The organism is Paraburkholderia sp. SIMBA_030, assembly GCF_046535245.1.
In the GTDB taxonomy this organism is placed as follows: Bacteria; Pseudomonadota; Gammaproteobacteria; order Burkholderiales; family Burkholderiaceae; genus Paraburkholderia.
In genome coordinates this window covers 171,158-228,300 of record NZ_JAWRXB010000009.1, presented here as the reverse complement: position 1 = coordinate 228,300, position 57,143 = coordinate 171,158, and the positions used below count along the sequence as shown (strand labels likewise).

Genomic DNA, 57,143 nt, shown 5'->3' with positions numbered 1-57,143 from the left:
GCGTGTCACCGCACGGCCCTCGAAACCGATTCCACCTGCGTTCGGCGGCGTGGTGGCGCCGCAACCGTACAACGCGAAGGCGATGACAACTGCACCCAGCAGTCGATTCACAATGCGGTCCATAGCCTAACCTCTTTGCCGCGAGCCAGGGCGGCGCGCCTGCCAGTGGGCTGATGCCGGGCGCTTCCCACGCGACGGCAGATTCACGTTCAGACCTCGTGGCGGCATATCGAGGTAGTGACAGCCGGCGCGTTGTGTCGGCACGCCACTCTCCAGTTTAGTCAGCTTCCGCCCCGTGCAGGCATAAGACCAAAGGGCGATTTACGCATGGGCTCGCAAGCGTCATCGTGTCGAAATCGCAAGGCACGTGCGATTGAAGGGGCTCAGAGGGTGCTGATCTCTCAATGCCCGCGTGGTCGACGGCGACGGCCGCTACGCGTGGTGGCGGTCGTGGTCATCGGCTTGCCTGCTTGCGCGGTGAACACCGATAGGCAGACTCAAGCCTGCAGGCACCTCGGCTTTGATGTTGTGTCGGCGAAGAGGTCGCGGATCTGGCGCAAAAGACGTGGGGCGGCGCGATGCCTGTTCCTGTGAGGCGGATGCTGGTACCAATGATTGATGTACCCGTGCTGTCTCGATGGAAATACGGATCCAACTGAGGGGTAAAGAAATGAAACCGTTACCGCTTCTCGTTGTGGCTGCTGTCACCTTGGCCGCGTGTGCTAGCGAACCGATGCCGCCGGGCGCACAGACGGTCGGTGAAAGTCAGCAGCCGGTCGGCGCGGTCGCTCAATGCATTGCAAAGAAATGGGCGGATCAGTCGCAGCAGCAGGTCATATCGCAGGTCGTTCTCGCGAACAATCAAGCAATGGATGTCTATGTTCCAGGACAGCAGCCGCCGGCCGGCGCTGCCGCGATGGTGCGGCCATCGTGGGGGGGCCACGGCAGGACATGGGTCGGTTTTCGTTCGGCTGCCGGGACGGGGGGCGATGCCGCTGGCGGTATCAACGCCTGCCTTTGAGCCGGCGCAATTCGGCGCCGTATGCGACATCGCAGTCGTTCGTCGGGTTCCTGATAGCCATTGGGCTTTTGCCTCTTTGGCAGAGTAATCTTCCTGCGCGGCATTTTTTCATAAGGAATCCTGCACAATAAATCGCTAATGATGTTTAGCCGAACGCGCCGCTTGTCGTTCGAATTCGCCACGCACCACGAAGCGATCTCCATATCGGAGGCCTCGAACATCGCGTCGCGCGCACGCGAATCGAGGCGATGCGAATTGATTGGTTCCGACGCCAAAGTGGGTCGTGAGAACGTTCCGGCCGAGAAGTGTGCGCGACCCGGTGCCGCCTGAATACCGCGATCTCGCGACAGGGCAAACGAGGTCTTGCCGTGGTAGAAAGCCAACCTGAATTCCCGACCAGGACCGCGACACGTTTCTTGTCAAGTAAGCATGAGTCAATCCGGGCAGTTAAGCCGACCGGAAAGGTGGCGCAGCCGGGTGGTGCGGTGTCCTTCCTGATGCCGGCGGGGGCTCGTCATTCCGAGAAAGGTGTACCGGCGTCTCATGCCTTGCGCGCACGAAGATATCTGAAGAACTCTACGCCTTCCTGCAGGCGCCGTTTCATCATCTCCCAACTCACCAGCATCTCGCGGACGATTTCCCAGATCTTTGTTGGTCTGAAATAAAAGCGTTTGTAGAACTCCTCGACGCCAACGTAGATCTCTTCACGCGACAAGTGCGGATAGCCGATAGTGGAAGCCTGGGTGCCTGCCGAATTGATGAGGGCGACGACCTTCCCTTCATTCAACCATCCGTTCTCGACCGCTTGCTTATGAAGGACGGTTCCCGGATAGGGCGCAGCGAGTGACACCTGAATCGTGTGGGGATTGATCTCTTTCGCGTATTCGATCGTCTTCAGGATCGTTTCGTGCGTCTCTCCGGGAAGCCCAAGAATGAACGTGCCGTGGATCTTGATGCCGAGCTTGCGACAATCGTCACTGAACCGGCGGGCCATATCGGTCCGCAGGCCCTTTTTGACGTTCACGAGAATCTGGTCGTCGCCGGATTCGTATCCGACGAGCAAGAGCCGCAGCCCATTTTCTTTCATCACTTTGAGGGTTGAATAAGGCACGTTCGCCTTTGCGTTGCACGACCACGTCACGCCTAACTTGCCAAGACCACGAGCGATCTCCTCGGCTCTCGGTCTGAGATCCGTAAAGGTATCGTCGTCGAACATGATCTCCTTGATTTCGGGCATGTTGTCCCTGATCCATTTCACTTCTTCGAGGACGTTCTCGACCGAACGCGTGCGGTAGCGATGACCCCCGACCGTATGCGGCCAAAGGCAAAAGGTGCACCTGGATTTGCAGCCTCGCCCCGTGTAGAGCGACAGATACGGATGCTTGAGATAGCCGCTGAAATAGTTCTCTGGCGTTAGGTCGCGCTTATAGATGGGCGAGACGAACGGTAACTGGTCCATGTCTTCGAGAATCGGTCGGGCGTGGTTGTGCATGATCCCCCCGTCGGGCAGACGATAGCTAAGACCGAGAATCGATTCGAACGGGAGGCCCTGTGCGATCTCGCGACAAGTGAAGTCGAATTCTTCACGACACACGAAGTCGAGTGCGTCGCTCGCGGTCAGTGAGCCGTGAGGATCGACGGCGACTTTTGCCCCGATCATCCCGATGAGGATCGGGGGCTTGCGCCGCTTTAAGTGCTCCGCGAATTGAACATCACTCTGGAACGATGGAGAGCTTGTGTGAATGATGACCAGTTCGTATTTCTGAGCAATGTCGAGCGTCGTATCCACCGACAGGCCGTCTGCGGTAGCATCCACGACGCGGCTATCCTCAATCAGCGCAGCGGGCTGGACTAGCCACGTTGGATACCAGAATGATCGAATCTCGCGCTTCGTTTGGAAGCGTGAGCCCGCTCCGCCATCGAAGCCTTCATAAGAAGGTGCCTGCAGAAACAGCGTTTTCATGAATGCCCTCAAAGAGAATGGTCCGCCTGGCCGGGATCAGTCACCCACACGGACTCGCCAGACATCGACGATGTTCGCGAAGTGTTTCGAAGCCTTCAAAAAGATGACAATGACTGGATAGTTGCTTGGGACGTCGTCGTCTCCTGTGAGCCCACGGAAACCGGCGTGCAGGGAGTCGCCGCGTCATCACATTTTCGGAGCCGCACGACAGTTGGCGCGAAGGAGTGAGCCAGCGGCTGTGGCTGGGGAGCAGGAGACAGACCAAGAATACTACGACTTGGGGTCTCCGCATGGCGAAAAAATTGATCTTTTAACCTGTCGGTCGTTACAGCGCAATTACGTTGAAGGTGGAAGGTCGTATAAACCCGGTGTCGATGCCCAGCTTAGCGAAACACACACTTAAAAGGCAACGCCCGCGGCGACCGTACGCCGTGTTTACCGGCGTTAGCGATTCATCCTATACTAAACTATCTCTGCGCCGCCCGAGACCTCACCCCAGACATCAAGCGGCGTCCGGTGCTGCGTGCAGCACCGGACCGTCGTCGAATCCCCTACGGAACGGCCAGCGGCATTAGCGGCACGGATCTGCGCGGTCACAGCGCTTGCTGCTCCAAAGTGGGAGACGAACCATGACGCAAGATCGAGTCAATACAGACGGTGTTCCTGTTGGCAACGGCGAGCACATCAGCCCGGCCGAATTTTTGCTGATGGCAGGCTTTCTTACGTATCGGGCTCCGCTGGCGCCGATCGCTACCCGAGTTGCGGCCCGACGCGTTCTCGATGCCGTACTCGGGGCAGCGGCAGCTCACGGGTTCGCAGATTCGGACGCTCTCGAAACGATGATGGCGTGCGCCGAAAAGTCTTCGCGCATGTCGAGGCTTGCGGAGCAGGCCACCGCCACGATCGGGGATACGGTCGCTTACCTGCACGTGATTCGCTGTGCCGGCGTAACGCTCGAGGTGGACCCGTAAACGCGCTATTCGACAAACGTCCACGCGTCAAGGCTTTTCAGCTTTGTGTCTCCGGACATTGAACTCTGACAAGCGGTTGTGTGTAGCGACGGCGATTGAGCGAAGGGCGTTGTCAGGTTGGCGGTTCGGTCGGGTCAATTGGCGTGATCAAGCAATCGAAATCGCCGTACCAAGAGCGCCGATGCCGGCCAGCGTCATGAGAGGGCAATACGGTACGACCATAGTATGTGGCGCGCGAAAACGACATCATGCCTGACCTGGCCAGACTCGCAATACGAGCCATTCATCGCGCCCGCCCCGAGTCTCAGGGGTATGGTCGCGCTGGGCGCTTAGGTCCACCATCAACCTGACAGAGCCCAGATTTCTCCAGGAAATTTCTCGACTATCGAGTTCCGTCAATCAAGCGACGCGTCGCAGGCGCGATTAAAAGAAGACGCCTTGGCCGGTCGCTCCAATGCAGCGAGCCGTTGTTGCAGTGTCACCAAGCCGAGCAGAGCGAGTGCGAGTCCTGGCGTAAAGTCAGCGTGAACTCCCGCGCGGTCGACAAGGGTGCCCCCCACTGCCGAACCCACGGCAATCGCCACCTGGATAATGCTGACGAACATGGCCGAACCCGCTTCGGGCAAGTCGGTCGTGCTGCGCTGAATCCACACGCTAACGCTAAAGCAAAGCGGCAGCGCGCCGAACGCGATTCCCCAAAGCAGCATCGCTGCAGTCTCGCCGATGGTCGAATGTCCAAGCGTCAACATCGAAGACATCGCGCCCAGCAGCAGTACCATCGCGGCGACAGACTTTTTGAGATGGTCCGCAGGCAATCGCACGAAAAATTGTTTACACACAATGGGTTACGAATGGGGGTTGTAAACTGCTGCGAAGAAGCGTTAACTCTTGGTTTTGCCAAGAGCCGAGAGTGGTGTGGACGACGAATACGAGCCGTTGAGTTTGCAAGACGCGTTTGGGGACCTGAAGGATCCGCGTGTACGCACTCCGGAGCATGATCTGACGGAAATGCTGGTGGTTGCACTGGCGGCGATCCTGTCGGGTGCCGACACCTGGGTGGGGATCGCTTTGTGGGCGCAAGGACAACTGGAGTGGCTGCGCCGGTACTTGCCGCTGCGCAACGGGATTGCCTCGCACGACACGTTCGGGCGCGTATTCGCGGCGCTTGATGCGCGGCAGTTCGAGGTGTGCTTTGTGCGATGGGTAAGCGGCATTTGTCCTGCAGTCGCGGGCCAGGTGGTGGGTTGCCAGCGGGAGATCGCGGCGAAGATCGTGGCTGGAGGTGCCGACTATGTGCTTGCGGTCAAAGGCAATCAGCCTGCCTTGCATGAAGCAATCGTGCAGCTGTTCGATGCACGGCGCACACAGTCTTTGCGCAGCGTGCGCTTCGCTGAGCACTGTCAGACAGGCAAGAACGTGCACGGAAGAATCGAGACGCGCCGATGCGTTGCGACCGACATGATTGACTGGCTGGATGAGGACGGCAAATGGGCCGGCCTGCGTTCGGTGGCGATGATGGAGGCCACCCGCGAGATCGAAGGCCGCGTTTCGCTGGAACGGCGCTACTACGTGAACAGCCTGCCCGCTGACCCGAAACGGATCAACGAGACGGTGCGCGCCCACTGGGCCATCGAAAACAGCATGCATTGGGTGCTCGATGTCGCCTTTGGCGAGGATCAATGTCGTGCCCAGGTGGACAATGCAGCACAAAACTTCGCGATCCTGCGCCGCATCGACAAAGCCACCAAGGTCGGCATAAAGAACAAGCGGCTCAAGGCCGGATTCGATGAACACTATCGGGCTCGAGTGCTTGGAATGCAGGTCTCTTGATGCGATTGCCCTGTGTCGGAGGCGCTGACGACTTGCTTATCGGATTAGTATGCTCTACAGGGCGTTGCTGCCGGGCGAAGCCAGACTGCCAGGTCGTCGCCATACAATCGCATCTACCAAGACCAGAGCCGGGTAGACGCCCTGTCTACACATCTTAGCGCGTTGCGCGAGCAGCTGGGACACTAAATCTGAGCACCGGGCAGCCTGACCACCTGGGCGCAGCCGCCTGACGACTTTTCTTGTATGCGCGACAATACCGCTTTGCGGCGTTGCGCCGTACCGGGAAAATCGTCGGGGGCAAGGTGAGTAGCAAGGTTGAGATATTGGTCGTCGATTCGCTTTCAGACGTGCCTGCGGACGAATGGAACATGCTCGCGGCGGGCAATCCCTTCGTGGCGCATGAATATCTGTCGGCAATGCACGATACGAAATGTGCATCCAAGTCGACAGGCTGGCAGCCAACATATCTTCTGATGCGACGCGGAGGCCAGCTCGCTGGTGCCATGCCGTTGTACCTGAAGTCACATGGCCGTGGCGAATACGTTTTCGACCACGCCTGGGCAGATGCTTTCGCGCGACACGGTGTCCAGTATTACCCTAAACTCCTTTCTGCAGTGCCATTTACGCCTGTCACTGGCCCGCGGTTGCTTGCGCGGACTCATCCCGACAAGGTGGTGCTGGCGCGCGGAGCCATCGAGTTTGCTAAGCAGCTCGAGGCGTCGTCAATCCATATACTGTTCTCACACGAGGATGACCTTCAGGCCCTGACTGACGCTGGTTATATGCTACGGGAGGGTGTCCAGTTCCACTGGGAGAATTTCGGGTACCAGACCTTCGACGAGTTTCTTCTCAAGATGTCGCACGACAAGCGGAAGAAGGTGAAACAGGACCGACGTCGGGTCCACGACGCCGGCGTTACCTTCCGGTGGTTAAGAGGGCGGGAAATTGGACCGGCTGACCTCGATTTCTTCTACGAGTGCTACGAGAACACCTATCGCGAGCACTGGAATCCGCCATATCTGACACGCAAATTTTTTGGTCAGATTCACCGAACTATGTCGGATGCGCTGATGCTTGTTATCGCTGAGGTGGATGGGCAGCGGCTTGCGGTCGCACTCAATGTGGTTGCCGGGGACACGATGTACGGTCGTTATTGGGGTACCAAGGAATTCGTATCAGGCCTTCACTTTGAGACTTGCTACATGCAAGGCATCGAATACTGCATCGAGCACGGGTTGCATAGTTTTGAGGGCGGAGCGCAAGGTGTACACAAAATGTCGCGCGGACTGATGCCCACGCCGACATGGTCCGCGCATTGGATTGCCGACCATAGATTTGCTCATGCCATCAGCGAGTTTCTTGACCAAGAGACCGCGGCGATGGATGAGCATATTGACGAACTTGAAGCGCATACACCGTTCAAGCGTCATCAAGCTCCGTCATCAGACTCCTGATGTCTTGACGCATCGGTGAGTCCGCCGCTGCGCCCGAGTATCCTGTCGCTTCCAGACACTTTTCAAGAGTATCGCGCAGTTTCGCAATTGTACTCATCTGGATGAGCGACCTTGTCGTTCAGTTCCGCGACCTTATTCTTCAAGATTTGTTCAACACTGAGCTTCCTTAACCGGCTCATGACTCGATGATAAGCGTCTTGCGAAACAACGTTGGCGTGTCCCAAGTCGTCAGCCACGGCCATGGCAATATCTTCGTATGCTAGCGATAGGCCCTCGCGTTGGCAGCCTCCCCTGATGTATCGCGAAATCGGCTTCACACACGCCGCATTTTTTCAGTAGCCCAGAACGGTCCTCGTTGATGTATCGTTTGACAGCCGACGCGAGACTTATTGGTACAGGAAAGGCGCGTCGATAGCCAAATTTTTGTTGAGACGGGACTATTGAGATATGAGTCTCTCCCGAGCTAACAGCCTCATCAATAATTGCGTCCAAAAACTGTTCAACGTTGAAGCTGTTGACACTCGCACGCCGCCAACCGAGACCTTCAAATAATCGCAATAGAAGGTCATTCCGTGCTGCTGCATACGGACCTTGGGTTGACCAGAAGACCTGACGGATTTTCTCAAAATCTTCGTCGGTCGCCCAGTACTGCCTATCGCTTGTACGCGATGAAGTACCTACGTTTTGGAACAGTTTTGGGTATCGTTGCTTGTCTCCTCGCAGGCTCTTATGTCCTGTGTTGCGGAGTCGTGGTAGTGATGAGCGCACGGTGTGCGCGGCAGAATTGCCGACAAGAGACTGTATTAGTAATCCGTCCTCTTGGGCCCACGTTAAAAATTCATAAATGACCCGCAGGCGTGCGTTCGCGGTTCGCTTTGCACTTTCTTCGTTCCTAGAGCTCGAACCGCGTCCTGGCAATCAAGGCCCTGGCACACAAGCTTGCGCGGGCGTGCCACCACATGCTGCGAGACCAGAAGCCCTTCGATGTGCACCTGTGTTTCGGGAAACGGTTTGGCCAGGGGCGATGAGCCAGCGGAAGGGACTGGTGTGAAGCCACCCGAATGATTTGGACGCCCGCTGCGCCATCTGAACGGATGCAGAACGCTGAATCGCCCAGGCCGTGAGCCATCAAAGGACTGGCGTCGTCGTCATGGCGATAGCCACAGGGAATGCAAACACCCCCTGGACACGGTCTGGCACCAAAGTTTCTCTGGGGCGGCAACTGCCGCCAGGGCAGTCGCGGAGCATTGCGACAGGCTTGATCCCGACGGGTGTCTGGTGCGATTCGGTTCGCAACCAACGAGTGAGAAAACGGGCGCGGTTATTGTTTGCACGAATGAAGGTGGCGCACTGTAGTCGCTGTGAATTGACGCAACTGTTTGCGACGTACTTCTTTTACCCTTGACTCCGGCCGGCTAATGATGATCATGTAGCCGGGCGCGGCCGCCGCGAGCTTGCCTGAACGCGGATCGGTCAGCGTGACGAATTGCGGCGCCCAGCCGGTGTCGGCGACCGCACATTGGGTCGCGTAGAGCGCGCTCAAAAACTCGTGCCGCAGAAACGGGGTAGGCTGCGACTGCTGCGCAAGCCGGGCGTTCCATTCGCGGCGTCCACCTCTGAGGGCGAGGCCAGAATGCCCATGCGATAATCAAAACGTTGCTGGTTCAATCTGTGTGACTGTTCCCAATGAGCGACGCGGCGCGGTCAGCGGTGCGTCGTTCGTTTATCCGATTTGTCCGTTCCGTCGAGCTATCCAGCCGCGGTACTCGCAAGCCGCGTGGCTTGCCTGTCGATCCTGCCATGAAGACCCGAATCGCTCTTGCTCAAATCAATGTCACCGTCGGCGATTTCGCCGGCAATGTCGCGAAGATTGTCGCTGCTGCGCGCGCCGCGCACAACGATGGTGCGAAGCTGCTGATCGCACCGGAACTCGCGCTCTCCGGCTATCCGCCCGAAGACCTGCTGCTGCGTCCCGCGTTCTATACCGCGAGCGCGGCGGCGCTGGCCGATCTCGCCGCGCAGCTCAAGCCGTTCGCCGGCTTGCATGTGATCGTCGGCCATCCGCTGCGTGACGCGGCGCACGGCCATGGTAATGCAAACGCGCCGATCGAGCGCGGCGTGCCGCCGGTCGATACGTTCAACGCGGCGTCGTTAGTCGTCGACGGGCAGGTGGTCGGCACCTACCGCAAGCAGGATTTGCCGAATACCGAAGTGTTCGACGAGAAGCGCTACTTCGCGTCCGACCCGAAGCCGTTCGTGTTCGAACTGGAAGGCGTGAAGTACGGCGTAGTGATCTGCGAAGACGTATGGCATGCATCGGCTGCGCAAATGGCGAAGTCGGCGGGCGCGCAAGTGCTGCTGATTCCGAACGGCTCGCCATACCATCTGAACAAGGAAGCGGTGCGCGTCGATATTCTGCGCGCGCGGATCCGTGAGACCGGCCTGGCCATGGTCTACGTGAACATGGTCGGGGCGCAGGACGAACTGGTGTTCGACGGCGGCTCGTTCGTGCTCGACGAAAAGGGCGAACTGGTCGCGAAGATGGCGCAGTTCGAGGAAGGCAATGCGATCGTCGAGTTCGACAACGGCAAACCGTTGCCTGCCGCGATCGCGCCGGAGCTCTCGCTGGAAGCGCAGGTGTACGCGGCGCTCGTGATGGGTGTGCGCGACTACATCAACAAGAACGGCTTTCCGGGCGCGCTGATCGGTCTTTCCGGCGGCGTGGATTCGGCGCTGGTGCTGGCCGTCGCGTGCGACGCGCTCGGCGCGGACCGCGTGCGCGCGGTGATGATGCCGTCGCGCTATACCGCGGACATCTCGACCACCGACGCCGCCGAGATGGCGCGCCGCGTCGGCGTGCGTTACGACGAAATCGCGATCGCGCCGATGTTCGACGCGTTCCGCAGCTCGCTCGCGGAAGAATTCGCGGGCCGCGCCGAAGACGCCACCGAGGAAAACATCCAGGCCCGCATTCGCGGCACGTTGCTGATGGCGCTGTCGAACAAGTTCGGCTCGATCGTGCTGACCACCGGCAACAAGAGCGAGATGGCGGTGGGCTACTGCACGCTGTACGGCGACATGGCCGGCGGCTTCGCGGTGATCAAGGACATCGCCAAGACGCTCGTCTACAAGCTGTGCCACTACCGCAACCAGGCCACCACGTTCGACAAGCAGAACGTGGTTCCCGAGCGGATTCTGACGCGCGCGCCGTCGGCGGAACTGCGCGAGAACCAGACCGACCAGGACAGCTTGCCGCCGTATGAAGTGCTCGACGCGATCATGCGCATGTACATGGAAGAGGACCGTTCGCTCGCCGAAATCATTGCCGCGGGCTATGCGGTGGAGGACGTGAAACGCGTCACGCGCCTCATCAAGATCAACGAGTACAAGCGCCGCCAGGCGCCGATCGGCATTCGCGTCACGCATCGTGCATTCGGCCGCGACTGGCGCTATCCGATCACGTCGCTCTACACCGAACCGGTGGAGTGAGCGTTAAGCGAACGGCTGCGGACTTACCCGAAGCGCGCGCCGGATTGCCGCAATGCATCCGGCGCGGCGTAGAATAAAAATCATCCATTTCCCTTTCACTCTTCCAATCACGAGACGAGGTTCGCCATGAAGCGCATCACCGCAGTCATCAAACCGTTCAAACTCGACGAAGTGCGCGAGGCGCTCGCTGAAGTCGGCCTCACCGGGCTGACCGTGACCGAGGTTAAAGGCTTCGGTCGGCAGAAAGGCCATACCGAGCTCTATCGTGGTGCAGAGTATGTGGTCGACTTCCTGCCGAAAGTCAAAATCGAAGTGGTGGTCGCGGACAACCAGTGCGATCAGGTGATCGACGCGATCATCGGCGCGGCGCGCACCGGCAAGATCGGCGACGGCAAGATTTTCGTCGCGGACGTGGAGCGTGTGATCCGGATTCGCACCGGCGAAGAAAACGAAGCGGCTGTTTGAACGGCCTGACTTCGCCACGCCGAATTCACTGAAAGCGGGTATCGAGCACCGGTCTTGTTCCCGCGCAACGCGGCCACGCACCGAGGCGGTGCGTCGAGACAGCGGCAAAACCGCGCGCGCAAATAAAAAACGGTGCGATACCCTTTCGGACATCGCACCGATACGCGCCTCTCGCAGCAGCGTGAAAAAGATTCTCTTGAAGAACTTGTGACTACGCCCCGAAGGAAGTCCCCTTGGGGGACGCCCCCTCGAAGGAAATCTCCTTGGGGGACGCCGTTCGCTTAGAACGAGTGTTGAATACCTGCGTACACACCGGTCTGGCTGTGGCCCGGCAGCGGGTTGTCCGTTGCGGTCGACGTGCCTGCGTTGTTGGCATTCAGGCCGTAGTTAGCCGTCTTGCTGTTTTGCGTCGTGGCAATCTGGAGATCCAGCAGCGTGCGCTTGGACAGGTTGTACGAACCGCCGATCGTGTAGATCGTTGCGTTGCCCGCGCCATTGTTGCCGTTCACGTGGTAGACCGCCGCGATCAGTGCGGCAGCCGGGGTTGCTTGCCACGTCACACCGCCCCACTCGTGATCGAGCGTGGTCGGCTGGCCCGGCAGGTGGCCCGTGGCACTCGCCGAGCGGATAGCCTGGTAAGCTGCCTGGACCTTGAACTGGCCGAGGAACACGTTCACGAGAGCCGAGTACTCGCGCGATGCCGCGAACACGCCGCTGCCGATGTTGCCAGGATTGACGACAGTTGCGTTCGGGCCGTACAGATTACCGTTGGCCGGGTTGCGGATTTCGTCATACAGGCCGCGAATCTGGAACAGCGAGCTCGTGTAGGTGATCTGTGCGCCGGCTTCGCGACCTTGAGCGGTCGTGCCGTTACCGTTCCAGTTCGTTGCGTTCGACAGCGCGTATTGGCCGTAGAAGTCAAAGCCTGCGATCTTCGGCGACTGGTACGCGAAGTTGTTGCTCGATTGCGGCCAGTTGCGGCCACGCACCAGCGATGCCGACGACCAGTTGGATTGACCGAACGGGTCGAAGTCCCACACGCCGTTCGAGATGTAGAGCATACGGCCCATCGTGAACGTACCGTATTGATCGTTCGACAAGCCGACCGTCGCCCAACGATTGAAGAGACCGCCGCCGCCAGGGCCCGCACCCGTCATGGTGTTGAAGGAGCCTTCCAACTGGAACAGCACCTTGTTGCCGCCACCAATGTCCTCAACGCCCTTCATACCCCACAGGCTGGTACCCCAGTCGCCGCTTTCCGCGCGCCAACGGTTCGTGCTGCCCGTTGCCTGACCACTTGCACCCGAGCCTTGCGGAACGCCCGTCATATACTCCAGGCCAGCGTCAAGGCGGCCGTACAGCGTCACGCTGCTTTGGGCGTGGGCAACAACACCGGCTGTCATCAGCGCAGCGGCGAGCAAAGCTTTCTTCATCTTCTCCTCCATACCCTGTCAAAAAGTGAAACCCAGTACTGCGAATGGTGTTCGGACGCAAGCAGCGCCGAACAGAAATCGGTACCAGGGAGATTAGCGGGTGGATTGGGTCTCCTGCCGTGACGGTAGCCTCGGGGCTATCTGGTCGCCATGCCGATCCCTCGCCGACCGGTTCTCCTCTGTGCTTTGAAGTGAAACTACTTTTAATGAACTTTGTTTTGCTACTTTGGTTACTAATTTAGCAAAAATACACTTGTCTGGGAGAAGAAATTAGTACCTGTCCTGGCAGGTGTCTCCAAATTGCAATACGAATGTGTTCGAGGAACTGTCGCGACGCTCGAAAAACGGCCGGAAACCCTTGTGCGCCAGGGGAATCACGGTTCGGAGCGAACAACGTTAAGGATTGCCACTATTGACGCTTTAAATGCAGCAGAGTAGGGCGGAGGAGGCGGGAATCTGAGCGTACAGGCAGGCGTTTTCGCGGTGGAAAAGGCGGGAATGTACAGGTGAGCGAAACAAAAAAGGCGCTTGTAAGCGCCTTGTAATGCTACTTCGACTACGGCGCCAAATAGCGGGCCGTGCAAACGTCTCTATTTGAGGCTGCCGGAGAGGAACTGCTTGAGGCGTTCGCTCTTCGTGTTCCTGAAGACCTCGTCGGGATGGCCTTGTTCTTCCACGCGGCCCTGATGCAGGAACATCACGTGATTGGATACGTTGCGCGCGAATGCCATTTCATGCGTGACGACGATCATCGTGCGGCCTTCTTCGGCGAGCGTCTGCATCACCTTCAGCACTTCGCCGACCAGCTCGGGATCGAGCGCGGAAGTGGGTTCGTCGAACAGCATCACATCCGGATGCATGGCCAAGGCTCGCGCAATCGCCACGCGTTGTTGCTGGCCGCCCGACAGATGCGACGGGTACTGCTTCTCAAGACGCGGAGCCAGGCCCACTTTCTCCAGATACTCACGCGCGCGTTCTTCGGCTTCCTTGCGCTTCAGACCGAGCACATTGATCGGCGCCTCGATGATGTTCTCGAGCACGTTCATGTGCGCCCACAGGTTGAAGTGCTGGAACACCATCGACAGCTTGGTGCGTACGCGCTGCAACTGCTTCGGGTCGGACACGCGCAGCGCGCCGGCTTTGCCGATCTGCGTGCGCACTTCTTCGCCGTCGACGAAGATGCGTCCCGAGTTCGGCTGTTCGAGGAAGTTGATGCAGCGAAGCATCGTGCTCTTGCCCGAACCGGACGAGCCGATCACGCTGATCACGTCGCCGGCGTTGGCCTTCAGCGACACGCCCTTGAGGACTTCGTTATCGCCGTACTGTTTGTGAAGCTCGTCGACGAAGAGCTTTTGCTTCCTGGTGTTCATCGGGATCCTTGGCGGGCTTACTTGCTTGGGGCTAAATGCCCTGGGTTACTTGCCTTGCGGCCGCAGGTAAGCGAGCCAGCGGCGCTCGGCGCGGCGGAACAGCCACACGAGCGCGAAAGAAATCAACAGATAGAGCAGGGCGGCGAGGCCGAACGCATTGAACGACTGATACGTGGCCGAATTCACGTCGCGGGCGATCTTGAGGATGTCCGGCACGGTCGCGGTGAAGGCGACGGTGGTGGCGTGCAGCATCAGGATCACTTCGTTGCTGTAGTACGGCAGCGCGCGCCGCAGCGCCGACGGCAGAATCACCCGCCGGTACAGCGTGAACGACGACATGCCGTAAGCGCGCGCCGCTTCGATCTCGCCGTACGGCGTCGCCTTGATCGCACCGGCGAAAATCTCGGTGGTGTACGCGCAGGTGTTAAGCGTGAACGCGAGCAGCGTGCAATGCATGCCGTCGCGGAAAAACGCATTGGTCAGCTCGTGATTGCGGATGATTTCGAGGCTGTACAAGCCGGTATAGCAGAGCAGCAACTGCACGTAGAGCGGCGTGCCGCGAAATATATATGTATACAGCCACACCAGGCCGGCGAGCCATTTCTTCTTCGAGACGCGTGCGACTGAGAGCGGGATCGACAGGCAGAAGCCGAGCCCGATCGACACCACCAGCAGCCACAGCGTGATCGCCAGGCCGGTGAAACGGTAGCCGTCGGTATAAAGATAGTTGCGCCAATATTCCTGGATGATCTCGATCATAGATCCGCCTTTCGCACGCCGGTCGAGTAACGCTTTTCGAGGTACATCAGCACGAAGTTGGACACTGTGGTGATGACGAGATAGATCGCCCCTGCGAACAGGGTGAAGAAGAAGAACCGCAGCGTGCCTTTGCCGGCGTCCTGCGAGGCCTTGACGACGTCGGCGAGACCGATGATCGACACCAGCGCCGTGGCTTTCACCATCACCTGCCAGTTATTGCCGATGCCCGGCAGCGCGAAGCGCATCATCTGCGGGAACATCACGCGTGAGAACACCTGCCAGCCGGTCATGCCGTACGCCGCGCCGGCTTCGAGCTGGCCGCGCGGCACGGCGAGAAACGCGCCGCGGAAGGTTTCGGTGAAGTACGCGCCATAGATGAAGCCGAGCACCGCGACGCCGGCCACGAACGGGTCGATGTCGATCTGGTCCCAGCCGAGCAGGTCGGTCATGTTGTTCAGCCAGATCTGGATGCTATAGAACAGCAGCAGCATCAACACCAGATCGGGTACGCCGCGCACCAGCGTCGTATAGACGGTGCCGACACTATATGAAACGCGATTCTTCGACAGTTTCGCCGCCGCGCCGAGCAGGCCCAGTACGAAAGCGAACGCCAGCGACAACACCGCCAGTTTGACGGTTTGCCAGGTGCCGTTGAGAAGCAGCGGGCCGTAGCCTTGAAGGAACATATGGGGTCCTTGACGATGCGTGGCACGCACCGCGAAAGACGCGGCCAGCTATGCGCCGCGTGTGCCGCGAGCCTGAGCCCGCCGTTATCTGCGGCGCACAGCGCACCGCTGTGCAAATCATGACTGCATGGCCGTTGCCGGCCTTGCAGCGCGCGTTTCGATTCTCGTTTTGAAGCTGGTTTGAAGCTCGTTTGAATCTATTCCCGACTGTATTCCGAAGCTAGGGGAAAGCCCATGCGGGCGGGCCCCGAGTTTCGTGGGTGCTGCGTATTGCTTTGTATTGCGGGTGGACCGCTCGGTGACTGGCTCAGTGCCCCGGATAGATGTCGAAGTCGAAGTACTGCTTTGCGAGCTTCCTGAACGTTCCATCCTGGTGAACTTGCGCCAGCGCCTGATTGAACATCGCCTTAAGCTCGGCGTCGTCCTTGCGCAGACCGATGGCGGTGCCGTCACCGATCGTCTTCGGGTCCTTCACTTCCGGGCCGGCCCATGCGAAACCTCTGCCGCGCGGCGTCTTCAGGAAACCGGCGTCGGCTTGCACTTCGTCTTGCAGGGCGGCGTCGAGGCGTCCTGACGCGAGGTCGGCATACACCTGATCCTGATTCTGGTAGGGCACCACGGTCACGCCTTTGGGTTCCCAATATGCTTTTGCGTAGGCTTCCTGAGTCGAGCCTTGCTCGACGCCGACGCGTTTGCCCTTCAGCGATTCAACCGTCGGCAGGAGCGGCGAACCGGCCTTGGCGATCATGCGGGCCGGGGCGTCGAACAGCTTGTCGGAGAAGTCGATCTGTTCGCGGCGCTTGTCCGTGATGGTCAGCGACGACACGATCGCGTCGTACTTCCTGGCTTTCAATGCCGGGATGATGCCGTCGAGGTCCTGCTCGACCCACACGCACTTGACGTTCATCTTCGCGCACAGCGCGCGGGTCAGATCGACGTCGAAGCCGACTACTTGCCCGCTGGCCGCCTTCGATTCGAACGGCGGGTAGCTGGCGTCCACCCCAATGCGCACGGTTTTCCATTCCTTCGCCACGGCGCCGGTGGCCATGACGGCAAGCGCCACGCACAGTGCGAACTTCTTCATGTTTCTCCTGGATCAAACTGATCGTCGTGTGATTCGATCTCGACGATCGCCGGCTTGTGGCCGGCCGTCGCTATTCTAGGCGGTCAAAATTGTCGCGCCGCGTGTGGACGCCGCCACGGCGCAGCTAGCGCCGGTTCGGCGCATCGAGGGGCATGTGCGCGTGCTTGACCGCCGGCGGCTGCCCCGTCGCAGCCTTATATGCCGGACCCGCCGGCAAGCCCGCGCGCCGACGTCGGCTCGAAAAGGGCGGTATTTTACCCGAACGGGGGCGGTGCGCCAGTGAGGAGCCCATCGAGCGGCGGGTAGGCGGGCGGATGCGTTGTGCATGCGCGACGCCTTGGCCCACCGCTTCTTCCGTTTTTTGCCCGCTATGATCAGCCGTTGCCGAAATGGGCGGGCGTCCGTATCTGGGGGGCGGCCATCCGGGGCAGGGCGACCGGAAGCCGGCTGCCCGGACGCCAGCGGCCAGTTGGCCGGGCCGCGCGCCGCACCACCGCTCGATTGCATGGATTTATGAAACGATCCGGTGCGTTCGCGCGGATTGTCTGGCGCGCGTCGCGCCCATACATTCTGGCCATCGTTATTGACCGACCGGGAGTACCCCATGATCGAAATTCGCCGTTCCGACGAGCGTGGCCATGCCAATCACGGCTGGCTCGACTCGTATCACAGCTTCTCGTTTGCCGACTACCGCGACCCGCAACACGTGCATTTCGGACCGCTGCGGGTCATCAATGAAGACCGTATCGCCGGCGGCCAGGGTTTCGGCACGCACGGCCATCGCGACATGGAGATCGTCACGTACGTGCTCGACGGCGCGCTCGCGCACCGCGACAGCATGGGCAACGGCTCGACGATCCGTCATGGCGACGTGCAGCGGATGAGTGCCGGCACCGGCGTGATGCACAGCGAGTTCAATGCGTCGGCGAACGAGCCGGTGCACCTGTTGCAGATCTGGGTGATCCCGCAACGCGCGGGCGACCAGCCCGGCTACGAAGAAAAACGCTTCGACGACGCCGACAAGCGTGGCCGTCTGCGCGTGGTCGCTTCGCCCGACGGCCGCGACGGTTCCGTGACGATTCACGCGGATGCGTCGATCTACGCGGCGCTGATCGATGGTGAAGAGCAGGCTGAGTTGGCGTTGCCGAAGGGGCGGCTTGTGTATGTGCATGTGGCGCGAGGCGCGCTGAGCGTGAACGGCGAGGCGCTCAATGCCGGCGACGCGGCAAAGCTCGTCGAGACCGACAAAGTGACGCTCGACAAGGGCGACAACGCCGAAGTGCTGCTATTCGACCTGGGGCCGCTTAACGGCTAAGCGGCTAGGCGGCCAAGTGGACAAACCGCCGAGCGGCTGAGCGTTCATGACCGACGGTTGAAGACGCGACTAGCGCATCGGCATCCACGCTGCAGGTTCAAACGAAAACGCCACGGAAAACTTTCCGTGGCGTTTCTGCATTCCGGCGGCGGCCGGCTAAGGCCGCCGCCCGCTGCCCGCCGCATGTGCCGCTTACTGACTGGCCGCCGGCGCCGACGCTCCGCCCTTCCGATTTTCCCAACGCTCGCGCATCTTTTCGTGACGCGCTTCCATCTTCGCAAAGCGCTGTTTCAGCGCGGTGCTGACGGTGGTCTTCTGCTGGTCGTTCAGGCCGTTATAAAACTTGAGCCATGCGTCCGTTGTTTGCTGACGCAATTGTGCGTCCTTCTGCTCGACTTGCTGGTGCGCCGCGGCCATCGCGTTCAGGTCCAGAATGGGTTGCTGCTGCGCGGCCTTGAACTGATTCTTCATCTGTTCACGATTGGCGCGCATGGCCTCGTGGTTCTGCTTCATGGTGTCGAGCGCGGCTTGCCACTGCTTCTCCTGATCCGCGTTCAGCTTCAGTTGGTCATGCAGTTGCGACAGTTCTTTCATGAAGTGGCCATGCCAGCCGCCGGGACCGTCATGGGCGGGTTGTGCGGCATAGGCAGCGCCCGCGCCGATGGCGAGAGCAGTGGCGGCAATGGCGACAACGCGCGACATTTTTTTGGTGGACATATAAGGCTCCTTGTAATGGAATAGCCGACGATGCAACCGGCAACAGAGGACGGCCTGCATTCGGTAAGACACAGCGTAGAGAACTGCGCTCCGCGCTGTGTTACGCCGCTCGATGCCGCTATTACGAGGGATTACGTGCGCCTTTCACCGTAACACCCGGTAACCCTTCAGGGCAGTCCGGAAACGAAAACCCATTCTCCCGCGCGTTAAACTTCATCTCATGGCTACTCAAATACTTGTTGTCGACGACGACGTCGAATTGCGCGATCTGCTGCGCGACTATCTGGCCCGTCAGGGCATCGAGGTCTCGGTGCTGCACGACGCCGGCTCGCTCGAGCGGCGGCTCGAGCGCGAGCGCCCGGATCTGATCGTGCTCGATCTGATGATGCCCGGCGTCGACGGGCTGACCGCGCTGCGCAAGCTGCGCGCGTCGGGGGACGACATTCCCGTCATCATGCTTACCGCGCGCGCGGACGACGTCGACCGGATCGTCGGTCTGGAGCTCGGCGCGGACGACTACCTCGGTAAGCCGTTCAATCCGCGCGAGCTGCTGGCGCGGGTGCAGGCGGTGTTGCGGCGCCGCCGCACGCTGCCGTCGGCGGCGGCGCCGGAACAGCGCGAGCCGTTCAACTTCGGCCGCTTCACGCTGGATTTCCAGTCGCGCACGCTGCATCTCGAAGACAAGCCGCTCACACTGTCGGGCAGCGAATTCGCGCTGCTGAAGATTTTCGTTAATCACCCCATGCGCACGCTCACGCGCGAGCGCCTGCTCGAACTGCTGCACGGTCCGGAATACGACGGCACCGACCGCGGCATCGACGTGCAGGTGTGGCGTTTGCGCCGCATCCTCGAAACCGACCCGTCCACGCCGCGCTTCATTCAAACGGTGCGCGGGCGCGGCTACGTGTTCGTGCCGGACGGCGAACAGCATGCGCCGTCCCATTGATTCGCTGTTCGGACGGCTGGCGCTGCTAGTCGTCGCAGTGCTGCTGCTGTCGCATTTCGCGTGGTACGCGCTGATGCGCCTCGAGCGCAGCCAGCTGCAAACGCGCTACGCGGTCGAGGAAGCCACCTTCCTCGTCGACGCGGTGCGCCAGCACGTCGCCCATACGCCGGACCAGCCGTTGCCGTCGCGTGTGAGGCTGGTCGATCCGGGCAGTCCGGACGTGCCGGCGGACACTACGAACATGCCGGCGTCGCTCGCGCGTTTCGTCGACGACGTGCGCGACCGCATGCCGGCCGGCACCATGGTGCGGATCGGTCAGCCGGGCCGTCCGCCCACGCTGTGGGTGCGCACCACCGCGGATCGCAGCTGGATCGTCGTGCCGGTGCAGCCGTTGCGCACGCCCCGTTCGCTCGACCGCACGGTACTGTGGCTCGCGATGATCTTTTCGTTCGCGGTGATGGCGGCGCTGTTTGCCGCATGGGCGTTGCAGCAGCCGTTGCGCTCGCTCGCTCAGGCGGTGGCGCGGTTCGGCCGTGGCCTGCCGGTGCCGCCGGTGCCCGAGCGGGGCCCGCGCGAACTGCGGCAGTTGACACATGGCTTCAACCAGATGGTTCAGGAAGTGGCGCGTACCGAACACGACCGCGCCGTGATGCTGGCCGGTGTCGCGCACGACCTGAAAACGCCGCTTGCGCGTTTGCGGCTGCGCGCCGAGATGATGGAAGAAGTGAAGATGCGCGACGGCGTGGTGCGCGACGTCGATTCGATGACGCACATCGTCGAGCAGTTTCTGGTGTTCGCTCATGACGGCGCCGATCGCAGCGAAGCAGTCGAAGTGGATGCGCAGTGCGAGCGCGTGGTGCGCAGCTATCGCGCGGTGGCGGCCGGTGCGCCCACCGTGCAGACCGAACTCGACGCAGGGCCGGGTTTCCTGCTGCCTGCGGCCACGCTCGACCGGATTCTGTCGAACCTGCTCGACAACGCACACGCTTACGGCGCGCCGCCGATCGTCGTTGCCACCGAGCGCACGCCTCAAGGCTTTACGCTGTCGGTGCGTGACAACGGCAGCGGTATCGCCGTCCAGGATCTGATCAACGCGAGCCGTCCGTTCGTGCGGCTCGATCCGGCGCGCGGCGGCAACGGCCATAGCGGTCTGGGGCTGGCGATCGTCGAGCGGCTGGTGCGGCGTGCGGGCGGCGGGTGGGAAATCGGCAACCACGAGGGCCGTGGCTTGCAGGTTTTAATGAGCTTTCCGTTCGATTCGGTGCCGCGCGTCGCGGCGGCGTCGGAAAGCGCCTGGTAGGTCAAGGGTGGGGGCGGCAGGCGTTCGCCGCCCCGTGCATATTCCAGGACGCGCGTTTGAGCGCGCCGCTAGTCTTCTGAAAACAGCGTGTTCAGCGCGTTCGCCGCCTCGCTATCCACCGTATTCCACGTCACCGTTTCGGCTTCGAAGATGTAGTGCGTCGTGTATTTGCCGAGACGAGCGAGTATCTCTTCCTGAATCAGCTCCGGCGCGACATCCAGTTTCAGATACCACGCGGTCGACGACAGGCGCGTCTGAAATGCGCCATATTCGGCCAGCAGATGGTCGAACGCGTCAGCATCGTGATCGCGACAGACGATGAGCAGATTTCCCTTCATGCGAATCTCCCGTTAGAGCGGTAGCGGCAACCTCAATACCAAGGTTGATGATACCTGCTTCGTCAGGACGCGCTGAAGGGCGGGTCTTGCGTTGTGTCATCTACTGGATTCATCGATGCGTGCGTGGGTGCGTCCCGGTGCGCATCTATTTTTACCAGACGCTAGCCGCCGTGCGGGCCGGCGGGGCGGTGTCGTCAGGCGGCAGGGCTTCAGTGCGGTCGCGGCCGCCGGTCTTGGCCGCGTACAGCGCGAGGTCGGCGCGGCTCATGATCCGCTCGGGCAGATCGTCGGGCGAGAGCTCCGTGATGCCGATACTGACGCTCAAGCCCACTGAGGCAGGCAGCCTCGCGGAAGGAACCGCCTTCAGGCGCATGCGCAGCCGCTCGACCACCTCGCGGCCGCCGGCGAGGCCGGTGGCCGGCAACAGCAAGCCGAATTCTTCGCCGCCGAGCCGGCCGATCGCGTCGGCGCCGCGCAGTTCGGCGCGGCAGGTGTCGACGAAATGCTCGAGCGCGCGGTCGCCGGCGGCGTGGCCGAAGCGGTCATTGATCTGCTTGAAGTGATCGAGGTCGGCGATTGCCATGCACAGCGGCTCGTTGTTCGCATGCGCGCGTTCGATCTCGTGGCTCAGCAAGTCGAGGAAATAGCGCCGCGACAGCGCGCCGGTGAGCGCATCGTGGCGTGCCTCGGCCGACAGCAGCGTATTGGCCGATTGCAATTGTTCAGCGAGGTCGCGCGTGGCGCGATGATGGCGCCGCTCGCGCACATACGACACGGTGATCACCCACGCCAGCGCGACCGTGCCGGCCAGCGTCAGAAACACCAGCAGATGATCGCGCTTGTGATTGCGCAGCAGTTCGGGCCAGGCCGCGAGCGGGTCGACCAGATGGGCCGACAGCCCCGAGTTCAGTCCACCGCGCGCCTGGTACAGCGACGGCACGAGCCGCTCGGTCATGCCGAACAGTTGCGCGGCGATCGAGTTGGGCACCCACGGCGCCTGCTCGCGCACCTGTGGGGCAACCTGAATCCGGACATCGGGGAACGACTCGCGGTGATAGACGATCTGGCGTTCGGCCGCGCTCATGTGCTGGACCCGCGAGTCCGGCAGCGCATGGCCTTCGAGCGCGCTGTCGTGCGCCATGATGATCACGCCGTTCTCATCGGCAACGAAGGTGCCGGCATGCGCGACCCAGTGGCGCAACCGCGCGATCCCCACCTTGGCGACCACTGCCCCGACCAGCAAGCCGTCTGCATACGCCGGCGCCGCGATGAAGATGCCCGGCTCGCCGCTCACGCGGCCTACGCCGTAGGCCTCCGAGAACGCGCCGAGCAGCGCGTTCGTCAGGTAGCCGCGCGTGCGCATATCAGTGCCGACGACGGAGCGCTCCGCAGCCAGCGGGTTGTGGAGGGAGCTGCTCGATGCGACACATATGCCGTTGGCGTTGACGAGCCAGATCTGATCGAGCCCGGAGAAGCCTTGCGCGTCATGCAGAAAGTCGCTGACGGCGGTCATCTGCGGGTCTTTTAGCAACGCGGCGCGCTGGGCGAGTTCCGCCGCTTCGCCGTTCGCGGCATAATTCTGCGATTGTGACAGCGCGTGCTGAACCAGGTCCATCTCGGCCATGGTTGCCGGAATGGCCCGCGACATCGAGAGGTCGCTTGCGATCACCTCGGCCATGTTGTCGACGGTCGACGTGGACATTTGCCGCTGCTCGCGCACGGCCGCGTCCAGTTCTTGCTGTACCATCCGGTCCGCGACCATGCCGGCCACGAACCAGCAAACGAGCACGATCAGCACGAAGCTGATCGGTCCGGTTGCCTGGCGCAAGGTTGTCCTGTTCATCGGCTCTCTAATCCGTCTGGCTGTGACATGCAACAAGCTCGTTCGTGGCAGCGCGCTGGCGCTGAATCGTCCCTGTGGAAGCGGGCGGTGAGATGCCGCTCCGGCCCGGGATAAATCGCGAGCATGCGCGTCGTTTCCCGATTTTAACCGTCGTGGGGCCAGACGCCACCGTTATTGCGGGAATGCGAAGTATGCCCGCGTACTCCATCAGATTCTTAACGGCGGCGTTGCGCGTTTCTGAATGGTTCAGCGGGTTTTTCCGGGTAGCCCCGAGCGACGCCGGCTGGATCATCGGCGGTTGCGCGTGTGGCTGGCTCGCGACGATAAACGGCCGCGGTATGGTCCGCCAGTGATGAACCGAGGGCTGCTGCCGGGTGTTGCCGCTATTTACCGCGAAAGGTTGTGCCTGAAACATAGGATGGTGTAGTGTCATGCCGTCCAAAACAAGGAAAGCTCGCCAGCCTACGGGCGGCGCCTGCGGCGACAGAGAAGTCCGGCTCCGCGGTACCGGCCCTGGGCGGCTTGCCCAAAGACACGTCCGTCGCCGGTCCACGTGTCTCCAACGCTAACGATTTACCGCGCACACGCGTTTTGCCATGCCCGATTTCCGCTTTCCGGACCGATCTTCAGACCGCTGCGCCGGCGCCTCGGCTTCCTATATACACTTGAATGCCTGTCACAACGGGGAGGGCGCCTGATGGATTTCAGTTTCGACCTGAAACGCACCGCCAGCGCCTCGGCGTGGCGCGTCCTGCCGAATCGCTGGGACTTTGTCGCCTTTCCGCTGATCATCTGCATTATCGCGATGGCGGCGATCGGTTTTCACGAGACCTTGGCGCCGATGTCGACGCTGGAGACTCAAGCGATCTCGCTCGATCCGTCGAATCTGCCTGAATATGCGATGCGCACCACGCTGCGCATGCTGGCGGCCATGGTCGCATCCCTGACTTTCACACTGGTGTACGGCACGCTCGCTGCCAAGAGCCGCCGCGCCGGTCTCGTGCTGGTGCCGATTCTGGACATTCTGCAGTCGGTGCCGGTGCTCGGCTACATTTCGTTTACGGTCACGTTCTTCCTCGCGCTGTTCCCGGGCCGCGTGCTCGGCGCCGAGCTGGCGGCGATCTTCGCGATCTTCACGAGCCAGGCGTGGAACATGACGTTCAGCTTCTATCAGTCGCTGCGCACGGTGCCGCGCGATCTGGATGAAGTGTCGCGCGGCTTTCATCTGACTTCCTGGCAGCGCTTCTGGAAGCTGGAAGTGCCGTTCTCGATGCCGGGCCTCATCTGGAACATGATGATGTCGATGTCGGGCGGCTGGTTCTTCGTGGTCGCCTCGGAGGCGATCACCGTCGGCAACAATACGATCACGCTGCCGGGTATCGGCGCGTTCCTCGCGCAGGCGATTTCGGAGAAGAACCTCCATGCGATCGGCTGGGTGATCCTCGCGATGACGGTCGTGATTCTCGCGTACGATCAGTTTCTATTCCGCCCGCTCGTCGCATGGGCCGACAAATTCCGCATGGAAACCACCAGTTCGGGCAATGCGCCTGAATCGTGGCTGCTCGACCTGATCCGCCGCACCCGCCTGATTCACCGTCTGCTGGTGCCGCTCGGCTGGATGTTCGCGAGGGCCGCGCGCGTGCCGTTCCGGCTGCCGGCGTTCCAGGGTCCGCGCTTCCAGATTCCGCAGAGCCAGAAGAACTCGCGCCTGGGCGATATCGTGTGGGCGATTCTGGTGCTGGTCGCCACTGTCTACGTGGTGTACCGCGTGGTTACGTATGTGCGCACGGGCGTGACGCTCGATGAAGTCGGGCACGTGCTCGTGCTCGGTCTCATCACGCTGCTGCGCGTGGTGCTGCTGATCGCAATCGCCTCGGTGATCTGGGTGCCGATCGGCGTGCTGATCGGGCTGCGTCCGGCACTGGCGGAAAAGATCCAGCCGCTCGCGCAGTTCCTGGCCGCCTTCCCGGCGAACCTGCTGTTTCCGGTGTTCGTGATCGCGATCGTGCGTTTTCATCTGAATCCGGACATCTGGCTGTCGCCGCTGATCGTGCTCGGCACTCAGTGGTATATCCTGTTCAACGTGATTGCCGGCGCCAGCTCGTATCCGAACGACTACCGCGAGGCGGCCAAGAACTTTCATATTCGCGGCTGGCAGTGGTGGCGCCAGGCGATGCTGCCGGGCATCTTCCCTTATTACGTGACGGGGGCGATCACCGCGTCGGGCGGAGCGTGGAATGCGAGCATCGTCGCGGAATTCGTCCAGTGGGGCGACACCAAGGTCGCCGCGCATGGCCTGGGCGCGTATATCGCACAAACCACCGCGGCGGGCGACTATCCGAAGATCATCCTGGGCATCGCCGTGATGTCCCTGTTCGTGACCCTGTTCAACCGCCTGCTGTGGCGTCCGATGTACGCCTACGCCGAAGCCAAGCTCCGGCTCGATTGAGAAATGAAGGCTAAACGCGATGCAAAATCCTAAAGCTGCTATAACCGCCGCACCGATCCAGACCCCGCCGATGCCGCCGCGCCTCGGCGAGGAGATCCTGTGCGTCAAGGACGTGTGCCGCGGGTTTAACAAGTCGCAGGGCGAGCTGCTCGTCCTCGACGACGCGAACCTGTCGTTGCGCGAAGGCGAGATCGTCGGTTTACTGGGCCGTTCGGGCTCGGGCAAGTCGACGCTGTTGCGCATCATCGCCGGTCTGATCGAACCGACCGACGGTGAGGTCACCTACATGGGCAAGCCGCTCGACGGCCCGGCGAAGGGCGTCGCGATGGTGTTCCAGACCTTCGCGCTGTTCCCGTGGCTGACCGTGCTGCAGAACGTGGAAGCGGGCCTCGAAGCACAAGGCGTGGGTGCGCGCGAGCGCCGCGATCGGGCGCTGGCCGCGATCGACCTGATCGGCCTCGACGGTTTTGAGAATGCTTACCCGCGCGAATTGTCGGGCGGCATGCGTCAGCGCGTCGGCTTTGCACGCGCGCTGGTGGTCGATCCGACGCTGCTGCTAATGGACGAGCCGTTTTCCGCGCTCGACGTGCTGACCGCCGAAACGCTGCGTACCGACTTGCTCGACCTGTGGACGCAAGGCCGCATGCCGATCAAATCGGTGCTGATCGTCACGCACAACATCGAGGAAGCGGTGTTCATGTGCGACCGCATTCTCGTGCTGTCGTCGAACCCGGGCCGCGTGATCGCCGAGATCAAGGTGCCGTTCAAGCATCCGCGCAACCGGCTGGATCCGGCGTTCCGCCGTCTGGTCGACGAGATCTACGCAAAGATGACCGCGCGCCAGACTGACGAAGCGACCAAGAAAGGGCTCGAACTCGGCAGCTGGTTGCCGCACGTGTCGACCAACTTGATGGCCGGTCTGATCGAGACGCTGGCCGCCGCGCCGTACCACGGCCGCGCGGACATGCCGGAAATCGCCCGTTCGCTGCATCTGGAGGTGGACGATCTGTTCCCGGTCGCCGAAGTGCTGCAGCATCTTGGCTTCGCCGACGTGCGTGAAGGCGACATTTTCCTGACGCCGCCGGCGCGCGTGTTCTCCGAGTTCGGCACGCAGGAACGCAAGATGATGTTCGCCGAGCATCTGCTGCGGCACGTGCCGCTGGCGGCGCGGATCAAGAAGGTCTTGAACGAACGGCCGGGGCATCGCGCGCCGCGGGTGCGCTTCGAGCAGGAGTTGGAGGATTTTCTGTCGGACAGCGCCGCGGAAGAGACGCTCGATGCGGTGATCAACTGGGGCCGTTATGGCGAGATCTTCTCGTACAACGACCAGACCGAGATTTTCAGTCTGGAAGACGTGGAGTCTTAAGCGCGGTTGAGGCGACTAAGACGCTTCAAGCAAAAAGCGGCAGGGGAGACCCTGCCGCTTTTTTATTGCAGATTGCCCCAGCGTTCGACCGCCGGTTCCGCGGACGCCCACTTCCAGCCTTTGTCCTGCTGGCACGCGCTGCCGATGTACCAGTCTTCGCGCGCGTTCGGGCCGTCGCCGTCCTGGACTGAAAACACGAATTCCTTGCAGAGCGTCAGCGCCGAACCGAACGCGCGCGTCACGCGCACGTTGCCGTGACCGTTCTCGATCGGCAGCGTGTGTTTGACCGCCCAGGGCCGCGTCTCGCCGACCGGCATTGCGCCTGCCAACGCGGCGATCAGGTTCTGCTGATCGGTGTGCATGTTGCGCATATAGCGGCCGACGGCTTCGTCGGTAGCCGCCTGCACGGCGATGCCGACGCCGATGCCCACGGCCGGATTGCTGGTCACGAGACCCGACGCGACGCCGGCCGCTGCGCCGCTCGCCGCACCGATCGACGAGCAGCCGCTCGTCAGCAGGCTGGCGCCGGCACAGAGCGCGCCGGCCAGCACGAGCCGCAGCCGGTTGCTGGAAAGCGCAGGCGGGATTACGCGGGGAACCAAACGCGGAACCAGTCGCCCCTTCATTGCAGCGCACCCCAGCGTTCGGTGGCAGGTTCGGCCGACGCCCATTTCCAGTTGTCGCCGTCGCGACAGATCGAGGCGACATAGAACGCGCTGCTCGCAGGCACATTTTTGGTGGCGCTCTGATCGACCGAGAAGACGATTTCCTTGCAGTCGAGCGCGCCGCTGCTGATCGTGCGGCTGACGGTGACGCGGCCATGTTCGTCGTCTTCGATCGGTATCGAGTGGGTCACGCTCCACGGCTCGATTGCGCCGACTTCGAGCGGTCCGGCGATTTTGGCGATGCCGTCCTGCGTATTCTTGTGGACCACGCGCTCCGAGTACTGCACCCCGGCGCGGGCTGCGGCCACTGCGCCGAGTCCGATGCCGGTGGCGACTGCTGCATTGCTGGTGACTTTCGACGCAAGCGCGGCACCGGCGATACCGGCACTGGCGGTGGCGCCTTCCGTGTAGAGCGAACTACAACCACTCAACGCCGACGAGATCGCAACCGCCAGCGCGACAAGCGCCGTTGTATTGGAGCATCCGCGTTTGGCCGTTGGTTTTTCCCGTGCGGTCCACACCATACTTTTTTGCATTTCTCTATCTCTACTTCTGTATGTGCGTTTTATTCACGCTCAAGACGAGTGCGTGAACGAGCGGCACGCCGATCCTTTCGTTGCAATACGCGCTGCCGCATTTTGCAGGATGCCATTTGTAATTGGCAGAGGGAAAGTGCAAGCAATTGCAAAAGATGATGCGGGTCCAATCGGTTTCTGTTGAGCGGCTGCCGATTTACCTGGTGATGCGAATGGATGGAAGGCGGGACGACATAGCCTATTGCTCGGTGTCTTCTTCCGCGGCGTCGTCGTTGCCGTAGGTGCTCAAGCGGTTGTACAGCGTTTTCAGACTCACGCCGAGCGCTTTGGCCGCGCGCCGTTTGTCGCCGCCGCAATATTTCAGCGTGCCGAGAATGATCTGCTTTTGCGCATCGGCGAGCGGTGTGCCGATCCACACGCTCATCGTATCGCCCTGCGTGACGGGCTTTTTCACGCGCGACGCGAGACGCGGATGCGGCAACTCGACCGTCTTCTCCGCGAGAATGAATGCGCGATACACGGCATTTTTCAGTTCACGCACGTTGCCCGGCCAGGACCACGTGCGCAGCGTTTCGAGCGACCGTTTGCTGAAGCGCTTGCTCGCGCCTTCCTGCTGGTTCAGCAAAGCAAGGAAGTGTTGCGCGAGCAGTTCGCGATCGCCGTCGCGCTCGCGCAGCGGCGGCGCGCGCAACGGGAATACGGCGAGACGGTACATGAGGTCTTCACGCAGCCCGTTTTCTTTGACGGCGACCGCGGGGTCGCGATTGGTTGCGGCGATCACGCGCACGTCGCCGTGAATCAGTTCGTTGCCGCCGACCCGATAGAACGTGCCGGTCTCGAGCGCGCGCAGCAGCTTGACCTGGCGTACCGGCGCCATCTCGGTAATTTCGTCGAGGAACAGGGTGCCGCCATTCGCGTGCTCGAAGTAGCCGACGCGGCTCTGAACCGCGCCCGTGAAACTGCCTTTCTCGTGGCCGAACAATTCAGCCTCGATCAGTTCATCGGGAATCGCGCCGCAGTTGACCGCAATGAACGGTGACGCCTTGCGGCTGCTTAGATCGTGAATCGTGCGGGCGATCAACTCCTTGCCGGTACCCGATTCGCCGATGATCAGCGCGGTCGCGTCAGTGCCGGCGACGCGCTCGATCTGATCATACAGATCCAGCATCACCGGCGACGAGCCGTACAGCAGCCCGTACGATTTCAGGCCCGCGATGCCGTCCGCGACGCGCAGCTTCGCCTGTGCCGAAGCATTGTCGCCGGCGGAGATGGTGGGCGAGTCCAGATCGGTTGACGCCATAAACGGGGAGTCCTGTGCAAATGTGATTCGTTGTTGCGGCGCGCAGGTCTATAACGAGATGGTGACCTGCGACTCTGGCGGCCAATATCTCACAAAAGTCGATTTAACCACTTTGACGGCGCTTGCGGCAATCCGTGTGACGGCGGGCGAATGCACGATGACAGTCCGGTCGAAAGCGCCAGAAGGGAAGGCGTTGAGGCCCACGAGCGGCAGGCCGACCCGGCACGATGTTTGCGACTTACAGCCGGCGCGTGTCTGCTTCTGCGTCGGGTCTCCTGCCTGGTGTTCTGACCGCTCGCCAAGGCGCAGGCCACTCGACGCTGATCCGCATCCTGACCAAAAGGAGTTCACGATGACACGACCTAAGCTTGGCATTTTCGGTGCGTTGACGGTTGTCGGCAGCTTGCTGGCCCTGCGCTATATGCGGAAAAACCGTGCTTCGCAGGTTCAGGCGGCGCGCGATTTGAGCCGCTGGGAAGACGAGGGCGGTTCGGTGGCAACGCCCGCTTCGGCGTCCGGCAGTGTCGCGCCGGAGAGTGTCAGTCCGGCCACCCATGGCGTCAATGGCTCGGAGCATCTGAAAGGCAATGGCGGCGCATGGCCGTTTCCGCGCAGCTGAACGCTGCTGCGTCCTCCGCATCGCCGGTGCGCCGCGCTTTGCCGCGCGACGGCAGGGTGTGGCTGTCTTGTCCCGATATCGCCGTATAATAGGCAAATACACAACAATGGCGCATCAAACCTCAGGGTTTTTTCGTATATTGTTGCGATATTGCATTAAGTCAAAAGGCTCGCCGCTTTTGCCCGGAAGTCCGCGTGTGCTCACATCCGGGCGCGTCGCAGGCAGGCGAAACGCCGCCGGCCGGCTTTTTTAGCATGCGGTTCAGCATGGCCGCCCATTTACGCTTTCGGGTTTTCGAGACGCGATGCCACACGTACTGATTGTCGATGACGATGCCGGTACCCGCGAGGCGCTTTCCGCCACCATCGCGGAAGACGGCCTCACCACCGCCACGGCCGGTGATTTGCGCGAAGCGCGTATTCAACTGGTCCGGCAAATGCCGGACGTCGTCTTTACCGACCTGAAGCTGCCCGACGGCAGCGGGGTCGATCTGTTTGAGGATCTCGATCCGCGCTCGGGCGTCGAGGTGATTGTGATTACCGGCCACGCCACGGTGGAATCGGCGGTCAACGCGCTGAAAATGGGCGCGACCGACTACCTGGTGAAGCCGATCAATATGCAGCGCGTGAAGGCGATTCTGTCGCGCCTGCCGCGCGCCGGCGATCTGAAGGCGGAAATCGGCACGCTGCGGGGCGAGTTGCGCCGCATGGGCCGCTTTGGTCTGATGCTTGGCAATTCGCCGGCTATGCAGGTGGTCTACGACCAGATCGGCCGCGTCGCGCCGACGGCGGCCTCGGTGATGCTGGTCGGCGAGTCGGGCACGGGTAAGGAAGTCGCGGCGCAGACCTTGCATCAGCTCAGCCTGCGCCGTAAACACGCGTTCCTCGCGGTGAACTGCGGCGCGATCTCGCCGAACCTGATCGAATCGGAGATGTTCGGCCACGAGCGCGGCTCGTTCACCGGCGCGGACCGGCAGCACAAGGGTTATTTCGAGCGCGCGAACGGCGGCACGCTGTTTCTCGACGAAATCACCGAAATGCCGATCGAGTTGCAGGTCAAGCTGTTGCGCGTGCTGGAAACCGGCATGTTCATGCGGGTCGGCACGACTCGGGAAATCGAAACAGACGTGCGCCTGATCGCCGCGACCAACCGCGATCCGGAGCAGGCGGTGCTGGAAGGCAAACTGCGTCTCGACTTGTATCATCGCCTGAACGTGTTCCCGATCAGCCTGCCGCCGTTGCGCGACCGGGGCAAGGATGTGGAGCAGCTCGCTCAGGCCTTCCTCGACGAACTCAACGAGCAGCACGGCACGAAGAAGCATTTCCCCGCCGCGGCGAAGGAGATGCTGCTGTCGTATCCGTGGCCGGGCAACGTGCGTGAGTTGAAGAATTACGTGCAGCGCGCGCACATCATGTCGAGTGCGGATTCGGACAGCACGGCAACGGTGCCGTTGCAGATCACGCTGTCCAAGCCCGCGGCCGGCACGGCGATCACGATTCCGTTCGGCACGTCGCTCGCCGAAGCGGACCGTCAGCTGATTCTCGCGACCCTCGAACAGTGCGGCGGCGTGAAAACGCGCGCGGCTGAGATTCTCGGCATCAGTCTGAAGACGCTGTACAACCGTCTGGTCGAGTACGGCAACGACGCGCGTGACGAAGGCGACGCCGCCGACGAATCGCGCGCCCTGCGCGGCGCCGACGTTTAAAGTGCCATGCCCGCCACGCACCTCCCGCAGCGTCATCCTGCCGGGAGCGCGTCGATGACGGCACAGGCCTTGCTGCGATTTAACGGAACGCTAAAACGGGGATAACCGCCATGCCGCAATACGCTGCCGCTCCCGCGCTTCGTCTTACCAGGCACGCTCACCGTCCCGAGCCGATCGAGCCGCCGTCCACGCCTGACGAGCCCGACCCAAACCCCACGCCGACGCCGGAGCCGGACGTACCGGTTGCGCCGCCGATCGGCGATCCGCCGCCGCAACCGACTCAAACGCCGCAAGCCGGCCGGCCTCGGCAGCAGCGCGTGCAACGCTGACAGGCTTTGTGCGATGCAGCACATATCGGCGCAGCGAATTTATGTACTTGTTACAAAGCGGGCGCATCTTTTACCGGCAATTTACCTTCGTGACCCCTAGACTATATTGATGCCGCCTGGTTTCGGCGGTGGCCTTCCCCTGGAGGCAGCGATCATGAGACATCCAGCACTGCGACGTTCCGCGCGCCACTCGAAGCGCGATTCCCGGCCGTCCAGCAGCAATAGCGACTCGTCGGCGTCGCCGGATCCGGCCGCGCAGAATCGCGTCGCGCCCAACGCCCCGCCGGACGGCGAGCACAACCAGGGCGGCGTGCGTCCGGAAGGGCTCGAATACCAGCGCGATTTAGGCTCTGAGCAGGACGCCTGAACACCGTTTGCCGGGTGGTTGCAGGCGCCTGGATTCGTCATACAAAGCAGAAAAAAATTCTTCGCGGTGCGACGACGTCGCGTGTTTTCGCTCGTCCGTCACATTTGCATACATTTTTATTTCTGCTGTCTCATAAAGCGGCACACGACTTGCGTGCACCGTTTCGGCACATATGCGTATGCAACGAAATAACTGACTGAGGTGGAGCACCAATGAGCAGACTGGTCGTGGTATCGAATCGTGTCGCGCCGACCCAGGAAGGGCGCCCCGCGGCGGGCGGGCTTGCGATTGGCGTGCTGGACGCGTTGAAGGAAACCGGCGGAGTCTGGTTCGGCTGGAGCGGCGAGACGGTGGCTGAACCGTCCGCTCCGGTGATCGAAAAGCAGGGCAATGTCACGTACGCGACGGTGGGTCTCACCAAGCGCGATTATGACCAGTACTACCGCGGCTTTTCGAACGTGACCTTATGGCCGACGTTCCACTATCGCAATGACCTGTCGCGCTACGACCGGCAGGAATACGCGGGCTATCAGCGCGTCAACGCGACGCTCGCGAGGCAACTCAAGGCGCTGCTGAAACCCGACGACATCATCTGGGTTCACGACTATCACCTGTTGCCGTTCGCGCGCTGCCTGCGCGATCTCGGCGTGAAGAACCCGATCGGCTTTTTTCTGCATATTCCATTTCCGGTGCCGGAAGTGCTTCGGACGATTCCGCCGCACGAAGAATTGCTCAAGGCCATGTGCAGCTACGACGTGGTCGGCTTCCAGACCGAGGCGGATCGCCAGTCGTTCGTCGACTATATCGAGCGCGGCCGGCACGGGAGTTCGAGCGAAGACGGCATGGTGCACGCCTATAACCGCTTCCTCAAAGTCGGCGCTTACCCGATCGGCATCTATCCTGACGCGATCGCCAAGGCCGCGGAGCAATTCACCGACCGCAAGCCGGTGCGCAGCCTGCGCGACGGCATGCGTGGGCGCAAGCTGATCATGAGCGTCGACCGGCTCGATTATTCGAAGGGCTTAGTGGAGCGCTTCCAGGCGTTCGAACGCTTGCTGCTGAATGCGCCCGGTTGGCACGGGCGCGTGTCGCTGGTGCAGATCGCGCCGCCGACTCGCGCTGACGTGCAGACCTACCAGCGGATTCGTCAGACGCTCGAGGGCGAAGCGGGCCGCATCAACGGCCGTTTCGCGCAACTCGACTGGACGCCGATCCAGTACCTGAACCGCAAATACGAACGCAATCTGTTGATGGCGCTGTTCCGTCAATCGCAGGTCGGCTATGTGACGCCGTTGCGCGACGGGATGAATCTGGTCGCCAAGGAGTACGTTGCGTCGCAAGATCCGGCGGATCCGGGTGTGCTGGTGCTGTCGCAATTCGCGGGCGCGGCCGAGCAATTACCGGGCGCGCTGGTCGTCAATCCGTTCGACCTGTCGCAAATGGCCGAGGCGCTGGAGCGCGCGTTGTCGATGCCGCTCGCCGAACGGCAGGCGCGTCACGCCGACATGATGGCGCCGATGCGCGAGAACAATCTGTCGGTTTGGCGCGATACGTTCCTCGCCGACTTGCGCAATGTGGCGACGGCTTCTTCCGTGACGGCCAAAGCGGTAAAGCTCGTTGACGTGACGGCAACATAGCCGGATCGAGGGCGGCAGCGCGGTTTTTCCAAATCGCGCGTGCCGGTCACGTCGACAATGGTCGAGCAGGATTTGTAGCGATGGAGCAGGGCGCAGCGTGCGATTCGCGCCCTTGTTGCATCCGGCTCAGGCCGGCTGCGCAGTCACGCGCTGCATGACCCGCAGCGTGCTGACCACGGCCGCGACTGCCGCGAAGCACGCGGCGACATACAACGCGACGGTCGGCCCATGCTGTGGCGCGACACCGAAGATCAGCGCGACCAGCGCCGCGCCGAGCGTCTGCCCGGTCAGCCGCGCGGTGCCGAGCATGCCGCTCGCGCCGCCGCTGCGCTCGCGCGGCGCGGCCGACAGCATGGTCCGGTTGTTCGGCGACTGGAAAATGCCGAAGCCCGCGCCGCAGAGCACCATACGCCAGGCGATCTGCACCGGCTCGGGATGGGCGCCGAGCGTCGCGAGCAGCAGCAGGCCCGCGGTCAGCGCGACGAGTCCGATGCCGCCCAGCCAGCCCGCCGACACCTTGTCCGACAGCAGGCCCGACAATGGCGCCGCCACGACGATCGCCAGCGGCCACGGCGTGATCAGCAAACCGGTTTGCACTTGCGACAAGCCCAGCGTGTCCTGCAGCAGAAACGGCAGCGACACGAAGGCCAGCATCTGCGCGCAGAACGAACAGACGGACGTGCCGATCGACAGCGCGAACACCGGAATCCTCAGCAAGTCGATCGGCAAGAGCGGTGCGGGCTGCGTCAACTGACGGCGCACGAAGAAATAGCCGATCACGAGCGCGCCGAGCGCTTCGACCACGACGTATCCCAGCCGCTCGCCGTGTCCGAGGCCATCGACGGCAAAGATCAGCAGGCCGAACACGAACGCGTTCATCACCGCGCTCAGATAGTCGTACGGCGAATCGTGGCCGCGGTTGAGCGGCAGCGCCTTGAATCCGCCGACGATCGCCGCGATGCCGATCGGCACATTGATCGCGAACAGCCACGGCCACGAGGCGACGGCGAGCACGCCGGCGGCGACCGTCGGTCCGACTGCGGACGATACCGCGACCACCATCGCGTTGATCGCGACGCCGCGGCCGAGCTGCGCGGGCGGATAGATCATGCGCACAAGCGCCGTGTTGACGCTCATGATGCCTGCCGCGCCGAAGCCCTGGACCACGCGCGCGAGCGCGAGCGTCGGCAGCGACGTGGACAGCGCGCAACCGAACGACGCAACGGTGAACAGGATCAGCCCGAACAGATAGACGCGCCGGTAGCCGATGCGGTCGCCGAGCGACGCAAGCGGCAGCAAGGAGATCGTGATGGCGAGCTGATACGCGTTGATGACCCAGATCGAGCCGGCGGCGCTCGCATGCAGATTGCGCGCGATGGTGGGCAGGGCCACGTTGGCGATCGCGCTGTCGAGCACCGCCAGCGTAAGGGCGAGCGCAATAACCAGCATCGCCCAGTAGCGTTGCGGAACCGGCAAGCCCTGTTCGGTGCTAGCCGCGAACGATGTGGCGGGAGCGAGCGTGTCGGCGGCGGCGTCGGCTGGTGTGGAGCCGTCCTTTCGCGATGGTTGTGCGTGCATCGTCTTTTGATTTGTTGGGGGCGGCTCACGAGTCGCATGATGAGCCACGCGCGCTGCCTGCCGCGCCGGAATGAACGACGGCAGCAGCGGCGATGCCGGCACCGCAATGGCATACCCGAGGCATACCGGCATCGCGTCTCACGCGTTATTTCAGTTCATACAGACCGGTGTGCGTGGTCGAATCGATTTCGTTCAGATGCGTCATGAAGCGTGCGACCGCGTTGGTGGTCTCCGCATTGATCGGCAGATGCGGCACCTTCAGCGCATGCAGACGGAAGATGTAGCGATGCGTCCTGTCGCCGCGCGGCGGCGCGGCGCCGCCGAAGCCGACCGTGCCGTAGTCGTTGCGCACTTGCAGCGCGCCCTGCGGCAGCAACGAGCCGTCTGCCTTGCCGGCGTTGCGCGGCAGCGAGCGGGCGTCGGCCGGGATGTTGACGACGACCCAGTGCCAGAAGCCGCTGCCGGTGGGCGCATCGGGATCGTGGACCGTGAGCGCGAAGCTTTGCGTGTCGGCCGGCGGGGCCTCCCACTGCAACGCGGGCGAAATGTTTTCGCCCTCGCCGTCGACGCCGAACGACTTGTCGTCGAATTCGTGGGCTTTCGGCATGAAGCCGTTGGCGGGGAACTCGTCGGACCAGAGACGGAAATCAGCCATCGTATGCCTCCCTTCAAGGTTGGTTCTGAAGATGGCCAGGGCGCGGTTTCATGCTGCCGACATATTGCCGTATCGGCCTGCAAAAAACGCCCCGGGTCAGCCAGTCGAGTGTATCACCAGCGGCCTTCGGATTCGCTCGAACCGGGCAGGCTACAAGCGACTTTCAGCCGCGTTCCTCGAAGCTCGGCGCGTCGCTGCGGAGCCACTCGACGAGCCGTTGCAACACGCCTTCGATATCGCGATTGGCACCGCGTAAAGCGCATTCCCACACCACCGCGACGCGCCAGCCGCTCGCGAGCAATGCTTGCTGGACCTTGTCGTCGTTGCTGCGGTTGCGGCCGATCTTGTCGCGCCAGAAATCCGGCCGGGTTTGCGGCCACTTGAACAGGTGGCAGTCATGGCCGTGCCAGAAACAGCCGTGCACCAGCACGACGGCGCGGTAGCGCGGCAGCACGATATCCGGTCGGCCCGGCAGATCGCGGGCGTCGAGCCGAAAGCGGAAGCCCTGGCCGTGCAGCAGGCTGCGGATCAGGATCTCCGGCTTCGTGTTGCGGCCGCGAATGCCGGACATCATCCGGCTGCGCGTCGCGCTATCGACGATATCGACCATCGTTAAGGCTCAGATAGCTTGGGTTTGCTCGGGTTTGCCTTTCAGGCAGCTTAGGCGTACAGCGAGAGGGCTTGAGCCGAACCATGCCGCGTCTCCTCTGCGAGCAGGGATTGCACGTGCGGCAGCATGATGCGCGCCACTTCCCGCATTACGGGCATCACGACGCTGTTGCCGAACTGGCGATAGGCCTGCGTGTCGCTGACGGGAATCCGGAACGTGTCGGGAAAGCCCATCAGCCGTGCGCATTCGCGTGGCGTCAGGCGCCGCGGGCGCAACTTCTCGCCCTGATAGACCAGAATCTCCGATCCGTCCTTGTGATAGCGCGCGGATAGTGTGCGCGCGACGCTGTCCGGATAAGCCATGCCGAAGCCGAAGCCATTACCCGCCGCGCGATGTTTCGCCGCGTAGTTTTGCAGATAGGTCCAGAGGTTTGAGGTGAGCGTGTACTTCGGTTGAACGCGCCGGTTGGCGTGGTCGAAGAAGCGGTCATGATCCCAGGGCAAATCCGGTTCACTGCCGTCGGTGCGGTGCAGGATCGCGCCGAGACGCGGGCCGTTTTCCGGCAAATGCAGATCGTCCCATGAGAACGAGGTTTTGCCGCGAAAGCCGACGATGATGATCCGCTCGCGATGCTGCGGCGTGAAGTGCTGGCCATCGACCACCCGGTAATGCACCTCGTAGCCGAGCTCGTCGCGCAGCGTCTGCAGGATCACGTCGAAGGTACGGCCTTTGTCGTGCGAGAGCAGATTCTTCACATTCTCCAGCAGGAACGCGGCAGGGCGCTTCGCCGCGATGATCCGCGCGACGTCGAAAAACAGCGTGCCCTGGGTCGTGCACTCGAAGCCGTGCGGCCGGCCGAGCGCGTTTTTCTTGCTGACGCCGGCGATCGAAAACGGCTGGCAGGGGAAGCCGCCGAGCAGCACGTCGTGGCTCGGCACCGCTTCGGCGGGGAAGGAGACGATGTCGCCGATCAGCGCGTGGTCGGCACCGCCCGGGTAGTTCTCGCGATACGTCCTGGTGGAAAAATCGTTCCACTCGCTCGTGAACACACAGGCGCCGCCGTGCGCTTCGAAACCCATGCGAATGCCGCCGATGCCGGCGAACAGATCGATGAAGCGGAAACTGGCGTCGCCGTTAGCCGCGCCGGCGCTGCTGGTGTGCAGCAAATCGCGCAAGGCCGGTTCGAGCATCGCCGGACACGGTGTTTCGCCTTTTTCCCAGCGACGCACCGTCTTGATGTCTTTGCCGACGTGCGCGGCGATTTCGCGTTGAGTAAAGCGGGCGCGCGCCTGCTTTAGCAGTTCGAGCGGTGCGGCGAGGGTCACGAGCGTCCTTGCTGGGAATTTTTGCGGACATTATGACCTAATGTCGTCCCATTTTTCCTGTTTTTGCGGACGATGGGTAGAAAATATCCGAGTTGAACGGGTGGATTTTCGACGATATGCGAATGTCACAATTGGCCGTGTAGGCTTACAGTGTGACGCGAATTCCCTGCGTTGCGACGTGTTGTGGCCGCGGCGTAGTTCGCGGCCTTTTTTTATGCGCGGGAGGTGCCGGAAGGAGGCGCCGCAGAGCGGGCTTCGGAGCAGGCGTCAGATCTGGCCGATGGCCGGCGATGATGCATTCACCGCGCGGGCGGCGGGCCGCAAATCGTGTTGCGCCACCGTGTCCCAGGCCGGCTGGATAGCCGAAGCGTCGAACTCGTCGATTTGCAGCAACAGACTGTCGATTGCGCGCAACTGCGCGTGAGACAGGTTGCCGGTATCGAGTAGCTGAAACAGACGCTTGCGCCAGTAGGTGGCCGGCAAAATCGGGCCACCCAGATCGCCCTGTAAAGACGGCTGCATCACGTGTCCAATATGCGCGATGTCCTGATCGATCAGCGCCGTTTGAGATAACCCCGTCGGCGTATTGAGTATGCGGTCCATAGGATCCTCCATGGCGTCTTAACGGCAGACTGCTACGGGACTTTAGGCTTTTTAGAAATATTTTTGTGGTCGCTTCGAGGGGCGTAAGCGTTGAGTATACCGGTTGCTCGCTCGGGATACTGGCGGCCGCATGTCGTCAGCCGAACTGGCCTGGGAGTAACCCGGGTTCGGCGCGGCGCGCACTCCGTGCGCCGTGCGCTGCCTTTAGACTTGGCGCATCCAACAGGAGGTGCGCCATGACACCCGGAAAAATGCTTTCGATGTTCGAACGGCAGTACCTGGAGGGCAAGGCGCCCGTCGATCTCGAATCCACCTGCGCGAGCTTCGCCAACTGGCTGGCGGCGGCTTGGGAACAACTCGACGGCGAGCAGAGGACGCTCTTGACGACAGTCGGCGCGGCCTTGTGGCGCGAAGGATATGACCTGCGCGCCGGGAGCGCGACCAAAGATTTGTGGTGAGCCTTGGGGAGGCGCGTCGCGTGGCCACACTCGCAGTGGGGCGTTCTGCGGCGGCGTCGCACGCGCTGCGCTGAGTCGGTTTATATTTGGCGATCCTGCTTCAGGGACCGCTTTCGGGGACTGCTGTCGAGCCCCGCGCCAATTTCCGATTTTCAGCCGCAACTCTCGTACAAGGGTTACACCATCACCATGACCGATCTGTCCGCGTTCCCCATCACGAACAAATGGCTTGCTGAGCATCCGGACCGGATTCAGCTCTACTCGCTGCCAACGCCTAATGGCGTGAAGGTATCGATCATGCTCGAAGAAACCGGCCTGCCGTATGAACCGCATCTCGTGCGTTTCGATACGAACGATCAGATGACGCCCGAGTTTCTGTCGTTGAATCCGAACAACAAGATTCCGGCGATCATCGATCCGAACGGCCCGGACGGCAAACCGCTGCCCCTGTTCGAATCCGGCGCGATTCTGATTTATCTCGCGGACAAGAGCGGCCAGTTGATTCCGAAAGATGCCGCAGGCCGCTATGAAGCGATCCAGTGGGTGATGTTCCAGATGGGCGGGATCGGTCCGATGTTCGGCCAGCTCGGTTTCTTCCACAAGTTCGCCGGCAAGGAGTACGAAGACAAGCGGCCGCGCGACCGTTATGTCGCGGAGTCGAAGCGTTTGCTCGGCGTGCTGGAGCAGCGGCTCGACGGACGCGACTGGATCATGGGCGACAGATACTCGATCGCCGATATCGCGACCTTCCCATGGGTGCGCAATCTCATCGGCTTCTATGAAGCAGGGGATCTGGTCGGGATTCAGGATTTCCCGAATGTGAAGCGAGCGCTGGCGGCATTCGTCGCGCGTCCGGCGGTGGCGAAGGGGCTGGAGATTCCGAGGCGCGCGTGATTTTCAAACGTGACCCGGTCAATGCTGCCCGGCGTTCAGCAGCATCCAGATTTGTCGCGGCGGGGGGCCGGCGACGATGCGCGCAAACGCGGCACCGCAACGGATGCAGGTGAAGTGTTGCTCGGCTTGGGCGTCCTTCACCGCTCCGGCGGCGTTCAATGTCAGGTTGTCGTGTGGCTCGACCGTCGACGGCTGTCCGTATAGTTCCGCGCACGGCGCGCATGGTTGTATCCAGAGTTCCATTTGCTGAGCAGGTTTAGGTCATCGTACCCAAGCGCGCGCCGAACTGCTTCACCATCGAAAGGCCGAGCCGTTCGGCGCGGGTGTTGTCGTCGGAGCTGTGATGATCCGGCATCGCTATTGTGGCGTTTACAGCAACAGTGATTTCATGACTTAGGTATTTACCCTGATTCTGGTCCCTCCTAGACTGCGTTCATGGGTTACAGACAAGCGTGTCTGTCACGCCACATAAAACAATCTCTGGAGGTGGTTATCATGAAATCGCTCATCAAAGCTGTCGCTGTTGCACTCGTTCTCGCCGCTCCGGTCGCATCGTTCGCGCAATCGAACGGTCCCGTGACGCGCGCTCAGGTTCGTGCGGATCTCGTCCAGATCGAAAAAGCGGGTTATCGACCCGCCGCCGGTAAAGACCCGCACTACCCGGCAGATATCCAGGCAGCCGAAGCACGCGTCGCTGCACAAAATGATAACGCGCAAACCAGCGGCTATGGTTCGGCGACCGAAGGCTCGTCGCAGTCGGGCGGCCGTACCGAGACGACGGTCAGTTCCTACTCGGCACCGGTGGTTAACGTCGGCCACTGATCGATACCAGTGCTGAGGTCGGTGCATCATGCGTCGACTGGGTCCGTATCAACGCAAAGCAGGCTCGCTCTCACTGGGGACGCGGGCCTGTTTTGTCATTATCAGTACTCCTCCGCCGTCGGGTTCCCGACGGCTTCGCCCGGCTTCTTCTGTCCGGGCGTTTTTTCAGGTTGATGACCGTTTGCTGCGCTGTATTTCTTTCGGAGGCGTGTGGGGGGCAGCGGGGCCGGCTAGTGTTTAATGGTGGCAGTGCGTCTCCCAGTGGTGGTGGACCCGAACCTTGTGACATACGCGGTAGTGGTCATAGGCGAATGCCGGCGCAATCGAGCAGAGCGTGACGGCCGCTGCGGCAAGGGCAAGGATGGATTTCTTCATGATGTTGCTCTCTGTTCACGGTAAACCGACGTCAGCAGGCGCGGACGCTCTTCATTGCATGGGAGTGAAATGATCTTCTGTGTCCCTGGTGCTGACGTGTCTTGCTGCATGACCTGGTCGTCATCAAAGCGGACGGTCGAATGCCGGGGCTTCTCCTGTCCTAAGCGTGTCGCGCGGTCGAAATGATTGGCGCCTATGACGAACACAGCGATCACACTGAGTCCTGCGACTACTGAAAGATCACGAGAGATTTTCATTTTCCACCGCGCAAAAGATACGTGATGGAACGTTAATCTCAGTTGCTTGGTGGAACGTTTAACAATTGCAAAATCGGCCTGAGATCCTTGCGGCTGGGGCTTTGCGCGCGATCGGTCAGCCATGCAGTCGAGTGTTGATACATGTGACAAAAAAAAGCCCCGCAGCGCAAGGCGTGCAGGGCATTTTTAGGCAAACTTGGGTGACGCTGGGAAGCTAGGTGGTCCCCCCGACAGGAATCGAACCTGTATCTAGCGCTTAGGAGGCACTTGTTCTATCCATTGAACTACGGGGAGAGGACCGAACTGAAATCATCGCTTCAATCCTGCCGGCGGACAAGATCCGCGGGGATCGGGCGAGTCCAAATTCGCCAGCGCGCGCAGAGTATATCAAACACGCCCGAGCGGGAGGAGGGCAGCGAAGCCCTTCCCCAAAATGCAAACGGCCCAGCAGACATCACCCGCCGGGCCGTTCAGACCGCCAATGCGCCGCACTCAAGCAGTGCATCACCGGCTCAACCCAGCGAAATCAGAACTCCACCACCGCAAACTCCGCCTTGCTCACATCGCATAACGGGCAGCGCCAGTCGTCGGGAATCGCGGCGAAACGCGTGCCCGGCACGATGCCTTCTTCGGGCAGACCTTCTTCCTCGTTGTAGATCCAGCCGCAAATCAGGCAGACCCAGCTCTTGTGTTCAGTCACTTCAATTACTTCACTCACGACGCACTCTTTCTCGGTTCGATACAACAATCCGCCCATTCTGCCCCTTTTTGGGGCGGTGGCGGCGACCCGCAATAGTACCGGAATTTGCCAAACGGACCTCTGGATACGACGTCGCAGCGCCGCAAAATGGCCCGGCGAAACGTCCGGCGTCGCCGCGAATCGTGTCACGCACTCGGTGTATGCTTCTGAGCCGCGGCCTATGTTGAAACCGTTCATGCCCGGCGCATGGCGCCCTTTGCGACGGTGGCGCCCAGCACATCATGCCGCCGCGGCTGTCCGGCACGCAGCGCGTCAAGCCGCTTTCTTCAAAGGAGAAGACGATGTTTAAAAACAAATGGTTGACCGGTGCCGTGCTGGCCGGGTTGTTGGCCGCATCGGGCGTGGCGCAGGCCGAAGGCGTGTCGTTCGTGCAGCCCAAGGACGGTGCAACCGTCAGCAATCCGGTGCACGTGGTGTTTGGCGTCGACGGCATGAAGATCGCGCCGGCCGGCACGATGACCGAGGGCACGGGCCATCATCATCTGTTGATCGACGGCAAGCCGCTTCCCAAAGGACAAGTCATTCCCGCCGACGACCATTCGCTCCACTTCGGCAAAGGCCAGACCGAAACCGATCTGACGTTGCCGCCGGGCAACCACACGCTGACCCTGCAGTTCGGCGACGGTGTGCACCGTTCGTATGGCCCGGAATGGAGCCAAACCATCACGGTTCACGTGAAGTAATCTTTCCATACGACGCTGCCTGGCGTGCAAGCTCCGTCCGGCAGCGTTCTGGCGCTCAGTATTCGTTTCGCAAGCCGGCCATTTGGCCTATCTCGTCCGGCATACAGGCAGCCGCCCGTGCGCCCGGTACAATGAGCAGTTCCGACTCATCGCTGTCTTCTCCAATTCTCCATGTCGCTTTACACCATTACCGGAGCCCAACTGGCGTTCGGTCACGTCGCGTTGCTCGATCACGCGGATTTTTCTCTCGAAGCGGGCGAACGCGTCGGGCTGATCGGCCGCAATGGCGCCGGCAAGTCGTCGCTGCTGAAGATCGTTGCCGATCTGACCAAGCCGGACGACGGCCTCGTCACGCGCCAGCAGAATCTGACCACGGTCTATGTGCCGCAGGAGCCGGAGTTCGATACGGACGACACCGTGTTCGAGGCCGTCGCCGCCGGCCTGACCCACGCGCGCGCGCTGCTGGATGAATACGACGCGGTCGCCAATCAGCTCGCGGACCAGCCGGAAGGCCCGGAGCACGATGAGCTGATGTCGCGGATGAACACGCTGCAATCGTCGCTTGACCATTCGGACGCCTGGAACTGGAGCACGCGCGTGGCCACCACGCTGCAGCAGATCGGTCTGAACGGCGAGGCGCGGGTCGGTTCGCTGTCGGGCGGGATGCAAAAGCGCGTCGCGCTGGCGCGCGCGTTGGTCGTGCAGCCGGACGTGCTGCTGCTCGACGAGCCGACCAACCACCTGGACTTCGACGGCATTCGCTGGCTCGAAGAACTGCTGGTCTCGCTGCGAGCTGGACTGCTCTTTATTACGCACGATCGCGCGTTTCTCGACCGTGTCGCCACGCGGATCATTGAACTAGATCGCGGACGTCTGCTGTCGTATCCAGGCAATTTCTCGGCCTACCAGACGCGCAAGGCGCAGCAGCTTGAAGTCGAGCAAGTCGAAGCGGCCAAGTTCGACAAGCTGCTCGCACAGGAGGAAGTGTGGATTCGCAAGGGCGTCGAAGCGCGCCGTACGCGCAGCGTCGGCCGGATCGCGCGGCTCGTGCAGATGCGCAACGAGCGCGCCGAGCGCCGCAACGTGCAGGGCAACGTCAAGCTCGACGTCGGGCAGGGCGAGAAGTCCGGCAAAATCGTCGCGGAATTGACCGACGTGACCAAGCGCTACGGTGCGCACACGGTGGTCGACAACTTCACGGCCACGGTAATGCGCGGCGACAAGATCGGCTTTGTCGGGCCGAACGGCGCCGGCAAGACCACGTTGCTGAAGATGATCCTCGGCGAATTGCCGCCGGACGAAGGCACGGTGCGCGTCGGCACCAATCTGCAGGTTGCATACTTCGACCAGATGCGCGCGCAGCTGGATCTGGAAAAGAGCCTTGCCGACACGATCAGCCCGGGCAGCGAGTGGGTCGAAGTCAACGGCCAGAAAAAACACGTGATGAGCTACCTCGGCGACTTCCTGTTCGCGCCGGAGCGTGCACGTTCGCCGGTCAAGTCGCTGTCGGGCGGCGAGCGCAATCGCCTGCTGCTCGCGCGTCTGTTCGCGCGGCCGGCCAACGTGCTGGTGCTCGACGAACCGACCAACGACCTCGACATCCCCACGCTCGAACTGCTCGAAGAACTGCTCACCGAATACGACGGCACCGTGCTGCTGGTCAGCCACGATCGCGCGTTTCTGGATAACGTCGTGACTTCGGTGATCGCGTCAGAGGGCGGGGGCAAGTGGCGCGAATATGTCGGCGGCTTTACCGACTGGCAGATTCAGCGCGGCCGTTCGCAGCAGATGGCGCAGGGCGCGCAAAAAGAAGCAGCGAAGGAAGTGGCGGCGAAAGACGGCGGAGCGGGCCGCAACACGCAGCGCACCGCCAGGCTGTCGTTCAAGGAGCAGCGCGAACTCGATGCGCTGCCGGCGAAAATCGCCGCGCTCGAAGCCGAGCAGAAAACCATCGGCGCGCAACTCGAAGAGGGTTCGGTTTTCGCGAAAGACCCGCAGGAAGGCACGCGTCTGACCGAGCGCTACGCAGCGATCGACGAAGAATTGCTGATCGCGCTGGAACGTTGGGACGAACTGGAAAACAAGCGCAAATGACGCGCGAGGGCGGCGTCGGCGCGTGTCCCCTCAGAGTCGCATGCGGATCACATGCTGGTCACAAAAAGAGACGCTCCCTGAGCGCCGCCCCTTATCCGAACGGCCAATCCTGCACGCCGTGAATTGCCGCCCGTATCGAAATCAGTAAAATACCCCGCGAACAGGCTTCCCCCGGCGTTCGCACCGGCGCTGACGTAGCCGGGCTGTACAGCCGGCATCGAGCGGTCGTCGAGCGCGCCGAAGGGGAGCGAGGCGACAAAACAGCTTGCCCGCCCCGCGGGCACCCCACCTAACCCCGTTGTTTCGTTTCGCTTTTTTTGAAAACTCAACGCATTGTCCACGGACCTGTCCACAGGACCTGTGGACAACGATGAACCGACGGACCCGAGTCAACCATGTCTACGAAAAAGCCAAACGCCGCGTATAGCGAAGCGTCGATCAAGGTGTTGAAGGGCCTGGAGCCGGTCAAGCAACGGCCCGGGATGTACACCCGCACCGAGAATCCGCTGCACATCATTCAGGAAGTCATCGACAACGCGTCGGACGAGGCCCTCGGCGGCCACGGCCGGCAAATCACGGTCACGCTGCACGTCGACCATTCGGTCTCGGTCGAAGACGACGGCCGCGGCATTCCATTTGGCCTGCATCCGGAAGAAGGCGTGCCGGTCGTCGAGATCGTCTTTACGCGTCTGCACGCGGGCGGCAAGTTCGATAAAGCCGCCGGCGGCGCGTACACGTTCTCGGGCGGCCTGCATGGCGTCGGCGTGTCGGTCACCAACGCGCTGTCCACGCGCCTCGACGTCACCGTGTGGCGCGACGGCAAAGTCGCCGGGTTGAGTTTCGCCAACGGCGACGTCGCCAAGGAACTCGAAGTGCGACCCGCCGCGCGTAGCGACAAGAAGTCCGGCACGCGCGTCACCGCTTGGGCCAATCCGAAATACTTCGATTCGCCGAACCTGCCGCTCGGCGAATTGCAACGTCTGCTGCGTTCGAAAGCGGTGCTGCTGCCGGGCGTCGAAGTCACGCTGATCAACGAAAAAACCGGCGAGCAGCAAAGCTGGAAATACGAAGACGGTTTGCGCGGCTATCTGCTCGAAGGCATGAACGGCGGCGATCTGCTGATTCCTCTTTTTGAAGGTGAGCGTTATGTAGAAAACGCGCGCACCAGCGAAGAGACTTTCGCGGAAGGCGAGGGCGCGACATGGGTCGTCGCGTGGAGCGAAGAAGGTCCGCTTATGCGCGAGTCGTACGTCAATCTGATTCCGACACCGGCAGGCGGCACGCATGAATCCGGTTTGCGCGACGGCCTGTTCCAGGCGGTGAAGAGCTTCGTCGAATTGCATAACCTGCAACCGAAGGGCGTCAAGCTGCTCGCCGAAGACGTGTTCGCGCGCGTGTCGTTCGTGCTGTCGGCGAAGGTGCTCGATCCGCAGTTCCAAGGGCAGATCAAGGAGCGCCTGAATAGCCGCGATGCGGTGAAGCTGGTGTCGTCGTTCGCGCGTCCGGCGCTTGAACTCTGGTTGAATCAGCACGTCGAGCACGGCAAGAAACTCGCCGATCTCGTCATCAAGCAGGCGCAGGCACGTACCCGCGCCGGACAAAAAGTCGAGAAGCGCAAGAGCTCGGGCGTGGCCGTCCTGCCGGGCAAGCTGACCGATTGCGAATCGACGGAAATCGGCCGCAACGAGTTGTTCCTGGTCGAAGGCGATTCGGCGGGCGGCTCGGCGAAGATGGGGCGCGACAAGGAATATCAGGCGATCCTGCCGCTGCGCGGCAAGGTGCTGAACACGTGGGAAACCGAGCGCGACCGTCTGTTCGCGAACAACGAAGTGCACGACATTTCGGTGGCGATCGGTGTCGATCCGCATAGCCCGGACGACAAGATCGACCTGTCGAATCTGCGCTACGGCAAGATCTGTATCTTGTCGGACGCCGACGTGGACGGCTCGCATATTCAGGTGCTGTTGCTCACGCTGTTCTTCAAGCACTTCCCGCAACTGATCGAGCGCGGTCACGTATGCGTGGCGCGTCCGCCGCTGTTTCGCGTCGATGCGCCCGCGCGCGGCAAGAAACCGGCGCAGAAACTTTACGCGCTCGACGAAGGCGAACTCGAAGCGATCATCGACAAGCTGCGCAAAGACGGTGTGCGCGAAACGCAGTGGTCCATCAGCCGCTTCAAGGGCCTCGGCGAAATGAGCGCGGAGCAGTTGTGGGACACCACGATGAACCCGGACACGCGGCGTCTGACGCCGGTGGCGCTCGGCGAACTCGACTACGACGCCACGGTCGCGCGCATGACGATGCTGATGGGCAAGGGCGAAGCAGCGTCGCGGCGCAGCTGGCTGGAAGAAAAGGGCAACGAAGTGGAAGCGGACATCTGAGCGCGCGGGTAGCGCCTCGGTTCGCAAAGCAACTTCACGCCAAACACGGATACGGAATCTAGATGGACGACGATAACACTCTCGACCTTTTCACCGAGCCACCGCCGCCGGAAGGCGACTTCCTGACGCTCGGCAACTACGCGGAACGCCAGTACCTCGACTACGCGGTGAGCGTGGTCAAGGGCCGCGCGCTGCCTGACGTGTGCGACGGCCAGAAGCCGGTGCAGCGCCGTATTCTGTTCGCGATGAACGAGATGGGCCTCGGCGACAACGCGCAGCCGGTCAAGTCGGCACGCGTGGTCGGCGACGTGCTCGGTAAGTATCACCCGCACGGCGACCAGTCGGCGTACGACGCACTCGTGCGCCTCGCGCAAGACTTTTCCATGCGCTATCCGCTGATCGACGGCCAAGGCAACTTCGGTTCGCGCGATGGCGACGGCGCAGCGGCAATGCGTTACACCGAAGCGCGCCTCACGCCGATCGCGAAGCTGCTGCTCGACGAAATCGACCAGGGCACGGTCGACTTCATGAAAAACTACGACGGCAAGGAAGATGAGCCGAAGCAACTGCCCGCGCGCTTGCCGTTTGCGTTGCTGAACGGCGCATCAGGCATCGCGGTGGGTCTTGCGACAGAAATCCCATCGCACAACCTGCGCGAAGTTGCAGCGGCCGCGGTGGCGATGATCCGCAATCCGAAGATCCAGCATGCCGAACTGATGCAGCACATCGCGGGTCCGGATTTCCCGGGCGGCGGCCAGATCATTTCGAGCGAAGCGGAAATCTCTGCTGCGTACGAAAGCGGCCGCGGCAGTCTGAAGGTGCGCGCACGCTGGAAGATCGAGGAGCTCGCGCGCGGCCAGTGGCAACTCGTCATCAGCGAACTGCCACCGAATACGTCCGCGCAGAAGGTGCTCGAAGAAATCGAAGAGCAGACCAATCCGAAGATCAAGCTCGGCAAGAAGGCGCTCACGCCCGAACAGTTGCAGACCAAGCAGACCATGCTTGCACTGCTCGACGCCGTGCGCGACGAATCGGGCCGGGATGCGCCGGTGCGTCTCGTGTTCGAGCCGAAGTCGAGCCGCATCGATCAAACCGAGTTCGTCAATTCACTGCTCGCGCATACGAGCCTCGAATCGAATGCCTCGCTCAATCTGGTGATGGTCGGCGGCGACGGCAGGCCGCGTCAGAAGGGGCTGAGCGAAATCCTGCACGAGTGGGTCGCGTTCCGCTTCGCGACGGTCACGCGCCGCACGCGCCATCGTTTGACGAAGGTCGACGACCGGATTCACATCCTCGAAGGCCGGATGATCGTCTTTTTGAATATCGACGAAGTCATCCGCATCATTCGCGAGTCGGACGAACCGAAGGTCGCGTTGATGGCCGCGTTCGGCTTGTCCGACCGCCAGGCCGAGGACATTCTTGAAATCCGCTTGCGTCAGTTGGCGCGGCTCGAGAAGATCAAGATCGAGAAGGAGTTGTCCGAATTGCGCGACGAGAAGGCCAAGCTCGAAGAACTGCTCGGCAGCGAATCGGCGATGAAGCGTCTGCTCATCAAGGAAATCGAAGGCGACGCGAAGCAATACGGCGACGAGCGTCGCACGCTGATCCAGCAGGAAAAGCGCGCAACCTTCGAAGCGCGCGTGGTCGACGAGCCGGTCACGGTGGTGGTGTCGCAAAAGGGCTGGGTGCGCGCGCTAAAGGGCCATGGGCTGGATACCGCGGGCTTCACGTTCAAGGCCGGCGACGGGCTCTATGCGGCATTCCAGTGCCGCACGCCGGATACGCTGGTCGCGTGGGGCAGCAATGGCCGCGTCTATTCGGTTGCCGTTGCCACGCTGCCGGGCGGGCGCGGCGACGGCGTGCCGGTCACGTCGCTGATCGAACTCGAGTCGGGCAGTCATTTGATGCATTACTACGCGGCGTCGGCGGATCAGGCGCTGCTGCTCGCGTCGAGCAACGGCTTTGGCTTTATCGCCAAGGTCGGCGATATGGTGAGCCGCGTGAAGGCCGGCAAGTCGTTCATGACGATCGACGCGGGCGCCGCGCCGCTCGCGCCGATGCCGATGCTGCCGGATGCGACGCATATCGCGTGTCTGTCCTCGGGCGGGCGTCTGCTGGCGTTCGGCCTCGACGAGATGAAGACGCTGTCGGGCGGTGGGCGCGGCGTCACGCTGATGGCGCTCGACGATAATGAAACGTTGGTGCAGGCGCTGGCGATCAACAATGCGGGCGTCGTGTTGATCGGCACGCGCCGTGGCGGCCGCGTCGACGAGGAGAAGCTGAGCGGCGCCGCACTCTCATCGCATATCGGCAAGCGGGCGCGCAAGGGGCGTGCGCCTGAGAGCAAGATGAAGCTCGATGGCATGCGTCCGGTATTGGCCGCTTAACCCAGGAAAGCAAATGTAGGAACGCGGCGCGCGCTAGAGCTTGAGTTGCACTTCAAGCGCGTGCCGTGTGCAGTAGAAATTCGGGGGTGCGGCGCCGTCGCGCAAGTGGGCGCGCTGCAATAACAACTACAAAGATTGTCAGGAAAGCGGCTGGTGCATGGAACTGCGTGTACAGTGCGCGGTCGAACGCGCTCAATAGCCGCTGCCAATATCATTCGTCGTAAGCGGCGTGGCGTCGTCGGGAGAGGAAAACAACATGAACAAAGCTATCGAACTCGCGCTCTTTCTGCATTTGCTTGCCGTTGCCGTATGGGTCGGCGGAATGGTGTTCGCGCATTTCTGTTTGCGTCCGGCGCTTGCCGATCTTTCGCCGCAACTGCGCTTGCCGCTGTGGGAATCGGTGTTCAGTCGCTTCTTCAATTGGGTCGCCGCGGCCGTGCTGGTGATTCTGCTCACCGGCGGTTTTTTGCTGATGCAATTCGGCGGCGGTCACGCCACGTGGCCGTTGCATGCGATGGCCGGCCTCGGCATCGTGATGATGCTGATCTTCGGACATATCCGCTTCGCGGTGTTCCCGCGCATTCGCCGTGCGGTGCAGGCGCAGAAATGGCCGGACGGCGCGCAGGCAGTCGGCACGATCCGCCGTCTGGTGCTGATCAATATCGTGCTGGGCGTCGTGACGATCGGTGTTGCCGTGCTGTCGCGCGGGTTCTGAAGCCCGGCTTATAAGGTTCCGGCTTTGTGAAGCCACGGTTGTGAAGCCACGGTTGTGAAGCCACGGTTGTAAAGCGCGGGCCGGCGAAACCTACGGTATGGCGCCGTAGGCAAGCCACAGGCCGCACGCCACGGCCACCGTTCCGTACACCACGTACACCGGCAGCTTGAGCTTCGCAAAGCACATGCCGGAGAACAGTGCGGTCAACAGATACTCCAGTTTGAACGGCACATGGGCCGCAATGCGCAGTACCGCTACCACGAGAAATGCGGTCGTCACCGCGCGCAAGATCCGCATGCCATGCTCGAAACGCGGATTGGCCTTCAACTGATGCAGATGGCGCTGCGCCAGCACCACGAGACAACCCGACGGCACAAATAGCGCGAGCGTGGCAATCAGCGCACCCAGCCAGCCGTCCACCAGATAGCCGAAGAACGGCACCACATTCAGCAGCGGCCCGGGCGACAGCGGCGATAGCGAGAACGCCAGCGTAAAGTCGTTATCCGACACGCCGATCGCCGGCGTGACGAACAGTGTCTTGAGCACCGGCAACGCGGAGAAGCCGCCGCCGAACAGCGTCATGCCCGCTCCCGCGAGACGCGGCCACAGCAGCGCCAGTTCATAGCGATGCGGCAGCGGCAACGCAAACAACACCAGCAACATGCACAGAGCGGCCAGCAATTGCCAGTCGCCGCGCGCGATCGATACGACAATGCGCGCATTGCGAGCCGGGCTAACCAGCCAGCCGGCGCCGAACGCCGCGCCGAGCATCACCACATAGGCGGCAGGACTGCGCGCATAGAAGAGCGCCACGCAGCCGAGCGCCGCCGCGGTCCATTCGAGCTTGCCGCGCATCAGCGCGCGCGTCTGTTTATACCAGGTGATCGCGATCAGCGTCGCCAGCACGACGCTGAAGTGATTGAGCAAGGTCTGCGAAGCGGCTGCGCGCATGACCGGCGTGCGGTAGAAGATCGCGAACAGCGTCATCAGCATGAAGAAGGGCAGCACGCTCGCGACGCCCGCCACCCAGGCGCCGGCGCGTCCACGCAACGCATGTCCGACTTGCACGGCGACATTGCAGCCGACCGGCCCGGGCACCATCCAGGCGAGCGCGATCAGATCGGAAAATGCCACGCGTGAAAGCCGGCCTTCACGTTCGACGTAGTGGTTCTCGAGCTGGGCCATCAGCGCGAGACCGCCCCACGACAGCGCCGACAGGCCGAACACGACCCGGAACAGCGTCCATAGCGGTTCCCGTTTCCCTCGTCTGGCTGCATCCTGGCTCGTGATCGTCTGCATGGCGCTGCGGGCGCCCGGCCCGCACCCCCTATGGGATCGTTGTTATGTCAGCGTCGGTGCGGCCGGCGTGCCGGCATCGCGCTGTGCCGCGGTACAGCGTGAATGTAGCCGGTTTTGTGGTGGCGCACCTGACATGAGCGGCTTGTCACCGTTCGTGTCAGGCGTTTATCTGGCCGCAACCGAGTCTGGGTCAGCTGTTCGTGCTTGTGCTGGGCACGCTGCTGGTGCTTTCGATTTCATGCGCGGCGTGGAGATCCGCGACGCCGCACACGCCGAAGCGTTCGAGCAACGCCGGAATGGCGTCCACGGGAACCGGACGGGAGAACAGGAAACCCTGCGCCTCGATGTGACCGAGTGCGGCCAGCCAGGCAATCTGCTCTTCGGTCTCGGTGCCTTCGACCACCACCGTGAGTCCGAGCGAGCGCGCCAGATTGACGATCGCGGTGACCATCACGCAGACGCTGCGATCGCCCGGAATCGCCTGGACGAACGAACGATCCACCTTCAGCGTATCGACCGAGAAGCGGTTCAGATACGACAGCGACGAATAGCCGGTGCCGAAATCGTCGAGCGCGATACGCACGCCGAGGCGCTTCAACGCGAAGATCTTCTCCGAAACGAGTTCGGGATATTCCATCATCGCCGTCTCGGTGATTTCGAGCTCGAGGCGGCGCGCGGAAATGCCGGTTTCCTCGATCGCGTGCGAGACGGTTTCAAACAGGTCGCCGCGCCAGAACTGCACCGCCGAGATGTTCACCGCCAGCGACAACGTGTCGTATCCCTGCTGCTGCCACAGCGCCAGCTGACGGCAGGCGGTCTCGATCACGAAATCGCCGATCGGCACGATCAGGCCGGTCGATTCGGCGACCGGAATGAATTCGTTGGCCGGAATCAAGCCATGCTGCGGATGATTCCAGCGCACCAGCGCTTCAAAACCGGTAATGCAGCGGCGCGTCAGGTCGATCTTGGGCTGATAGGCGAGGAACAGCTGCCCTTCGGCGAGCGCGACACGCAATTGCTGTTCCCACTTCATCAAATGATCCGCGCGATGCGACAGTTGCGGCGAATAGAACTGGTAGCAGTTCTTGCCCGCGTCTTTCGCGCTGTACATCGCGAGGTCGGCTTTTTTCAGCAGGTCGATCTCGCTCTCGTTGGCCACCGAATAGAGCGCGATGCCGATGCTCGCGTGCAGTACGAACGAACTGCCGCGTACTTCGAAAGGCTTGTCGAACGCTTCCGCTGCGGCTTCGGCGAGCGCCACGGCGCGTTTCTCGACGTCGTCGCCCTTTATCACGACGACGAATTCGTCGCCGCCGATGCGGCTCAACGCGCCGCCGTCGTTGACTGCGGCGGCCAGGCGCGACGCCGTCATTTGCAGCACGATGTCGCCGGCGTTGTGGCCGAGCGTGTCGTTGACGGTCTTGAAGTTGTCGAGGTCGATGAAGAGAATCGCGAGGCGCCCGAGATTGGCCGGCTGCGCCACGTCGTGCCGCAGGCTCTGCAATGTCGCGTAGCGATTGCGCAAGCCGGTCAGCAGATCGTATTCGACCAGATGCGTCATCTCGCGCTCGCGGCCGAGCAGCTTGCCGATCAAGCCGGTCGCGACGGCGAAGAAACTCAGCATCGCCAGCGAGATGAAGCCCGCCATCAGCAGATAGACGTTGCGTGTGTGGTTGTAGTCGGCGAACTCCTCGGCTTGCGACAGGCCGACCAGCACGCCGAGCGGATAGCCGTCGATATGCCGGTACGACACGATGCGCGTGACGTTGTCGATCGAATCGACATAGGTGCCCGACACATGCTCGGAGGTCGGATACGAACCGCTTGCCGAGAACGAGCCGTTGGTGTTGTCGGTGCTGCCGGTGCGCCGTGCGAGCACGGCACCGCTGTCCGAGATCACCGCGATCACGCCTTCGCGGCCGATTGCCGCGTTGTTGTAGAAATCGCTGGTGAAATAGCTGGGGTCTTCGGAGACCACCACGACGCCCGCGAACGAGCCGTCCGGATGATTCAGACGCCGCGTCATCTGCAGCGTCCAGTGGCGGGACACACGGCCGAGCACGGGCTTGCTGATAAACAGCTGATCGTCGTTTTCGTGTTCGTGGACCTTGAAGTGCTCGCGGTCGGACAGGTCGATACGCTTGGGGTTCAGCTCGGCCGTGTTGGCGATCAGCGTGCCGTGCTCGTCGATCAGCGACACCTGCACCAGCGTTTCGCTTTGCACCACGCCTTTTTCCACCGTGCTGGTGAGATCGAAATGATTCGGGGTTTTCTCGAACTCGTATTTGACGAAGCGGGTAATCTGATCGACCTGGTGAATCGCCTTGACCGTATGCTGCTCCAGCGCCGCGGAGAGAATCGCGGCAGAGGCCATCGTCTCACGGTAAGTGGCGTCTTTCTCGACCGATAGCCGCGCGAAGATCACGGTCCAAAGCAGGATCAGCACCAGCACGCCAAGCGCGGGAATCGCGAGCAAAGAGCGGCGGCGCGACACGGCGGGGTCGCGGCGAGGTTTGGCTTCGCGCTGGTCGGAGAAGCGGTATTGGCTCATCTGGCGGCCCGTGCCCAGGTGCCGGCCGGCTGCAACTGCGCGAGCATTGACTGCGCTGATTTCATGAGTGGCTGCATGGTGACCAAGGTGCCGGTACTGCTGCGCAGGGGAAGGGAGCGTGGCGTCGTGCCTGACCATCCGCGGATCGTTGGGTACGTTTCGATATTACTTAATGCCACTGGATTAAGGAAGGGTCCGCGCATCGGGTATACGCGGGCGCAGGCAGGCATGCTGATCCGCTCAATTCGCAGGCCGCGCGGTCGGCCGTGAGGCAGTGGTGGGGCAGGCGTTTTCGAGGGTTTCATCGGAAATCGGTGTTCAGGTGTGCCAGGCCTCTGGCAAGCCTCTCGTCATGCATAGTGCATTAATGGGAGGCAATGCGGGGCGATGCGGCAATTTGTGGCTGGACGTGGCTTGAAAGGGCGATGCGCCGCTGGCTGCATCCGGTGAGTCACCGTCTGCAAATGATGCGCCAGCATGCCACGCGCCGGTCACAGCAGCCTGAATGTGCCGTCGACGATTGTCACCGAGGGGCCGCCGATCCACGTTTTGCCGGCTGCATCGTCGTAGCGCACCGAGACGTTGCCTGCGCGACCCAGCGCGGTGCCCTGGCGCGCGGTGTAGTGCGGGCCCGGGCGCAATTGCTGGGCGCTCAGCAGCCCCGCCAACGCGGCGTTTGCGCTGCCCGTCACTGGGTCTTCCCCTACGCCAAAGCGGCCGCCCGCCATCAGGCAACGTACTTCGAAGGTAGCCGGGCCGTCGGCGTCGTGCGGACCGTAGACCGCGAGGCCATGCGTATCCACTGAACGCACGAGTTCTGCCAGCGCTGCGGCGTCGGGTTCGAGCGCGAGGCAATCGCGCGCCGAATTGACGCGTACCACGAGCCACGGTGCACCGTTATCGACCGCGCAAGGCGTCGCGCTGAAATCGATCGCGTCACTACGTAATGCGGTAGCGAGCCTTGCATATTGATCTTGTGCGAGCGGCGTGACGCGTGCGGGCGGTGCAGCGAATGCCCATGCTTGCGCATCCTGATCGGCTTCGCCGTTCAGCCTGGCCAGTTCGACGAGGCCCACGCCGCATTGCTGCACCAGCCTGCCGGCCTGCTTCGGCTGGTAGCCGCTTTCGAGCAGCGCATGCGCGGTGCCGAGCGTCGGATGGCCGGCGAACGGCAATTCACCATGCGTCGTGAAGATGCGCACGCGATAGTCGGCGGCCGGATCGGTCGGCTTCAGCAGGAAGGTTGTTTCGGAGAGATTGGTCCAGTGCGCGATGGCCTGCATCTGATTCGCATCGAGTGCGTCGGCATCGAACACGACCGCGAGCGGATTGCCCTTGAACGGCACCGACGTGAACACGTCGACTTGTTTAAAACGAACGGTGTTGGCGAGCATCGGCGGGTCCGGCGAATCCAGCGGGTTGGTGTGATTGGCGGATTCTATCTGGTGGTGAAGGAACGTTCTACCTCGCCACAAATGCAAAACGCGCCGCGGGTGATCGACACCTCGCGACGCGTTTGGTACAACCTGTGCCGGCCAGGTCGGCAGCCCGTCTTATCCGGCTTCGTTATTCGACTTCGGCAATCATCTCGATCTCGACGCATGCGCCGAGCGGAATCTGCGCCACGCCGAACGCCGAGCGCGCATGCTTGCCGCGCTCGCCGAACACATCGGCGATCAGTTCGGACGCGCCGTTGGTCACCAGATGTTGCTCGGTGAACTCGAGCGTCGAGTTGACGAGGCTCATCAGCTTGACGATGCGCGTGACGCGATTCAGATCGCCCACATGCGCATGCAGGGTGGCGAGCAGGTCGATCGCGATCGAGCGCGCAGCGGCCTTGCCTTCTTCGGTGGTGAGCGTGGCGCCGAGCTTGCCGGCCCACACCTTGCCGTCCTGCTTCGCGATGTGACCGGACAGGTACACCGTGTTGCCGCTTTGCGCGCTCATCACATAAGCGGCGGCCGGTGCGCCGGCGGTCGGTAGTTCGATGCCCAGTTCCTTGAGCTTGTCGTAAACATTCGTTTGAGCCATGTCGTGTCCTTGGTCGGTCGTGAAAATTCGATGACGGGGGCGGGCGAAGACCGCTTAAACCTTCGCTCGAATCAGCGCTGCGAGACGCGCTACGCCTTCGTCGATCCTGGCCGGCGGCACCGTGACGAACGACAGACGCAACGTATTGTGCTGCGCTTCGTTCGCGAAGAACGGTCCGCCCGGCACGAACGCGACATTCTGCGCAACGGCTTCTTCGAGCAGCTTCATGCTGTCGATCTGCGCGGGCAGATTCACCCACACGAACATGCCGCCTTCTGGACGGTTCCAGCTCACGCCCTCGGGCATATAGCGTTCGAGCGATGCAAGCATCGCCGCGCATTGATCGCGATACAGCGCGCGGATGGTCGGCACGTGCGTGTCGAGGAAACCGTCCTTGACCACTTCATGCACGATACGCTGCGTGAAGCTCGGTGTGTGCAGATCGGTGGCCTGCTTGGCCTGCACGAGTTTGAAAATCAGTTCTTCGGGCGCAATGATGTAACCGACCCGCAGGCCTGGCGCCAGCACCTTCGAGAACGAGCCCAGGTGGACGATGTGATCCGGCGACATCGACAGCATGGTGGGCAGCGGTTCGCCCGCGTAGTCGAGTGCGCCGTACGGGTCGTCTTCGATCACCGGGAACGGTGCGGTCTGCGCAAACTCGGCCAGGGCGCGCCGGCGTTCGACCGGCAGGCGGCGGCCAGTCGG

General features: G+C 62.0%; 51 protein-coding genes, 1 tRNA gene and 3 pseudogenes (2 of these 55 running past the window's edge). 24 read left to right on the top strand and 31 right to left on the bottom strand.

Annotation, left to right across the window (positions count from 1 at the left end):
* Positions 1–123, bottom strand: partial view of an LssY C-terminal domain-containing protein gene (locus SB772_RS17670; RefSeq protein ID WP_410834513.1) — the 5' portion only. 1,170 nt of this gene lie to the left of the window's left edge; only the first 123 of its 1,293 coding nucleotides appear in the window; it begins with the start codon at positions 121–123; the stop codon falls past the left edge of the window.
* Between the two features lie 547 nt (positions 124–670).
* Between SB772_RS17670 and SB772_RS17665 the strand changes: the two genes are divergently transcribed.
* Positions 671–1,021 (top strand): hypothetical protein, encoded by a 351-nt coding sequence (locus tag SB772_RS17665; RefSeq protein WP_410834512.1) that lies wholly within the window; start codon positions 671–673, stop codon positions 1,019–1,021.
* Positions 1,022–1,062: 41 nt separating this feature from the next.
* Here the strand turns inward: SB772_RS17665 and SB772_RS17660 are convergent.
* Both SB772_RS17660 and hpnJ read right to left on the bottom strand, forming a co-directional pair.
* Positions 1,063–1,260 (bottom strand): annotated as a pseudogene (locus SB772_RS17660) (polyphosphate kinase 2); the annotation flags it as partial.
* A gap of 302 nt (positions 1,261–1,562) precedes the next feature.
* Positions 1,563–2,984 carry a hopanoid biosynthesis associated radical SAM protein HpnJ gene (hpnJ, locus tag SB772_RS17655; protein ID WP_410834511.1) on the bottom strand — a complete coding sequence of 474 codons (1,422 nt, stop codon included), beginning with the start codon at positions 2,982–2,984 and terminating at the stop codon, positions 1,563–1,565.
* Between the two features lie 629 nt (positions 2,985–3,613).
* On the opposite strand from hpnJ, the gene SB772_RS17650 reads away from it, so the two are divergent.
* A complete protein-coding gene (locus SB772_RS17650) occupies positions 3,614–3,955 on the top strand; it encodes a hypothetical protein (protein ID WP_410834510.1) in 342 nt (113 codons plus the stop codon).
* Positions 3,956–4,350: 395 nt separating this feature from the next.
* On the opposite strand, the pseudogene SB772_RS17645 reads toward SB772_RS17650, so the two are convergent.
* A pseudogene (locus tag SB772_RS17645) lies at positions 4,351–4,764 on the bottom strand (MFS transporter); the annotation flags it as partial.
* Positions 4,765–4,870: 106 nt separating this feature from the next.
* Between SB772_RS17645 and SB772_RS17640 the strand changes: the two are divergent.
* Entirely contained in the window at positions 4,871–5,785 is a 915-nt protein-coding gene (locus SB772_RS17640) for an ISAs1 family transposase (RefSeq protein ID WP_410834509.1), read from the top strand.
* A gap of 302 nt (positions 5,786–6,087) precedes the next feature.
* Complete coding sequence (locus tag SB772_RS17635; protein ID WP_410834588.1) at positions 6,088–7,239, top strand: GNAT family N-acetyltransferase; 1,152 nt, start codon at positions 6,088–6,090, stop codon at positions 7,237–7,239.
* A 1,426-nt stretch (positions 7,240–8,665) separates the two neighbouring features.
* On the opposite strand, the pseudogene SB772_RS17630 reads toward SB772_RS17635, so the two are convergent.
* Positions 8,666–8,907, bottom strand: a pseudogene (locus SB772_RS17630) (peptidogalycan biosysnthesis protein); the annotation flags it as partial.
* Between the two features lie 132 nt (positions 8,908–9,039).
* Between SB772_RS17630 and SB772_RS17625 the strand changes: the two are divergent.
* Together SB772_RS17625 and glnK are read left to right on the top strand one after the other, a co-directional pair.
* Positions 9,040–10,728, top strand: a complete 1,689-nt coding sequence (locus SB772_RS17625; protein WP_410834508.1) for an NAD+ synthase — start codon at positions 9,040–9,042, stop codon at positions 10,726–10,728.
* 126 nt (positions 10,729–10,854) lie between these two features.
* Positions 10,855–11,193, top strand: a complete 339-nt coding sequence (gene glnK, locus SB772_RS17620) for a P-II family nitrogen regulator (RefSeq protein WP_006048444.1) — start codon at positions 10,855–10,857, stop codon at positions 11,191–11,193.
* Positions 11,194–11,474: 281 nt separating this feature from the next.
* Here the strand turns inward: glnK and SB772_RS17615 are convergent, their stop codons facing one another.
* The 5 genes from SB772_RS17615 to SB772_RS17595 all read right to left on the bottom strand — a co-directional run bounded on the left by SB772_RS17615 (position 11,475) and on the right by SB772_RS17595 (position 16,525).
* Entirely contained in the window at positions 11,475–12,626 is a 1,152-nt protein-coding gene (locus tag SB772_RS17615; RefSeq protein ID WP_410834507.1) for a porin, read from the bottom strand.
* Positions 12,627–13,216: 590 nt separating this feature from the next.
* Entirely contained in the window at positions 13,217–13,996 is a 780-nt protein-coding gene (locus tag SB772_RS17610; protein ID WP_410834506.1) for an ABC transporter ATP-binding protein, read from the bottom strand.
* Positions 13,997–14,041: 45 nt separating this feature from the next.
* Complete coding sequence (locus SB772_RS17605) at positions 14,042–14,755, bottom strand: ABC transporter permease (protein ID WP_410834505.1); 714 nt, start codon at positions 14,753–14,755, stop codon at positions 14,042–14,044.
* Complete coding sequence (locus tag SB772_RS17600; RefSeq protein ID WP_410834504.1) at positions 14,752–15,441, bottom strand: ABC transporter permease; 690 nt, start codon at positions 15,439–15,441, stop codon at positions 14,752–14,754. The genes SB772_RS17605 and SB772_RS17600 overlap by 4 nt, the downstream gene beginning before the upstream one ends.
* Before the next feature lie 307 nt (positions 15,442–15,748).
* Positions 15,749–16,525 (bottom strand): ABC transporter substrate-binding protein, encoded by a 777-nt coding sequence (locus tag SB772_RS17595; RefSeq protein WP_410834503.1) that lies wholly within the window; start codon positions 16,523–16,525, stop codon positions 15,749–15,751.
* A 604-nt stretch (positions 16,526–17,129) separates the two neighbouring features.
* Between SB772_RS17595 and SB772_RS17590 the strand changes: the two genes are divergently transcribed.
* Positions 17,130–17,840 (top strand): pirin family protein, encoded by a 711-nt coding sequence (locus SB772_RS17590; protein WP_410834502.1) that lies wholly within the window; start codon positions 17,130–17,132, stop codon positions 17,838–17,840.
* Positions 17,841–18,032: 192 nt separating this feature from the next.
* Here the strand turns inward: SB772_RS17590 and SB772_RS17585 are convergent, their stop codons facing one another.
* Complete coding sequence (locus SB772_RS17585) at positions 18,033–18,557, bottom strand: periplasmic heavy metal sensor (RefSeq protein ID WP_410834501.1); 525 nt, start codon at positions 18,555–18,557, stop codon at positions 18,033–18,035.
* Between the two features lie 220 nt (positions 18,558–18,777).
* On the opposite strand from SB772_RS17585, the gene SB772_RS17580 reads away from it, so the two are divergent.
* On the top strand, positions 18,778–19,503 hold the full coding sequence (locus SB772_RS17580; protein ID WP_091796232.1) for a response regulator: 726 nt from the start codon (positions 18,778–18,780) through the stop codon (positions 19,501–19,503).
* The gene (locus tag SB772_RS17575; protein WP_410834500.1) at positions 19,487–20,803 is read left to right on the top strand and encodes an ATP-binding protein; all 1,317 of its coding nucleotides are present in this window, start codon (positions 19,487–19,489) and stop codon (positions 20,801–20,803) included. The genes SB772_RS17580 and SB772_RS17575 overlap by 17 nt, the downstream gene beginning before the upstream one ends.
* A gap of 68 nt (positions 20,804–20,871) precedes the next feature.
* Here SB772_RS17575 and SB772_RS17570 read toward each other — a convergent pair whose 3' ends face one another.
* On the bottom strand, positions 20,872–21,141 hold the full coding sequence (locus SB772_RS17570) for a hypothetical protein (protein ID WP_410834499.1): 270 nt from the start codon (positions 21,139–21,141) through the stop codon (positions 20,872–20,874).
* A gap of 151 nt (positions 21,142–21,292) precedes the next feature.
* Positions 21,293–22,984, bottom strand: a complete 1,692-nt coding sequence (locus tag SB772_RS17565; RefSeq protein ID WP_410834498.1) for a diguanylate cyclase — start codon at positions 22,982–22,984, stop codon at positions 21,293–21,295.
* Between the two features lie 697 nt (positions 22,985–23,681).
* Here SB772_RS17565 and SB772_RS17560 point away from each other — a divergent pair.
* Positions 23,682–25,433, top strand: a complete 1,752-nt coding sequence (locus SB772_RS17560) for an ABC transporter permease (protein WP_410834497.1) — start codon at positions 23,682–23,684, stop codon at positions 25,431–25,433.
* A 19-nt stretch (positions 25,434–25,452) separates the two neighbouring features.
* Positions 25,453–26,799, top strand: a complete 1,347-nt coding sequence (locus SB772_RS17555; RefSeq protein WP_410834496.1) for an AAA-associated domain-containing protein — start codon at positions 25,453–25,455, stop codon at positions 26,797–26,799.
* A gap of 62 nt (positions 26,800–26,861) precedes the next feature.
* On the opposite strand, the gene SB772_RS17550 is transcribed toward SB772_RS17555, so the two are convergent.
* From SB772_RS17550 to SB772_RS17540, 3 genes are all read right to left on the bottom strand, one after another.
* Positions 26,862–27,425, bottom strand: a complete 564-nt coding sequence (locus SB772_RS17550) for a hypothetical protein (protein WP_410834495.1) — start codon at positions 27,423–27,425, stop codon at positions 26,862–26,864.
* Entirely contained in the window at positions 27,422–28,000 is a 579-nt protein-coding gene (locus SB772_RS17545) for a hypothetical protein (RefSeq protein WP_410834494.1), read from the bottom strand. The genes SB772_RS17550 and SB772_RS17545 overlap by 4 nt, the downstream gene beginning before the upstream one ends.
* A gap of 238 nt (positions 28,001–28,238) precedes the next feature.
* Complete coding sequence (locus SB772_RS17540; RefSeq protein WP_410834493.1) at positions 28,239–29,300, bottom strand: sigma-54 interaction domain-containing protein; 1,062 nt, start codon at positions 29,298–29,300, stop codon at positions 28,239–28,241.
* Between the two features lie 352 nt (positions 29,301–29,652).
* Between SB772_RS17540 and SB772_RS17535 the strand changes: the two genes are divergently transcribed.
* The 5 genes from SB772_RS17535 (at position 29,653) to otsA (ending at position 33,957) form a co-directional block, all read left to right on the top strand.
* On the top strand, positions 29,653–29,919 hold the full coding sequence (locus tag SB772_RS17535; RefSeq protein ID WP_410834492.1) for a hypothetical protein: 267 nt from the start codon (positions 29,653–29,655) through the stop codon (positions 29,917–29,919).
* A 304-nt stretch (positions 29,920–30,223) separates the two neighbouring features.
* Positions 30,224–31,624 carry a sigma-54-dependent transcriptional regulator gene (locus SB772_RS17530; protein ID WP_410834491.1) on the top strand — a complete coding sequence of 467 codons (1,401 nt, stop codon included), beginning with the start codon at positions 30,224–30,226 and terminating at the stop codon, positions 31,622–31,624.
* Between the two features lie 110 nt (positions 31,625–31,734).
* Entirely contained in the window at positions 31,735–31,953 is a 219-nt protein-coding gene (locus SB772_RS17525) for a hypothetical protein (protein ID WP_410834490.1), read from the top strand.
* A gap of 154 nt (positions 31,954–32,107) precedes the next feature.
* A complete protein-coding gene (locus SB772_RS17520; protein ID WP_410834489.1) occupies positions 32,108–32,320 on the top strand; it encodes a hypothetical protein in 213 nt (70 codons plus the stop codon).
* 212 nt (positions 32,321–32,532) lie between these two features.
* Positions 32,533–33,957, top strand: a complete 1,425-nt coding sequence (otsA, locus tag SB772_RS17515) for an alpha,alpha-trehalose-phosphate synthase (UDP-forming) (RefSeq protein WP_410834488.1) — start codon at positions 32,533–32,535, stop codon at positions 33,955–33,957.
* A 126-nt stretch (positions 33,958–34,083) separates the two neighbouring features.
* Here otsA and SB772_RS17510 read toward each other — a convergent pair whose 3' ends face one another.
* The 5 genes from SB772_RS17510 to SB772_RS17490 all read right to left on the bottom strand — a co-directional run bounded on the left by SB772_RS17510 (position 34,084) and on the right by SB772_RS17490 (position 38,728).
* Complete coding sequence (locus tag SB772_RS17510) at positions 34,084–35,535, bottom strand: MFS transporter (RefSeq protein ID WP_410834487.1); 1,452 nt, start codon at positions 35,533–35,535, stop codon at positions 34,084–34,086.
* A 145-nt stretch (positions 35,536–35,680) separates the two neighbouring features.
* Positions 35,681–36,190, bottom strand: a complete 510-nt coding sequence (locus SB772_RS17505) for a YbhB/YbcL family Raf kinase inhibitor-like protein (RefSeq protein ID WP_410834486.1) — start codon at positions 36,188–36,190, stop codon at positions 35,681–35,683.
* A gap of 163 nt (positions 36,191–36,353) precedes the next feature.
* On the bottom strand, positions 36,354–36,800 hold the full coding sequence (locus tag SB772_RS17500; RefSeq protein ID WP_410834485.1) for a very short patch repair endonuclease: 447 nt from the start codon (positions 36,798–36,800) through the stop codon (positions 36,354–36,356).
* 50 nt (positions 36,801–36,850) lie between these two features.
* Complete coding sequence (gene dcm / locus SB772_RS17495; protein ID WP_410834484.1) at positions 36,851–38,125, bottom strand: DNA (cytosine-5-)-methyltransferase; 1,275 nt, start codon at positions 38,123–38,125, stop codon at positions 36,851–36,853.
* Positions 38,126–38,392: 267 nt separating this feature from the next.
* Positions 38,393–38,728 carry a hypothetical protein gene (locus SB772_RS17490; protein ID WP_410834483.1) on the bottom strand — a complete coding sequence of 112 codons (336 nt, stop codon included), beginning with the start codon at positions 38,726–38,728 and terminating at the stop codon, positions 38,393–38,395.
* A gap of 236 nt (positions 38,729–38,964) precedes the next feature.
* Between SB772_RS17490 and SB772_RS17485 the strand changes: the two genes are divergently transcribed.
* The 3 genes from SB772_RS17485 to SB772_RS17475 all read left to right on the top strand — a co-directional run bounded on the left by SB772_RS17485 (position 38,965) and on the right by SB772_RS17475 (position 40,902).
* On the top strand, positions 38,965–39,186 hold the full coding sequence (locus SB772_RS17485) for a hypothetical protein (RefSeq protein ID WP_410834482.1): 222 nt from the start codon (positions 38,965–38,967) through the stop codon (positions 39,184–39,186).
* Between the two features lie 189 nt (positions 39,187–39,375).
* A complete protein-coding gene (locus tag SB772_RS17480) occupies positions 39,376–40,080 on the top strand; it encodes a glutathione S-transferase N-terminal domain-containing protein (RefSeq protein WP_410834481.1) in 705 nt (234 codons plus the stop codon).
* A 495-nt stretch (positions 40,081–40,575) separates the two neighbouring features.
* Positions 40,576–40,902, top strand: a complete 327-nt coding sequence (locus SB772_RS17475; RefSeq protein ID WP_410834480.1) for a DUF4148 domain-containing protein — start codon at positions 40,576–40,578, stop codon at positions 40,900–40,902.
* 237 nt (positions 40,903–41,139) lie between these two features.
* Here SB772_RS17475 and SB772_RS17470 read toward each other — a convergent pair whose 3' ends face one another.
* The 4 genes from SB772_RS17470 to SB772_RS17455 form a co-directional block, all read right to left on the bottom strand.
* Entirely contained in the window at positions 41,140–41,277 is a 138-nt protein-coding gene (locus tag SB772_RS17470; protein WP_410834479.1) for a hypothetical protein, read from the bottom strand.
* Entirely contained in the window at positions 41,274–41,657 is a 384-nt protein-coding gene (locus SB772_RS17465; RefSeq protein WP_410834478.1) for a hypothetical protein, read from the bottom strand. The genes SB772_RS17470 and SB772_RS17465 overlap by 4 nt, the downstream gene beginning before the upstream one ends.
* 96 nt (positions 41,658–41,753) lie before the next feature.
* A tRNA-Arg gene (locus tag SB772_RS17460) sits at positions 41,754–41,828 on the bottom strand.
* Between the two features lie 232 nt (positions 41,829–42,060).
* Entirely contained in the window at positions 42,061–42,252 is a 192-nt protein-coding gene (locus SB772_RS17455) for a rubredoxin (RefSeq protein WP_410834477.1), read from the bottom strand.
* Positions 42,253–42,575: 323 nt separating this feature from the next.
* Here SB772_RS17455 and SB772_RS17450 point away from each other — a divergent pair, with 323 nt between their 5' ends.
* Positions 42,576–42,977 carry a DUF4399 domain-containing protein gene (locus SB772_RS17450; RefSeq protein ID WP_410834476.1) on the top strand — a complete coding sequence of 134 codons (402 nt, stop codon included), beginning with the start codon at positions 42,576–42,578 and terminating at the stop codon, positions 42,975–42,977.
* 171 nt (positions 42,978–43,148) lie between these two features.
* Complete coding sequence (locus SB772_RS17445; protein ID WP_410834475.1) at positions 43,149–45,071, top strand: ATP-binding cassette domain-containing protein; 1,923 nt, start codon at positions 43,149–43,151, stop codon at positions 45,069–45,071.
* A 47-nt stretch (positions 45,072–45,118) separates the two neighbouring features.
* Here SB772_RS17445 and SB772_RS17440 read toward each other — a convergent pair whose 3' ends face one another.
* Positions 45,119–45,412, bottom strand: a complete 294-nt coding sequence (locus tag SB772_RS17440; protein ID WP_410834474.1) for a hypothetical protein — start codon at positions 45,410–45,412, stop codon at positions 45,119–45,121.
* A 54-nt stretch (positions 45,413–45,466) separates the two neighbouring features.
* Here SB772_RS17440 and SB772_RS17435 point away from each other — a divergent pair, with 54 nt between their 5' ends.
* The 3 genes from SB772_RS17435 (at position 45,467) to SB772_RS17425 (ending at position 50,554) form a co-directional block, all read left to right on the top strand.
* Positions 45,467–47,452, top strand: coding sequence for a DNA topoisomerase IV subunit B (locus SB772_RS17435; protein ID WP_410834473.1), 1,986 nt, complete (start codon positions 45,467–45,469; stop codon positions 47,450–47,452).
* A gap of 62 nt (positions 47,453–47,514) precedes the next feature.
* Complete coding sequence (gene parC / locus SB772_RS17430; RefSeq protein WP_410834472.1) at positions 47,515–49,839, top strand: DNA topoisomerase IV subunit A; 2,325 nt, start codon at positions 47,515–47,517, stop codon at positions 49,837–49,839.
* A gap of 256 nt (positions 49,840–50,095) precedes the next feature.
* A complete protein-coding gene (locus SB772_RS17425) occupies positions 50,096–50,554 on the top strand; it encodes a CopD family protein (RefSeq protein WP_410834471.1) in 459 nt (152 codons plus the stop codon).
* Positions 50,555–50,644: 90 nt separating this feature from the next.
* Here SB772_RS17425 and SB772_RS17420 read toward each other — a convergent pair whose 3' ends face one another.
* From SB772_RS17420 to SB772_RS17400, 5 genes are all read right to left on the bottom strand, one after another.
* Positions 50,645–51,853, bottom strand: a complete 1,209-nt coding sequence (locus SB772_RS17420) for a chromate transporter (protein WP_410834470.1) — start codon at positions 51,851–51,853, stop codon at positions 50,645–50,647.
* 190 nt (positions 51,854–52,043) lie between these two features.
* Positions 52,044–54,404, bottom strand: a complete 2,361-nt coding sequence (locus SB772_RS17415; protein WP_410834587.1) for an EAL domain-containing protein — start codon at positions 54,402–54,404, stop codon at positions 52,044–52,046.
* A 491-nt stretch (positions 54,405–54,895) separates the two neighbouring features.
* A complete protein-coding gene (locus tag SB772_RS17410; RefSeq protein WP_410834469.1) occupies positions 54,896–55,798 on the bottom strand; it encodes a PhzF family phenazine biosynthesis protein in 903 nt (300 codons plus the stop codon).
* Positions 55,799–55,970: 172 nt separating this feature from the next.
* The gene (locus SB772_RS17405; protein ID WP_410834468.1) at positions 55,971–56,435 is read right to left on the bottom strand and encodes a RidA family protein; all 465 of its coding nucleotides are present in this window, start codon (positions 56,433–56,435) and stop codon (positions 55,971–55,973) included.
* Between the two features lie 54 nt (positions 56,436–56,489).
* Positions 56,490–57,143, bottom strand: the 3' portion of a protein-coding gene (locus tag SB772_RS17400; protein ID WP_410834467.1) for a PLP-dependent aminotransferase family protein. Its footprint extends 543 nt past the window's final position; the window shows 654 of its 1,197 coding nt (coding positions 544–1,197); its start codon lies off the right edge, out of view; it ends in the stop codon at positions 56,490–56,492.

Coding starts and splice junctions, on each gene's coding strand:
- glnK (WP_006048444.1), top strand. CDS start 10,855: ATGAAGCGCATCACCGCAGTCATCAAACCGTTCAAACTCGACGAAGTG.
- SB772_RS17535 (WP_410834492.1), top strand. CDS start 29,653: ATGACACGACCTAAGCTTGGCATTTTCGGTGCGTTGACGGTTGTCGGC.
- SB772_RS17520 (WP_410834489.1), top strand. CDS start 32,108: ATGAGACATCCAGCACTGCGACGTTCCGCGCGCCACTCGAAGCGCGAT.
- SB772_RS17605 (WP_410834505.1), bottom strand. CDS start 14,755: ATGATCGAGATCATCCAGGAATATTGGCGCAACTATCTTTATACCGAC.
- SB772_RS17580 (WP_091796232.1), top strand. CDS start 18,778: ATGGCTACTCAAATACTTGTTGTCGACGACGACGTCGAATTGCGCGAT.
- SB772_RS17550 (WP_410834495.1), bottom strand. CDS start 27,425: ATGAAGGGGCGACTGGTTCCGCGTTTGGTTCCCCGCGTAATCCCGCCT.
- SB772_RS17510 (WP_410834487.1), bottom strand. CDS start 35,535: ATGCACGCACAACCATCGCGAAAGGACGGCTCCACACCAGCCGACGCC.
- SB772_RS17470 (WP_410834479.1), bottom strand. CDS start 41,277: ATGAAGAAATCCATCCTTGCCCTTGCCGCAGCGGCCGTCACGCTCTGC.
- SB772_RS17560 (WP_410834497.1), top strand. CDS start 23,682: ATGGATTTCAGTTTCGACCTGAAACGCACCGCCAGCGCCTCGGCGTGG.
- SB772_RS17465 (WP_410834478.1), bottom strand. CDS start 41,657: ATGGCTGACCGATCGCGCGCAAAGCCCCAGCCGCAAGGATCTCAGGCC.
- SB772_RS17480 (WP_410834481.1), top strand. CDS start 39,376: ATGACCGATCTGTCCGCGTTCCCCATCACGAACAAATGGCTTGCTGAG.
- SB772_RS17575 (WP_410834500.1), top strand. CDS start 19,487: ATGCGCCGTCCCATTGATTCGCTGTTCGGACGGCTGGCGCTGCTAGTC.
- SB772_RS17585 (WP_410834501.1), bottom strand. CDS start 18,557: ATGTCCACCAAAAAAATGTCGCGCGTTGTCGCCATTGCCGCCACTGCT.
- SB772_RS17555 (WP_410834496.1), top strand. CDS start 25,453: ATGCAAAATCCTAAAGCTGCTATAACCGCCGCACCGATCCAGACCCCG.
- SB772_RS17415 (WP_410834587.1), bottom strand. CDS start 54,404: ATGAGCCAATACCGCTTCTCCGACCAGCGCGAAGCCAAACCTCGCCGC.
- SB772_RS17435 (WP_410834473.1), top strand. CDS start 45,467: ATGTCTACGAAAAAGCCAAACGCCGCGTATAGCGAAGCGTCGATCAAG.
- hpnJ (WP_410834511.1), bottom strand. CDS start 2,984: ATGAAAACGCTGTTTCTGCAGGCACCTTCTTATGAAGGCTTCGATGGC.
- SB772_RS17410 (WP_410834469.1), bottom strand. CDS start 55,798: ATGCTCGCCAACACCGTTCGTTTTAAACAAGTCGACGTGTTCACGTCG.
- SB772_RS17540 (WP_410834493.1), bottom strand. CDS start 29,300: ATGGCGTCAACCGATCTGGACTCGCCCACCATCTCCGCCGGCGACAAT.
- SB772_RS17610 (WP_410834506.1), bottom strand. CDS start 13,996: ATGAACACCAGGAAGCAAAAGCTCTTCGTCGACGAGCTTCACAAACAG.
- SB772_RS17475 (WP_410834480.1), top strand. CDS start 40,576: ATGAAATCGCTCATCAAAGCTGTCGCTGTTGCACTCGTTCTCGCCGCT.
- SB772_RS17590 (WP_410834502.1), top strand. CDS start 17,130: ATGATCGAAATTCGCCGTTCCGACGAGCGTGGCCATGCCAATCACGGC.
- SB772_RS17595 (WP_410834503.1), bottom strand. CDS start 16,525: ATGAAGAAGTTCGCACTGTGCGTGGCGCTTGCCGTCATGGCCACCGGC.
- SB772_RS17565 (WP_410834498.1), bottom strand. CDS start 22,984: ATGAACAGGACAACCTTGCGCCAGGCAACCGGACCGATCAGCTTCGTG.
- SB772_RS17665 (WP_410834512.1), top strand. CDS start 671: ATGAAACCGTTACCGCTTCTCGTTGTGGCTGCTGTCACCTTGGCCGCG.
- SB772_RS17545 (WP_410834494.1), bottom strand. CDS start 28,000: ATGCAAAAAAGTATGGTGTGGACCGCACGGGAAAAACCAACGGCCAAA.
- SB772_RS17450 (WP_410834476.1), top strand. CDS start 42,576: ATGTTTAAAAACAAATGGTTGACCGGTGCCGTGCTGGCCGGGTTGTTG.
- SB772_RS17650 (WP_410834510.1), top strand. CDS start 3,614: ATGACGCAAGATCGAGTCAATACAGACGGTGTTCCTGTTGGCAACGGC.
- SB772_RS17530 (WP_410834491.1), top strand. CDS start 30,224: ATGCCACACGTACTGATTGTCGATGACGATGCCGGTACCCGCGAGGCG.
- parC (WP_410834472.1), top strand. CDS start 47,515: ATGGACGACGATAACACTCTCGACCTTTTCACCGAGCCACCGCCGCCG.
- SB772_RS17445 (WP_410834475.1), top strand. CDS start 43,149: ATGTCGCTTTACACCATTACCGGAGCCCAACTGGCGTTCGGTCACGTC.
- SB772_RS17570 (WP_410834499.1), bottom strand. CDS start 21,141: ATGAAGGGAAATCTGCTCATCGTCTGTCGCGATCACGATGCTGACGCG.
- SB772_RS17405 (WP_410834468.1), bottom strand. CDS start 56,435: ATGGCTCAAACGAATGTTTACGACAAGCTCAAGGAACTGGGCATCGAA.
- SB772_RS17625 (WP_410834508.1), top strand. CDS start 9,040: ATGAAGACCCGAATCGCTCTTGCTCAAATCAATGTCACCGTCGGCGAT.
- SB772_RS17600 (WP_410834504.1), bottom strand. CDS start 15,441: ATGTTCCTTCAAGGCTACGGCCCGCTGCTTCTCAACGGCACCTGGCAA.
- otsA (WP_410834488.1), top strand. CDS start 32,533: ATGAGCAGACTGGTCGTGGTATCGAATCGTGTCGCGCCGACCCAGGAA.
- SB772_RS17505 (WP_410834486.1), bottom strand. CDS start 36,190: ATGGCTGATTTCCGTCTCTGGTCCGACGAGTTCCCCGCCAACGGCTTC.
- SB772_RS17615 (WP_410834507.1), bottom strand. CDS start 12,626: ATGAAGAAAGCTTTGCTCGCCGCTGCGCTGATGACAGCCGGTGTTGTT.
- SB772_RS17485 (WP_410834482.1), top strand. CDS start 38,965: ATGACACCCGGAAAAATGCTTTCGATGTTCGAACGGCAGTACCTGGAG.
- SB772_RS17500 (WP_410834485.1), bottom strand. CDS start 36,800: ATGGTCGATATCGTCGATAGCGCGACGCGCAGCCGGATGATGTCCGGC.
- SB772_RS17420 (WP_410834470.1), bottom strand. CDS start 51,853: ATGCAGACGATCACGAGCCAGGATGCAGCCAGACGAGGGAAACGGGAA.
- SB772_RS17425 (WP_410834471.1), top strand. CDS start 50,096: ATGAACAAAGCTATCGAACTCGCGCTCTTTCTGCATTTGCTTGCCGTT.
- SB772_RS17490 (WP_410834483.1), bottom strand. CDS start 38,728: ATGGACCGCATACTCAATACGCCGACGGGGTTATCTCAAACGGCGCTG.
- SB772_RS17525 (WP_410834490.1), top strand. CDS start 31,735: ATGCCGCAATACGCTGCCGCTCCCGCGCTTCGTCTTACCAGGCACGCT.